Origin of the sequence: Chryseobacterium sp. KMC2, assembly GCF_016756935.1 — a bacterium.
In the GTDB taxonomy this organism is placed as follows: domain Bacteria; phylum Bacteroidota; class Bacteroidia; order Flavobacteriales; family Weeksellaceae; genus Chryseobacterium; species Chryseobacterium rhizosphaerae.
This window is the reverse complement of the sequence record NZ_JAESIT010000014.1, coordinates 57,672-115,342: the sequence shown is the minus strand read 5'-3', so window position 1 is coordinate 115,342 and position 57,671 is coordinate 57,672. Positions and strand designations below refer to the sequence as shown.

The following is a 57,671-nucleotide window of genomic DNA, read 5'->3' as shown; positions in this document are numbered from 1 at the left end:
TGAAAAAATGGATGAAGCTATTGTTAGCAGGTTTTATCAGTTGTATAATACGCCGCTTCCTGAGAATATCATGCCTATGGTAATTCATAAATTAGGAAACAGCAGTGTCGCAACTATTCCAACTTTGCTTACGATGATTCTCAACGGAGAATTGGAACAACATGAAATCAAGAAAGATGATATCGTCCTGTTTGCTTCTGTAGGAGCGGGAATGAATATTAACGCATTTGTGTACAAGTTTTAACTGGCATCGATGTTTGACATACAAAAAGAGGTTTCCGGGGTCGGAAGCCTCTTTTTTATTTACACCTGTGGTTTGATTTATCCTTTCGGATCTTCATGTTTTTTTAGAGATTGATTATTTATGAGGAGGGATTTGATTTCCTTTCTGGAGAAAAGTCTTCAGTAGTCATATATTATGTACTGTAGAAAATTCCATCACTTAAACAGCCCGTAATTGAGCCATATTCTCCATGAGATGGTTGTTATGTTACAGTGATAAGCCATGTCATTTTATACTTTAAAAAATAGAAACTCCAATATTCTGTTTTCAGAAATAAAAAAGACCCGGAATTTCCGGGTCTGTACTGTATTGAATATTCAATTTCGGGTATCTATTGATACCGCTGATGCTCTTTACTTTTTGAAAATCTCTTAGTAATGGGCTTAAATAATGCCTTATATTTCTCTGCATCGAATAGCTGAGAATCTGTAAGTGCTTTATACGTCATCCAGATTCCAAAAGGAAGAAGAATGAAGTTAGGAAGCCATGCTGCCAGATACGGATTCATTTTTCCGCTCCAGGATAAATTTTCTACCCCTACATTCATGACATAGAAAATAATGAAAATAACGATGGCTATGATTACGGGAAGCCCCATACCTCCTTTTCGGATGATAGAACCCAAACTGGCTCCAATCAGGAAGAAGATAATACAGGTTACAGAATAGGAGACTATTCTTTGCTGATAAATAACCACCTTGCTGAAATATTTTACATTCGTACTGAACTCACTTTTTTTACTTTCCAGTGAGGTTTTCAGGTTATCCAGTCTGTTATAAGCATTATAGAGGATTTCCAACTTTTTGTCACTTTTTATGGTGTCCAGCTTTACCTGTGGTTTTGGAGCTGCCTTATGTGCATTGCCTCTATCCATGTAGGCAACTACAGAATTGGTCTGCCCCAGGACATCTGCTCCTACATTATCAAAAAACAGTTTGTTTTCTTTTTTGCTTTTAGCAATAGTTTGGTTCAATTGACCATATGTTTGGAAACGATAGTCATCCGTAATCTGTTCTTTTTCGATAGCCTGGTTGATAATTTCACTGATATCAAAGTGAGAGGTCAGCGTATCAAATTTAATAGCCTGATCAGGCTGTTTCATTCTGACATTTTCTCCCTTTCCTGCAAAATTGTCCTCAAATACATATCCGTTATGTAGGACAAGTTTTAAGAAGTTCTTATTGGCTGCCGGAACAAATTTTCCTTTTTCAGCGACAATAGACTGTTGGTTTTCATAGGTGTTGGCTTTTCTGTGAACAAAAACGCCCTCAATATTCTCCCCGTTTTCTCCATAAATTTTGTCAAATTTCACCATATAACCGGGAATCTGGTCAATGAATTGTCCGGGAGTGAAGTTAAGCGCAGGTTTAGTCTGTGCAATATTGAAAAGCATGTTTTTCGCCTTCTTCTGGAAATCGGGAATAATATTATTTGAAAAGAAGAAAAGCATAATCGCCAGTATGGTAGCAACGCCCAGAAGAGGCATCATAACTCTTGTCAGAGAAATTCCGGCAGCCTTCATCGCAGCAAGCTCATACCTTTCACCAAATTCTCCGAAGGACATAATACTGGCCAGAAGGATAGTAAGAGGAAGCACCATACTGATAACGCTTACCCCAAGATAAAAAAGAAGTTTAAGGATTTGCCAGTAGCTTAATCCTTTTCCCATAAATTGACCTAATTGAACCCAGATAATGTTTACAATAAAGATGAAAAACAATACGCTGAATATAAAGAAAAACGGTCCAAAGAAGGTTTTTATGATATATCGGTCTAGTATTTTTAACATGCGCCAAAATTAATCAAAAAGCCGCAAATTTTACTTGCGGCTTTTATATTTTGTTATTTTTTTAACTTAAAAACAGAATGGAGTATTTATAACCCTGTTTTCTTGCTTTTTAAAGTTCAGTAATTACGTAGTTTTTAAATTTATTCTTATCAAAAACAAACATATTCGGGTCCAAATCCTGGTTTTCCTTATATTCTTTGATGGCAATGACAGCAACATCTTTGTTGTTTCCGTGCTGTTCAAGCTTTACCATTTGTTTTTTTACAGAATCTACAAAAAGATACACATATTTTATACCGTTTGATTTTACAGGAGTCAGTTTGATAAAATCAGCATTCACACCGTTGACCATTTTCTTTCCGTTATACGTTACGTTATAGTCATTTCTATAGGTACTCAGGTAATTGATAGGGGAGAAGAGGGTGCTGTTTCCATTAGGTTTTGCAATCGTTACTTCCATATCATCCGTACTGATGTTATAAATCTTGTTTCCATCAAAGATCTGTTCGGTATCCATGATTTTCAACTTGTATTTATCTCCTGCCGAATAATAAATTCCAGGCTCGGTTTTAGTTACCTGATCATTAAGACCGCTTCCAAAAGAAAATTTGAAGTAAGAATTCTTTTTAGAATTGTAATTGGCTGTAATATCATCCAATATCTTTTTGGCTTTAGCGTCTATTTTCTGAGCACTGGCCATACCAACTGCACCTACAACAAAACTTCCTAATATAACTTTTGAAATAATATTTTTCATTTTTTTATTTAATAATCTTTAGACATTTTCTAACTCTTAAGGGGAGTGCTATTCGCTTTTTTACCCTTAACTACGCAAATCTTCCAAAAACTGTTCCAAAAAAATTCGCTATTTTTAATATTCAAGTGAAAAAATGTAAATTGGTTTTTCTTTAACCTTTTTTAATTTTTAAGAACCTGTTCCAGTGAATAAAGCATGTCCTTGTTGATAATGTTTTGTAAATTATCTTGTCTCGGGTCTTTCAATATATTTATCAAAGTTTTCAGGAAGAATATTGGTTACTGTTAATTTGTTAGAAGTGATGGTAGGCTCAATCTTAATAACTTTAGTGCTTGCATTAATTTCAACAGGATGTTTACTTCTCATATTCACCATATCTATATGAAGAGCAGTGAATTCATGTTTCCCGTTTTCTAAATTTACAATAACATATTCTTTAGGCCTGATCTGCCCCAGAGATTTGCCATCAAGTCCAATATTTAATCTTGCTGTATTATCCATTTTATGGAGAACTCCAGCACCATTATAAATGAGTACTTTGCCATTTCCCAGAGTATTATTGTCTATGACATCTAGTCTTACGGAAGAATAGTCACTGGGAACAGATCTTAATGCACAGGAAGATAATGTAAGTACAGATGCCAAAAGCCCCAGTTTGAAGATTTGTTTTATTGTAATTTTCATGATAATAGTTGAATTTGAATATTATTTATATTTCCCGGGTTATGTTGTTGCATGCCCGGGATTCATTACTTTGTATGATGAGTTAGCTTCTTAAGTCTTCTAAAAACTGTTCCAAAGAATGAAGATCACTGATGATCACCTCTCTTGCTTTAGCTCCGTTAAAGCCTCCGACAATACCGCTTGCTTCCAGTTGGTCCATAATTCTTCCCGCTCTGTTATAGCCAAGTTTCAATTGACGCTGAAGCATGGAAGTAGAGCCTTGTTGGGTAGATACGATAATTCTTGCGGCCTCTTCAAATAATGCATCTTTTTCATTAGGATCAAAAGCTCCTACCGAACTTGTAGAATCTTCAGAAACATATTCAGGAAGAAGGAATGCCGATGCATATCCTTTTTGTTCCCCAATGTATTCTGCCAGTCTTTCAACCTCCGGAGTATCTACAAAAGCACACTGAAGTCTTAGAATTTCATTACCGTTGAAATAAAGCATGTCTCCTTTACCAATCAGCTGATCTGCACCCGTAGAGTCGAGAATTGTTCTTGAATCCACACTGGAGATCACCCTGAATGCTGCTCTTGCAGGGAAGTTTGCTTTAATCATACCTGTAATTACATTCACAGAAGGTCTTTGTGTTGCTACAATAAGGTGAATACCCACGGCTCTTGCAAGCTGTGCCAGTCTGGCAATTGGTAACTCTACCTCTTTTCCGGCGGTCATGATCAGATCGGCAAACTCATCTACTACCAAAACAATATAAGGTAAAAAACGGTGCCCATTTTCAGGATTTAATTTTCTTTCTGCAAACTTCTTGTTGTATTCTTTTAGGTTTTTGCAGAATGCATTTTTAAGAAGATCATATCTTGTATCCATCTCGATACAAAGTGAGTTGAGGGTATTGATTACTTTGTTTGTATCTGTAATAATAGCTTCATCCACATCCGGAAGTTTAGCCAGATAATGTCTTTCTATTTTTGAGTATAATGAAAGTTCTACCTTTTTAGGATCCACCATTACAAATTTCAGTTCACTAGGGTGTTTCTTATAAAGCAGAGAGGTAAGAATAGCATTAATTCCTACAGATTTACCCTGTCCCGTTGCTCCGGCCATCAATAAGTGAGGCATCTTTGCAAGGTCAGCCATGAAAACTTCGTTGGAAATTGTTTTTCCGAAAACTACCGGAAGATCCATATCTGTATTTTGGAATTTCTGAGAAGCAATAACAGAGCGCATAGAAACCATGGTAGGATTCTTTCTTGGTACTTCAATACCAATAGTTCCTTTTCCCGGCATTGGCGCAATAATCCTGATCCCTAAAGCTGAAAGATTCAAAGCAATATCATCCTGCAGTTTTTTAATGGCTGCCACCCTGATACCCGCTTCCGGAACAATTTCGTATAAGGTAACCGTTGGCCCGATGGTCGCTTTGATCTCGGCAATACCTACATTAAAGTTCTTTAAGAGCCCAACAATTTTATTTTTATTTTCTTCAAGTTCTTCCTTATTGATTGATATCTCTTCATTGCCGTAATCTTTTAATAAATCTACCGGAGGCATCTGGAAATTAGCAAGATCTAATTTATGATCATACAAACCATGCATTTCTACCAGTTCCTGAGACTTTTTATCTGAATCATCCAGGGTATCAATTACAGGAGCAATTTCTACCTTAAATTTAATGTCTTCGTGAACAGGTGCAGAGGTAGAGACCGAAGATGGAGTAGAAGGTCTGATATCAAAAGCTTCCTCAGGAGTAGACATCGGAACAGCCGGTTTTGTACTAAGGTTTAAATTCGCCGATTGCGTTATCTCTTTGTGATCATTTTCAAAAGAAGTATGATTCGGAGTGACAATAGTTTCTATATCTGTAGTAAGGGGAACTTCTGAAACCTGTTTTGGAATAGATACAGCTTCCTGTTCTTTTATTTTATTAATAGGATTAGCAGAGGTCTGCTGGGTAAGGTCGCTTACCGTAACATTAGCTGCTACTTCTTCAACCTCTTCCTTCATTTCTTCATCCGCTTCAAAATCTTCATTAGAATCCGGCATCATAGCCTTTACCTTTCCTATGGTATTTTCATTGATTTTATTCAGCTTAGCTTTGATAGAGCTTGGGCGAAGATTGAATTCCAGGATGAAATACAGAAGAATGCTTGCCGCCAATACTGTCCACAACCCTACAGCTCCAATGATGGAATTAAGATAATCCATGATCTGGTAACCATATACACCTCCTAAAACGCCTTGCCCTTTGGTAAGCGCTCCCATAAAAATAGGAAGCCAGCAAATAAAAAACAGTGAATGTCCAATGGTTTTCCATGGCTTGAACATTTTCTTTTTAAGGATCATTGTTCCTACTACAAGGAATAAAAATGCAATAATAAATGAGGCAATACCAATACTTTCAAATATAAAAACATTCCCAAACCAGTCTCCTAATTTTCCAAAAATGTTTGAAGATTTTATACCCTTATCAAGCATTGTTCCTGCCTGGCTCTGGTCTGCTTTCCAGTTCATTAAATAGGAAATGAATGAGAACGCTAGAACAATAGAGAAAAGGATAAAAGTAAGCCCAAAGAATATACGCGGCTTAGATAAAATTCGGCCTGCTTCCGGCGATTCAGTCTGTTTTTTTTGTGTCTTTTTGTCCATAATATCAATATCGCAAATTTAATGTTTTTCCCACATTAAAACCTTTTTTGTAAAAAAAATCATTTTAATTTCAACAATAACAATTCCAAAAATAAAAGATATAATTATTTTTTATTTCAAATGATTGTTATTGTTATTATTTTGATTCTAGAATTTCAAATAATTTGATTTAAAATATTCTTTATTTGGTGAGAAATATATAAAATAATAATATTTTTCACTTTATTTAATTTAAAATAAAAACACATAATATCGGAAAATAAATCTAATTATGAATTATTTTGATTGATTATTGCCATATAAAATGATGATATCCTGATTTTTTTGAAAAAAATATATTGTACCTTTGAAATCTGCTGTAAGATAAATAATACAAAAAGTTCCCTCAAAATTTATTATTCATCACAGGTTGAGATTGATCCCCCTTTCAGATAAAAAAATATGTAATCATACATAAGCTAACACAGAAAAGAAACCTAATAGGATCATCTGTAAATTTTTTCCGGAACTTATCTTGTATTCAAAGCTGGTTTTTTACGATCCGGATATCCTGAACATATAGGTGGTTACTCATTGGTAGAAGAATGTCTTTCTAACCTATCCTGATTGTATGTGGGAATTCTCCCAGTAAACAGCTATCCAATTTTCAAATAACGACAAGAAAATACTTGGTTTATAATAAAAATTCTAACAAATGAAAAAGCTTTTATTTCTATCCTCTCAATTGCTAAGTTGCTTTGTCTTCGGGCAAATTCCTGCACCAGGTGGAATTTCAAATAACCTGCAGGTGTGGGTGAAAGCCAATGCCGGTACCGGTACTTCCACAGATAATGCTCAGGTTCCTGTATGGGCAAACCAAAGAACGGGTGGAGCTGATGGCATAGCCAATCAAGGTATGCCGGGGTATTATGCTGATCCTGGGATTTCTGCAAGACCTGTCTACCGTACAGAATCTTCAATATCCGGGTTTAATTTCAATCCCGCTATAGAAATTGTAAGTACAAACGGATACAGATCAGGATATAAATTTCCTTCAGGATTTCCGGATAATGCTACGAATTCACTGACTTCATATACCCATCTTTCCAGAACAGCATCGGCAACCTACAGAAGTGTTTTTGTAATGAATGGTACTGCTCAGAGTTCAAATACGACAAGTATTGCGGGAATTTGGCAGTCTCCATTCTTTGGAACCAAAACCAACCGTCCTGAATTTTATAACGAAAAAGAATTCGGGGACGTATTTTTCGGAACCGATGTAATCAATACAGTAGAAAGTAATACTCCCAGTATACAATCTTATTATAATACCAGTGTAGGAGGGAATATGAAGTACTTTTTTGATAATAATGGGTTTACTTACGGTGAAGCTTCCAATGGAGTTTCTTCTACCAATAATTATCCGGGAATGGTTCTTCTGATGGATAATGATGGAGGTTCAGGATCCACTTCCTTAGCCGGAGACAGAATAGGAGAATTTATATTGTACTCAGGTACACAGACTCCTGAAGAGAGACAGAGGGTGAATTCTTATCTCGCGGTTAAATATGGAATAACCTTACAGCAGCCACAAAATTACCTGGGGTCTGATCAGTCTGTTACGTGGAATGCCGGTATTAATACCGTTTTTAATCACAATATCTTTGGGATTGCCCTGGATGATCAGTCTGTTTTGAATCAAAAAGTGAGTAATAGTATACACATCGAAAATAATACGATGCTTACGCTGGCAACAACAAATGATTTTACTTCCGCCAATGCCCATCCGGGAAGGGCTTCATTTTCTCAGGATAAAACTTTTTTAATAACCGGAGATAATAATGTTCAGGAGCTTGCTCTGGTTAATTTTGGAACAGGTTCAGGGAGAATCATTCAAAGAAAATGGCTTGCTCAAAAGACTAATGATACCGGTTCTGTATGGTTGCAGGCTGATCTTTCAAGATATACTGATATTACAGCAACTGATAAAGTGTTTATGATGGTTGCTGATGATGAGGCATTTACCCAAAATGTACAGATGATTTCTGCGACCGCTTTTGTAAATGGGAAGGCTGTGTTTAATCATTCATTTGTAAGCAATAGATATTTCGTCTTTGGAGTAAATCTTCTGGAGTATTGTACTAAAGATCCTGCACCGGGTACGCCGGATAGTTATACCAGGATAGGTATTACAGGCCATACCCATATTCAGTCAGGGTGGCCCGGAAATGTTCCAAACGGGTTTATAGCACTGGAGTCTAAAAATAAAGGTTTCGTGATTACCAGAACAACTTCAGCAAGCATTGTCAATCCTGTAGAAGGTATGCTGATTTATGATACCGCGGAACAATGTTTAAAATTATACAACGGGACTTCGTGGAATTGTATTGTAAGATCTTGTAATGACTAATTAACTAACACCGCAAAGAAAAAGATAAGAAATGAAAAAAATAATCATCATAACAGGATTGCTTTGTGCTATGGTAACATCGGCACAGACTGCGATAGATAAAAATCAGGCTGACGGAGACGGAATATTGGATTTTGCAGCCAATACGACAAAAGGTATTTTATTACCCATTGTGGAAACGTTACCTGCAGATGCTGTGGGAGGAACTATTCTGATGGACAAGAATGATAGAATAGTAAAGATGAAGGTGGGAGCGGCGTGGACCCCGCTGAGTGATGCAGGATCTGTTGATGGGGCAGTATTCAATACCAACGAGGAAATCCCTGGGCAGAATAGAATTATTATGGGAGCTTCCGAAACAGCTGCGCCGGGAGTATTGGTTCTGGAATCTTCTGATAAGGCACTAATCCTTCCTAAAGTGGCGAACCCACATATTAATGTAAAAAGCCCATATCCGGGAATGGTATGTTATGATACTGTCAGTAAAAATATGGCTGTATTTGATGGCTTAAAATGGAGCTATTGGAAATAAAATATGAGCAGACTATTGAAACTGCTCAACCGGAAGAATTTCTTACGGTTTTTTCATGAATATGATTTTTTGAACTAGTTCAAAGGTCAGGAACTATTCCGGTCATAATTTTGTCATATCGATTTATAACAGGGAAATAATGAAAGACACTTTTAAAAGTATTCTGACTTTATGTTTGATTTTAATTTCATTCGTATCAATGAACGCACAACAAAAAAGAAAAATGGAAAACACAGCACTATTAATTATTGACGTACAAAACGACTATTTTCCAGGAGGGAAAATGATACTGGAAGGTGCGGAAAAGGCCGCGAAAAACACGCAGGACATTCTGAAATATTTTAGGGAAAATAATCTTCCCGTGGTTCACATTATGCATATTGCCACCGGTGATGGCGCTGCTTTTTTTATTCCGGATACTCACGGAGTGGAGATCAGTTCATGGGTTGCCCCAAAATCTGATGAAAAGGTTCTGGTAAAACATTTTCCGAATAGTTTCAGGGAAACGGATCTGCTGCAGTTTCTTCAGGCAAAAAAGATCAAAAATCTGGTGATTACAGGTATGATGACAGATGTATGTGTGGAATCAACCACTAGAGCTGCATTTGACTTTGGCTTTACCAATACCGTTATTGGAGATGCTACTGCAACACGAGACCGGGAATTGAACGGGCAGGTGATAAAAGCGGAAGAAGTACAAAGGTCATTTTTAGCAGGGATCTCCGCATTAGGAAATCTTTACGCCAGAATTGTCAGTACAGATGATTTCTTACATGGAAAATAAGTAACGGATAACAGGGTAATAAATAAAGGTATCAATAATAATTGGTATCTTTATTTTGCTTAAACAGAATAATGCTTGATTTACTTTATCAAAACATCAGCCGGTATATAGACTTATCCGAAGAGGAATTCAGTCGTTTTGCTTCTCCATTTGAATATAAAGTCTTTAAAAAGAAAGAGATGATTCTTAAAGAAGGGGATTACTGTTCTTTTGAAGGATTTGTTGTCAGTGGATGCTGTAAAGTATATTATCTCAATGAAAACGGTTTTGAACAGACATTGTATTTTGCGATCGAAGGATGGTGGATCACGGATATCGACAGTCTCATTAATCATGTTCCCAGCATTCTCAATATCGAAGCTCTAGAGGATAGTGAGGTTCTTATGATTTCCAAAAAGGAGAAAGAACACCTTTATGAAACAATGCCCCAGGTAGAAAAACTTTTTAGAATGATGAATCAGCAGTCATCAGTAGGATTACAGAGAAGGATTCTTTCCTTGACAGGGAAGACGGCTGATAAAAGATATGTAGAATTTTTAAAAAAATATCCGGGACTCGAACAAAAGCTTACCCAACAACAAATTGCTTCCTATTTGGGAATTACTCATGAATTCTTGAGTAAGATCAGGAAAAAAATATCCCTCGGGAAATAAATTGTAAACTCATTTTATTTTTTATAAAACTGATGTTGATTTATTATATTGTAAATCAGTATTTTGAGTTTTATGTCGGTTATTTCTGAATAGAAGTTTTCAATCACCGGTATAGGTACAATGAATCTGGAATTGCCGGGTTTTAAAAATTGAATTTTTCTTAGTGCTTTTTTAGTTATTAAGAATGATTCAAAATAAGCGAAACGGGCTTTAAAATGACAAAAAACAGCTTTTTTTAATCTCTTTGTAGTTTATCATGCTTATTTTTGCATGTCAAGTATAATTAAATCATGAAGAAGCTCCAAGATATTCTTATCTCAACCAGGACAATGGCTGTTTTGTTACTGGTGTATGCATTTGCGATGGCTTATGCAACGTTCCTAGAAAACGACTATGGAACGCCTACAGCGAAAGCATTAATTTATGAGGCCAAATGGTTTGAACTGATCATGGTCCTGCTTATTCTCAATTTCATAGGAAATATCGGCAGATACAGACTTTGGAAAAGAGAAAAGTGGCCGGTTCTTGTTTTTCACCTGGCTTTTATATTTATTTTTATGGGCGGTGCCATTACCAGATACATCAGTTTCGAAGGGCAGATGCACATCAGAGAAGGAGAAACCTCCAACGAAATCGTAACGGACAAAAATTTCTTTAAAATCCAGATCGAAGAGAAAGGGGATGTTCTTAATTATCAGGATGTACCTTATCTGATGTCTCCACTGCATAAAGATTTCAATGCGACCTATGACTTTCATGGGAAAGAAGTGAAAGTTTTTGCGAAGGAATACATCCAAAGAAAAAAAGACAGTCTGGTTGCTGAGCCGAATGGGGCAGAATACCTTCACCTGGTGTCTACAGCAAGTACGGGAAGACAGAATATTTACATCAAACCGGGAGAGACCAAGTCGATCAACGGAACTTTGGTAACATTCAACAGAGCTATTGAAGGAGCTGTGGAATTCAAAAATGAAGGTGGAAAATTATTCATCAAAACTCCTGTTGATGCAAGTTATATGACTATGGCTACTCAGGCTACCGGAAGTACAAAGAAAGATGAATTCCAGCCTTTGGCAATGAGAAGTTTATACAGTATTAATGAACTGAAACTTGTAGTGCCTGAAGGACTGAAAAAAGGAAGACTTATCGCTATTGAAGGTGATAGAAAGAAAGATGCTAGTGTTCCTGATATGCTTCAGATAGAATTACAGGGTCCAAAAACAAAGCGCTTGGTTGACCTTTCTGTAGAAAGAGGAAATCCTAATGCCTATAAACAGGTTACCATGGATGGATTAAATATCATGGTTGGATTCGGACCTAAGGTTTACAATACTCCTTTTGCGCTGAAGTTAGAAGATTTCGTGATGGAAACTTATCCTGGAAGTTCTTCTCCAAGTGCTTACGAAAGCCATGTGAAAATTGTTGATGAAGGTAAAGAAACACCTTATAAAATCTATATGAACCACGTTCTTAACCATAAAGGATACCGTTTCTTCCAGTCGAGTTTTGATCCGGACAGAATGGGAACAGTACTTTCTGTAAACCATGATTTCTGGGGAACTCTGATCTCTTATATCGGATACGGATTATTATTCTTAGGAATGTTTGTGATCTTCTTCTGGAAGGGAACTCACTTCTGGAAATTAAATAAAATGTTGGCTGATGCCAGCAAGAAAAAAGCAAAAACAGCAGCTGTTCTTTTACTGTTTTTAAGTATAGGGGTCAATGCTCAGAAAATTGAAACACACGGAACAACCGACGGAAGCAGAGAACATGTACATGTAGAAGGTGACGGGCATACTCATGCTCCGGCTCCATCTGTTCAGCCTCTTGACGGTGCTGCTCCAAAGCAGAATTCTCTGGCAACGCCAATGAATAAAATGAGATCTGTCTCTCCGGATGAAATCATTGCGAGAAACAGGATTAGTGAGGCGCATGCGGATAAATTCGGATATCTTTTGGTGCAAAGTTTTGAAGGAAGAATTGTTCCTATCAATACAGTGGCATTGGATGTTTTAAGAAAACTATATAAGAAAGATAAATTTAAAGGAACTGACGGTAAATACCTTACGGCTAACCAGTGGTTCTTATCCGTAAATACAGATACCCCAAGCTGGACAATGGTTCCCATGATTAAAGTAGGACCGAAAGGAGGGGATGAACTGAAAAATAAGACCAAAGCAGATGATGATGGATATACTTCATTAATGAACCTTTTCCCTGCAGATGCTAACGGTAATTTAACATACATTCTTGAGCATGATTATAACACTGCTTTCCGTAAAAAGCCGGCAGATCAAACAAATTATGACAAAGAAGTAATTTCTGTAAACGAAAGAGTTCAGATTTTCAACGAGTTTTTCAGTGGTCAGTTTATGAGAATTGTGCCGGTGAAAAATGACGCTAACCATACATGGCATTCATGGCTGGATCAGAAGTTTGAACCGGATATGGAATCTCAGCAGGTAATGGGACCTTATTTTGCCGAAGTTCTTACCGCTCAGAAATCAGGAAACTGGAGTAAAGCAGATTCGGAACTTGCTAAACTTTCAGAATATCAGCAGAAATGGGGTAAAAGCGTTGTTCCTGCTCAATCTAAAGTAGATCTTGAGGTTTTCATGAATAAAGCGGATATTAACTTCAAATTATTAATATTCTACACCATCATAGGAGGGCTTCTTTTGATCTTAGGTTTTGTTGAATTATTCAAATCACACAAGATTTTAAATAAGGCTATTAAGATCATTATTGCAATTGGCTTAATAGGATATTTTTGTCACTTCTTAGGCCTTGTGGCAAGATGGTATATTTCAGGGCACGCACCTTGGAGTAACGGGTATGAAGCGATTATCTTTATTTCCTGGGTAGGAATTACAGCAGGGCTTGTTCTTTACAGAAATTCCAATGCACTAATTCCTGCAGCCGGATTTATGGTAGCGGTAATTATGATGGGATTTGCTCATGGAGGTTCAGCCCTTGATCCACAGATTACACCATTGGTTCCTGTATTGAAATCTTACTGGTTAATTGTTCACGTAGCGATTATTACCTCCAGCTATGGATTCTTTGCACTATCGATGATCATTGCTGTGATCTCTCTGGTATTTTATATTATTTCAAATAAAGACACCTATAAAATTCATCATGATACCACGTTAAAAGAATTGGTAGTAGTTTCTGAAATGTCTCTTACTATTGGTCTTTTTGCTTTAACAGTAGGAAACTTCTTAGGAGGAATCTGGGCCAACGAATCTTGGGGAAGATACTGGAGCTGGGACCCGAAAGAAACATGGGCTTTCATCTCGATCATGGTGTACGCGTTTGTACTGCACATGAGATTAGTACCTGGGTTGAGAAGCAGATGGGCGTTCCACGTAGCAACAATGTTTGCATTCTGTTCAATGGTAATGACTTATTTTGGGGTAAATTACTACTTAAGCGGACTTCACTCTTATGCAGCTGGAGACCCGGTACCGGTACCGGCCTGGGTATACATCGGAATCGCAACAATGATTACTTTATCAGCAGTTTCTTATTTCAAGTTTAAAAAATTAACAAAGAAGTAAAAGCGGCAGACCTATAAAATCAAAATCCTGGAATTTATTTTCCGGGATTTTTTTTGTACATAATACAATACAGAGTGCAAAATGATATGTGGTAAGAACATTCTTACGATAGTTTGTCTTACATAGAAATCCAGCTATTGCTTAGCTATTGTGATCAACTCCGGCAATGCGGATTGGGTACGCTTCATTTTCACTTTTCTTATCCTGCACCCTGCAAAAAAAACTCATTATTTATATCGGGCATTCAAAAATTACCTCTATCTTTATGATATCAAAATAATATCAAATTAAAAATTCAGTTATGGAAAAAACATTAAAACCTATGTCGGGTTATATTACCTTAGTAATCTGTCTGGCTTTATTTGTCGCTTCGGTCTATTTCTTTATTTCCGGAGTTGATCAGAGTATTGCCTATGTGATTATTGCGATGTTTTGCTTTTTACTTTCATGCTTCTTCCTGAAAGGACTCATGATTATTCAACCTAATCACTCCAGGGTATTAAACTTTTTTGGAAAATATGTGGGTTCAGTAAAAGAAAACGGGCTGTTTTTTATCAATCCTCTGTATTCGTCACAGAAAATATCATTGCGTTCAGAAAATTTGCAGGGACAAACCTTGAAAGTCAATGATAAAATGGGAAATCCGATTGAAATTGCAGTAGTAATCGTATGGAAAGTTGGAGATACTTATAAAGCAGCTTTTGACGTTGAACGCTACTCGGATTTTGTGAAAATGCAGAGTGAAGCAGCAGTACGACATTTGGCCATGAGTTTTCCTTATGACAATTTGGAGGACGACCATGCCCCGATTACTTTAAGAGAAGGTGGTGAAAAGATCAATTCTATTTTGGAACAGGAGCTTACAGACCGTCTTTCAAAAGCAGGAATTGTCATTCAGGAAGCAAGGATCTCCCATTTGGCGTATGCATCAGAAATCGCAGGAGCAATGCTTCAAAGACAACAGGCTACTGCCATTGTTGCAGCGAGAACCAAAATTGTAGAAGGAGCCGTAGGTATGGTTGATCTTGCCTTGAAAAAGCTTTCTGAAGGTAATATCGTTGAACTTGATGACGAAAGAAAAGCCGCAATGGTAAGTAATTTAATGGTGGTTTTGTGTGGTGAAAAAGCGGCAACCCCAATATTAAATGCAGGCACCCTGTATAACTAGTTATAAAAATTGAATAATTCCAGGTTTATCGAGTTTATAAACCCAGGATATAACCCAATGCATCTTGCATCAAAAACAAGAATAATGAAATCGGAAAAAGCTCAGAACACTTCGGAAAACAAAGGCAAGAAATCCTTTGTCTTAAGGATAGATGAGTCCACCTATAAACTCCTCGAAAAATGGGCCAATGATGAATTTAGAAGTGTGAATGGTCAAATTGAATATCTCCTGCACCAAAGTCTGGTGAATTCCGGGAGAAAAAAGAAAGAATAGGGTAGAAATAACCAACTTGAAAAAAATCCGTCTTCAATTATGAGACGGATTTTTTTATGGGTTTATTTGAAAAACTTCTTAGGAAAGCCCTTTACTTGCGTAATTATTCAAGATGTTTCAAAATCTTTATTCTATAAAATTTATCTTTGCAAAAAAATATTTTGCGAAAAAAACTAATAATCTTAACTGTCATTCTTGGGCAGTTATATTCATCACAATGCTTTAAAGAATTTAGTCCTTCTAAAACCGGAAGGTATACAGCAGGTATAAAAACGGATGGTACACTCTGGACCTGGGGAGAAAAGGGGTATGGAGGGCTTGGAAATAATACACAAAGTGCAGCATATTTCCCGGAACAGATTACTTCAGATACCTGGAAGAATTTCTCATTGGGAAGATATCATACACTAGCCGTTAAATCTGACGGTACACTTTGGGCATGGGGATTAAATAATTATGGACAAGTAGGTAACGGAACAAATATAAACCAATTTGTTCCTGTACAAATTGGGATTGCTAATGATTGGAGCCTTGTAATGGCCGGAGAATATTCTTCTTTTGCGATTAAAACAAATGGAGAACTTTGGGCCTGGGGAAGTAATGCTAACTATGGATTGGGATTAGGAAATAGGATTGATGTAAAAGTACCTACCAGAATAGGTACAGATACAGATTGGAAGAAACTTTCAAGTGGAGGCAGCCATACAATTGCTCTTAAAAATAATGGAAGTATTTGGGGTTGGGGACAAAATTCATCAGGGCAGGTAGGAGCAGGAAATACGTATGTAAAAACTCCTATTCAGATTGGTACTGGTACGAATTGGAGAGATATATCAACAGGGTACAAAAGTTCTTACGGAATAAAGAATGATAATACTATTTGGGCCTGGGGAGATAATTATGCTGGACAAATAGGAAATGGAGGATGGGGAGCTCAGATCTATACCCCTATTCAGGTAGGCACCGACAATAATTGGAAAACTATTAAAGCTGGTGGTTATCAGGTTGTTGCTTTGAAATATGATAATACTTTATGGGGATGGGGATCAAATGGGTTGTCAGAATTAGGAGGATATCATGGAACTTTGAGTTATAAAATTCCGATCAGGATTGGTTTGGATTCTAACTGGAAAAACATCTACCCAGGATATGCTGCAACATATGCCGAAAAAAATGACAATACGATGTGGGTAACAGGGGACCAGTGTTGTGGTGAGTTTGGAAGTAACTTCTCAAGTGGAAAACATTACCCTTTGGCAATTATTTCAGGATACTGTGCGGAATCTATACTTGCTACACCAGATTTACCTAAGAAAAATGATATCATTGCTTTTTATCCTAACCCAGTAAAAGATATGCTTACCATCTCTTTAGATTCAAAAATACAAAGGGTTGAAATATTTGAAATGAGTGGTAAAATGATTAAAAATTATACTGATGTAAATAATTCTCAGCTAAAAATTAGTTTCTCAGAACTACTTCCTGCCACGTATATGGTTAAAATTAAAACAGAAAATGAAGTAAAGACTGTGAAAATAGTCAAAGACTAAGTTTAAGTGCCTATTTAAATAAAAAGAAAGCTGAGAATTTTTCTCAGCTTTCTTTTTATATGTATTATCCATTATCTTACCCGAACATCGTTGAAAAATATTTGGTAATAACGTTCCAAAAATTCTTTCCAAGAAAATAAATTAAAGTAGAGGTAATGATCCCTTTTACGGTGAAAAATATAATTCCCCCGACGCCAAAGCGTTTCACCCATTGTTTCCACTTTGAATTGTCTTTTTGTTTTGAAAAATCTTCTTTTGATGTATTATTCTCCATTTCCGAATGTCAAAATTTTACCCTACAAAGATAAGCATGTTTATAATTAGTCCAAATAAAAAACAAGTTAAAAATTAAAGTTTTGAGGTTCGCATAATATTTTTATCTTTAGAGAGAACGAAAAGTAAGATTTTATGTCAAAAAAAGTAAAGGATTTCGGAATCGAAACAACACTCAAAAACCTTGGTATTAAAGAAGAAAATAAAGGGACTTCAGTGGGCGGTAAATATTTCGCTTCAGGAAAGACAATAGAAAGTATCTCTCCTGTAGACGGTAAATTAATCGCTAAAGTAAAGACTTCCGGAGAAAGTGATTATGACAAAGTAATTGAGACTGCTCAAAAGGCATTTCAGGAATTCAGAATGATCCCGGCTCCTAAAAGAGGAGAAATTGTAAGACAACTGGGTCTGAAGTTACGAGAATATAAAGATGATCTTGGAAAACTGGTTTCCTATGAAATGGGTAAATCATTACAGGAAGGTCTTGGAGAAGTACAGGAAATGATTGATATCTGTGATTTTGCTGTGGGACTTTCCAGACAGCTTCAGGGATATACGATGCACTCAGAGAGACCAGGACACAGGATGTATGAGCAATACCATCCGCTAGGTGTGGTAGGAATCATCACAGCATTCAACTTTCCGGTGGCTGTATGGTCATGGAACACTGCATTGGCATGGATCTGTGGTAACGTTACCATCTGGAAGCCATCTGAAAAAACACCATTGTGTGCGATTGCATGTCAGAATATCATGAATGAAGTTTTAAAGGAAAATAATCTTCCTGAAGGAGTTTCAAGTGTATTGGTATCAGACCATGAGATCGGACAGAAACTGGTAGATGATAAGAGAGTAGCTTTAGTATCTTTCACAGGGTCTACAAGAGTAGGAAGAATGGTTTCTTCTAAAGTAGCAGAAAGATTCGGAAAATCTATTCTTGAGCTGGGAGGTAACAATGCAATTATCATTACGAAAGAAGCAGATATCGATATGTCTATTATCGGAGCGGTTTTCGGAGCCGTAGGAACAGCCGGTCAGAGATGTACTTCCACAAGAAGACTGATTATCCACGAGAGTGTGTATAATGAAGTGAAAACAAGATTGACAAAAGCTTATGGTCAGTTAAAGATCGGAAACCCATTGGATGAGAAAAACCATGTAGGTCCTTTAATTGATACTGATGCGGTGAATCAATATGAAGAAGCTATCAAAAAATGTAAAAAAGAAGGCGGAAAATTTGTTGTTGAAGGAGGTGTATTAACCGGGAAAGAATATGAATCAGGATGCTACGTAAAACCTTGCGTTGCCGAAGTGAAAAATTCTTATGAGATTGTACAGGATGAAACTTTTGCCCCGATTTTATATTTGATCAAATACAAAACCCTGGAAGAAGCCATTGCTATTCAAAATGATGTTCCTCAGGGATTATCTTCAGCGATTATGACTCAAAACCTTAGAGAGGCAGAATTATTCCTTTCTCATGCAGGTTCAGACTGTGGTATTGCTAACGTAAATATTGGAACTTCAGGTGCTGAAATCGGAGGTGCTTTCGGTGGAGAAAAAGAAACCGGAGGAGGAAGAGAATCAGGATCTGATGCTTGGAAGTACTATATGAGAAGACAAACCAATACTATAAATTATACCGCTCAACTTCCTTTAGCACAAGGGATTAAATTTGATTTATAAAAGCTTTACTTAAAGCACACAAAAAAACAAAAACAAAAATTAATAACCTGAATGATAGTAGTTTCATTCTGTGATGCTCTAACCATTCATTTATTAAATCACACATCAATTTATTATGGAACAAACATTAGATATAAAGGCAAATAAAGTAAAAGAAACAGTAGGAAAACACGTTTTGGCGGATGGGTTTGACTTCGTGATGGACATTGAAAAATCTCACGGATCATGGCTTTACGACAAACTTACAGACAGAGAATATCTGGATATGTTCTCTATGTTTGCATCAGCTTCCGTAGGATATAACCACCCTTATCTGGTAGAAAGATCAGAATGGTTAGGCAGAATGGCTGTCAACAAACCTACTTTAGCAGATGTTTACTCCGAAGAATATGCTCATTTCTTAGAAGTATTTGAAAGAGTAGTTATTCCTGAAGAATTACAATATGCTTTCTTTATCGAAGGCGGAACTTTAGGGGTTGAAAATGCTTTAAAGGCATGTTTCGACTGGAAGACCCGTAAAAACTTTGCAAAAGGACTTCAGACTGAAGCCGGAATCTGTATCCATTTCAGACAGGCTTTCCACGGAAGAAGCGGTTATACTTTAAGCTTAACCAACACTTCAGATCCAAGAAAATACCAATATTTTCCTTTATTTGACTGGCCAAGAATCCTAAATCCGAAATTATCATTCCCGATCACGGAAGAAAATCTGGAAGAAACCATTAAAAATGAAAAGCTTGCTTTATTACAAATTGAAGAAGCTATTTTGATGAATCCGGATAAAGTGGCTTGTATCATCATAGAGCCTATCCAGGCAGAAGGAGGGGATAACCATTTCAGAGACGAATTCTTATTAGGCTTAAGACAGCTTTGTGATCAAAATGAAATCTTACTTATTTTTGATGAAGTTCAGACCGGTATTGCCATTACAGGAAAAATGTGGGCTTTCCAGCACTTTACTGCAAAACCTGATATCATTTCTTTCGGTAAAAAAGCACAGGTTTGTGGAGTTTTAGCCAATAAAGAAAAATTTGATGAAGTTCCTAATAATGTATTCAGAGAAAGCTCAAGAATCAACTCTACTTTCGGAGGTAACTTTATCGATATGCTTCGTTTCCAATTGGTAATGGAGGTTATTGAAAAAGAAAATCTTGTAGAAAATGCCAGAGTCGTAGGAGACTTTTTGCTGGATAACCTGAAAGCTCTTGCTGAGAAATATCCTGAGAAAATTTCCAATGCAAGAGGAAGAGGATTGATGTGCGCCATTGATCTTCCATCAGCCGGAGACCGAAATAAAATGATGAGTGAACTCTTCAATGACGGATTGATCATTTTACCATGCGGTGACCAGTCTTTACGCTTCAGACCTCACCTGAATGTTACTAAAGAAGAAATTCAGTTGGCACTGGATAAAATAGAAAACAATATTAACAAAATTTAAAACTAGGATTTGTAATTTTCAAAAAATCATTGTATATTTAGATACTCAAACAATATAGAATATGGAAAGAAGCACGAGAGTATCGGTTTTTGAAAGTGATAACCCTTCAGAAATTCAGTTGGTTAAGTCTAAATTGGATGATGCGCAAATTACAAACACAGTTGAAAATAATTATCTTACATTTACCACAACTCCCACGGCTACGTCGTTAAAAGTAATGGTAGATCTGCAGGATGAAAAAAGAGCATTTGAAATTGTAGATGCTTACCTTCAACAAAGTGAAAATCAATAAAACAATTTCATAATTTTAAATTTTACTACTTCGAACCGAAAATTAATTTTAATTAGTTTTCGGTTTTTTAATTAGCTGCTAATTATTAAAAAAAATAAAAATCATCAAAGGATTGAAAGAACAAAACCTTGATTTTTAATCCTTTATTTCAAAAATTAAAGAACAATGAATCCAGAAATTACACTCAGAAAAGCGGAAATTGAAGACAGAGATATTATTTGGGGAATTATCCAGCAGTCTATTGAAAGAAGAAGACAGGATGGCAGCACACAATGGCAAAATGGATATCCTAACCTGGGAACAGTAGAAAGTGATATTGCCAAGGGTTTTGGATATGTTCTTACAGTAGATGGCGAAATTGCAGTCTTTGCTGCTTTGATTTTAAACGATGAACCTGCTTACAGTACCATTGAAGGAGCCTGGCTGAGTGATGGAGAGTTTGTGGTAGTGCACAGAATTGCAGTAGATGAAAAGTTTGCAGGCCAGGGAATGGTGAAAAAACTTTTTGACCATATTGAAGATTTTACAAGATCCCATGAAATTCAGAGTGTAAAAGTAGATACGAATTACGATAATATTGCCATGCTGAAAATTCTGGAAGGCAAAGGATATTCCTATTGTGGAGAGGTGCTTTTGAAGGACGGAATGAGAAAAGCTTTTGAGAAGATTATAATTTAAGCCAAAAGTTAAATCAACTTTCATTGAATTTTTAAAAGAAACTGTATTTATAATCTCTATCATCTTTGTTCGTTTAGTTCTGAACTAATTTCTACTTTTGTTTAAATTTTTATAACATGCACCAAAGTATAGAAATTGATGAAAGAATATTTCAGGATGCTGTAAAGTTTTATGGCTTTCTTTTCAACATACCCCCATTAGCCTCAAAAATCTATTCCTACCTTCTTTTTGACTATGAGAAAGTAGGAATTACTTTTGACGAGTTTGTGGAAGTGCTTTCTGCGAGCAAAAGCTCTGTGTCCACAAGTATTTCATTACTTCTCAATATGCAGCTTATCGTAGACCACAACAAGATGGATGAGAGGAAAAGGTATTTTTTCACCAATGATGAATATAAGAAAATCCGATTCGAAAAAGTTGTCCAAAAGATGCAGGATGAATTGAAACTATTAGATGATTTAAACAATTTTAAAAAAAATAAAGACGATGAATACAACGAAAGAATAGAAGCCTATAAAGCACTACTTAATAAAAACATACAAAATATTCAGGAATCTCTTAATAAACTATAAAATGAATAATAAGCTAGTTATACTTTCCATTGCAGCGTTTTCACTGACTGCCTGCAAAAAAGAAGCTCCGAAACAGGATGGTGCCAAGCCTTATCCTGTTATTTCTGTGGAGGCAAAAAATATAGTGGGTTATCAGACGTTTCCGGCTACCATTCAGGGTAGGGTAAACAATGATGTGCGTGCAAAAATACAGGGTTATATCACCCAGCTATTGGTAGATGAAGGACAATATGTTACTAAGGGACAGCCTTTGTTTCGTCTGGAAACCAATATTCTGACTGAAAATGCAGCAGCATCCAAAGCAGGAATTGGTGCCGCAGAATCTACTATTGCAGCGGCTCAGGCTTCAGTAAATGCAGCTCAGCTTGAAGTCAACAAGCTAAAGCCACTGGTTCAGAAAAATATCATCAGTAACATTCAGCTACAGACAGCTCAGGCCAACCTGGCTCAGGCTCAGGCACAGCTGCAGCAGGCCAATGCGGCAAAAAGACAGGCTGTGGCTAATTACAAAGGGGTAGAGGCTAACATCGACTATTCTATCATCCGTGCGCCTATTTCAGGGGTTATCGGTAAACTTCCATTGAAAGTGGGGAGCTTGGTAGGACCGTCTGATCAGATTCCTCTGACTACTATTTCTGATACCTCTCAGATCTTTGCCTACTTTGCCATGAATGAGAAAGAATATTTTGATTTCCTTGAAAAATCTCCAGGAGCTTCCATGCCTGAGAAAATTAAAAACTTACCTATGGTTGAGCTTCAGCTAGCCAATGGAAGTCTTTATCCTGAAAAAGGAAAAATTGAAGCCATTACCGGTCAGATTGATCCTACAACTGGAACCATTCAGTTCAGAGTTGCTTTTTCTAATGCTCAGAAACTTTTAAGTAATGGTAACAGTGGAACCATCAGATTCCCACAACGATATGATAACGTATTGGTTGTTCCTGAAAGTGCTACCTATGAACAACAAGGTATTGTTTACGTATATAAAGTAGAAAAAGATACCGCTAAAAATGTTGTGATTAATGTGATTGACAGAATCGACAATATGGCTCTTATAAAATCAGGAGTTAATAAAGGAGAAGTCATAGTAGCTGCTGGTATCGGAGGTCTTAAACCGGGAACTGCCGTGAAGCCGAAACCAATCAAAATGGATAGTCTTGTTCAATCAATAAAACCGAAATTCTAATGATAAAAAACTTTATTAACAGACCGGTTTTATCTACCGTAATCTCAATTTTGATTGTGATTCTCGGTATTTTAGGACTTGTCTCGTTACCGGTTACACAGTATCCGGATATTGCACCACCTACGGTGAGTGTTTCCGCCAACTATACGGGAGCCAATGCTGAGACGGTGATGAAAAGTGTAGTGGTACCTTTGGAAGAGCAGATCAACGGGGTAGAAGGTATGGATTATATCACTTCCAGTGCTGGAAACGACGGTTCTGCCCAGATCCAGGTTTTCTTCAAACAAGGAATAGACCCGGATATTGCGGCAGTAAACGTACAGAATCGTGTGGCCAGAGCAACCCCTTTATTACCTTCTGAAGTAACACGTTCAGGGGTTGTAACGCAAAAGCAGCAAACCAGTGCCTTGATGTATATGTCTTTCTATTCCGAAAATAAGGATCTGGATGACGTTTACCTTCAGAACTTTTTGAATATTAACATTATTCCAAACCTGAAAAGGGTAAATGGTGTAGGAGATGCCAACGTTTTTGGAGGTAAAAACTACTCGATGAGAATCTGGTTGGATCCTGCAAAAATGGCTGCCTACAGTGTAACACCTACAGATGTTACCAATGCGATTAACGAGCAGAGTAGAGAAGCTGCAACGGGTTCTATTGGCCAGAACAGCGGAAGCTCTTTCGAGTATATCATCAAGTATGTAGGTAAATTCAACGATAAAGAACAGTATGATAATATCATCATAAAATCTCTTGCAAACGGACAAAACCTAATGTTGAAGGATGTGGCCAAAGTAGAGCTGGCAGGTCAGTCATACACAGGAATCGGGGAGAATGGAAATTCACCTTCCATCAGTATGGGGATCTTCCAGACGCCAGGTTCCAATGCCCAGGAGATTATTAAAAATATCAAAACGTATCTGAAATCAGCTGAGGGAACTTTTCCAAAGGGGGTAAAGTATACTTTTAACTTTGATACCAACGAATTCCTTGAAGCTTCTATTGAAAAGGTAGTACATACCCTGATCGAAGCCTTCATTCTGGTATTTATTGTAGTGTATATTTTCCTTCAGGACTTCAGATCTACACTGATTCCGGCCATCGCGGTTCCGGTATCTATTGTAGGAGCGTTCTTCTTCCTGAATCTTTTCGGATATTCACTAAACCTGTTAACCCTTTTTGCCTTGGTACTGGCTATCGGTATTGTGGTGGATGATGCCATTGTCGTCGTCGAGGCCGTTCATGCCAAGATGGAGCATGGTATTTCCGATGCTAAAAAAGCGACGGTAGAAGCAATGGATGAGATTACAGGGGCTATTATTTCTATTACTTTGGTAATGGCAGCGGTATTTATTCCGGTGACGTTTATTACTGGGCCTACAGGGGTATTCTACCAACAGTTTGGTATTACGCTGATTATAGCCATCATCATTTCAGCTATTAACGCATTAACCCTGAGTCCGGTTTTATGTTCATTATTCTTAAAACCTCACGCAGAGCATCATGCAGAGTACAAAAACTTAAACCTGTTACAGAAGTTCTTCTATAAGTTTAATATTGCTTTTAAAACAACTACTGAACGTTACGGAAGAGGATTTGTGTTTCTGTTAAGACATAAATGGGTAACCCTGATTATTTTTGCTGTTACCGGAGGGATCTTATTCTGGGCAAGCAGCAGTATGAAAAAAGGGTTTGTACCTACAGAAGACAGAGGGATTATCTTTACAGATGTTCAGCTTCCTCCGGGAGCTTCTATGGAAAGAACTTATAATGCATTGAAAACACTTCAGGCTAAAGCATTAAAAGTTCCGGGAGTACAAAATGTAACGATTTCTACAGGACGAGGATTCTTATCCGGAAACGGAAGTAACAACGGTCTTGCCTTTGTTAAGCTAAAACCATTTGAAGAAAGAAAAAAAGACGGACAGACTTCTGAAGATATTACTAAAAAATTATTTGGAATTGTAGGATCTGTTCCTGATGCCAAAGTTGTATTCTTTCAACCACCAAGTGTACCGGGATTTGGTAACAGTGCAGGTTTTGAAATGGTATTGCTGGACAAATCAGGTGGAGAATATGCTGATCTGGATGATAAAACCAATGAATTTATCGGTAAGCTGATGCAGAGACCGGAAATTCAATTTGCTCAGACTTCATTCAATACAAAATATCCTCAGTATCAAATGGACATCAATGTTCCGTTAGCAAAACAGCTTGGGGTTTCCGTAAGTGATATCCTGGCTACTATGCAGGGGTATATAGGAGGTGTCTATACTGCTGACTTTACAAAATACGGAAAACAGTTTAGAGTAATGGTTCAGGCTCTTCCTGATAATAGAAAAAGTATTGATAACCTGAACGAACTCTATGTAAAAACAGGTTCTGGGGTAATGTCTCCGATCTCACAGTTTGTTACGCTTACAAAAGCATACGGACCACAGTCGGTAAGCCGTTATAACCTGTTTACCTCAGTGAAGGTAACGGGGGCAAACTCTGAAGGATATAGTTCTGGAGATGCCATTACGGCTGTACAGCAGGTAGCCAATGAAACCCTGAATCAAAACTACGCAGTAGAATTTACCGGGTTGACCAGAGAAGAATTGAATTCAGGATCTCAGACGCTTCTTATTTTTGGGCTTAGTTTGATCTTCGTTTACTTTATCCTTTCTGCGCAGTATGAAAGCTATATTCTTCCGCTGATTGTTATTATTTCTCTTCCTCTTGGGGTAATGGGAGCTTACTTCGGACAGAAGATTATGGGCTTGGAAAATAATATTTATTTCCAGATTGCCCTGATCATGCTCGTGGGACTACTGGCGAAAAACGCGATTCTTATTGTCGAATTTGCTGTTCAGAGAAGACATCATGGTGAAACGATTGTCATGTCTGCCATCAATGCAGCTAAAGCCAGAGTAAGACCTATTCTAATGACATCTTTTGCCTTTATCTTCGGTCTATTGCCGTTAGTTCTTGCAAGTGGAATCGGGGCAGTGGGTAACAGATCAATTGCAACAGGAGCCGCTATTGGACTATTGATAGGAACTATTTTAGGATTATTTGTAATTCCTGTTCTGTATGTGATCTTTGAAACACTGCAGGAAAAAATTAAACCTCTCAAAAAAGAAGATATCAATTTAGCAGAATAAAAATAATGATTTAGAAAAGAGAAGTTAGACACTGGCTATCCGGCTAAAAACTAACTTCTCATTTCTGGATTCTAACTTCTAATTTTAAATAATGAAGAGTTTATTAAACATCATAAAAGGAATAACTTTTTCAGTTTTCATACTGGGAGCCATTACATCCTGTATGGCGAGAAAAGATTATGAAAGGCCGAAGAACGTTGTGGACGAAAAGCTTTTCCGTACAGATATGCTTCCTGCTGACAGTACCAATATTGCAGATATTTCATGGAAGGAAATCTTTACAGATCCGGTACTTCAGGGACATATCTCTAAAGCTTTAGAGAATAACCTGGATATCAGGATTGCTTTACAAAGCATCAGTTCTGCGGAAGCTTACCTGAAACAAAGTAAAGCTGCTTATCAGCCTACCGTTTCTATTGGTCCTAACTATACTTTCCAGACTCAGTCTATCAACACGCAGTTTGGACAGATCATTGGAGACCGAAGATATGTTAATCAGTTTGATATTACAGCAAGTATTGGCTGGGAAGCGGATATTTGGGGTAAGCTGAAAGCTCAGGAAAAAGCACAGCTGGCTACTTATTTAGGTACAGTTGCTGCGCATAAAGCAGTAAAAAGCAGTCTTGTTGCTTCTATTGCTTCTGCGTACTATCAGCTGTTGACTTTCGATGCTCAGAAAAAGATCATTACAGAAACTATTGACGTACGTGAGAAAAACTTAGAAACGACAAAAGCTTTGAAAATTTCTGGAACCGTTACAGAAGTGGCGGTACAGCAAAGTGAAGCCCTTGTTTTTAATGCAAAATCTCTATTGATTGATATCGATACACAGATCCAATCCCTTGAAAATACAATGAGTCTTCTCATGGGGGAACCTTCTCACGCTATTGCAAGATCTACACTGGAAAACCAGAATCTTCCTATTGACTTAAGATTAGGATATCCGACTCAGTTACTGGCTAACCGTCCGGATGTTATGAGAGCAGAGTATAATCTGATGAATGCTTTTGAATTGACCAATTCAGCTAAAGCTCAGTTTTATCCTACTTTAAAGATCACCGGAAGCGGAGGGCTTCAGTCTGTAGATATCGACCACCTGTTCAGTGTAAACTCATTGTTTGCCAATGTAGTGGCAGGGTTGGCTCAGCCTATTTTAAATAAGAGACAGATTAAGACAAACTATGATGTGAGTCTTGCCAATCAGGAAACGGCTTATTTAAACTTTAGAAAAACTGTGCTTACTGCAGGAAAAGAAGTTTCCGATGCCATCAGGGTATATTCTGTACAGGATTCTTTTATTGAATTGAAACAAAAAGAATTGGATGCCTACAAAAAATCAGTTGACTATTCTCAGGAATTGGTAAACTATGGTATGGCAAACTATCTTGAAGTTTTAAATGCAAGTGTGAATTCACTGAATGCGGAGCTTAATATCTCCAATGCACGATACAATAAAATGAAAGCTGGCGTAGAGCTTTATCAGGCTTTAGGCGGAGGCTGGAAATAATTTATATATCCTTTAAACAAAAAAAGAGTTGCAGTTTTCCTGCAACTCTTTTTTTTGTTCATATCCCGATTACCACCATTCTCCGTTAAAGAGCATGTAGGAATCCGGATCATCCGGGCAAAAGCCGATACCACATTCAAAAAAAGTAGCCAGGCCGTTCGTTAAGGCCAGTAAAAAACAGATTCCAAAAGCCAGATTAGCTAATACCTTGAAACCAGGAGTAAGCTGATGATTTTCTTTTTTTTCAAATTGACCTGAAGACAGAAGCAAAAGCGCAATAGCCAGTATGCCGGAGAGAAAGGCAACAAGCGCCCAGCTATAAAGATGCATCCCCAATACAGGAGTTCCAAAACCATGGTCAGTGGGGCTTGGGCATACGTGGAGTAATATCTGTCGATAAGAAATTCCAGCTCCCAGCAATGCGCTCAGGATAGACAATCCATAGTGTGCTGAACTAAATCCAAATCTGAGGTTTAAAAAGAGCCCAAACATAAGTCCAAAGAAACATAGCCGTTGTAATAAACATAAAGGACATGGATATTCATGCATTACAAACTGAAAATAATAAGCACCTGATAAAATAGCGGAAACGATTATTATTCCCAGGAAATTGATGTAGGCAATATTTTGATTATTCATAATAGTGTTTTTTAAAATTGAAGATTCAGTTCATTTGTTATATGATACTTTGCTACTACAATAACAAGTAAAATACTTACTACGAATAAAATTATTGCCGGTTTTCTGCGGTTTTTCCAGCCTAGCCAGAATGCTAGCGCGAATGTTAAAAAAGGTAATGTCATCATAATGTGAATTTTTATTTGTTAAATATAAGAGAAAAATTTAATTTGGATATATGTATTTAACTACGTAGTTTTGTACTTTAAAATTCAAACACTATGAAATTGCAAATACATCCTATAGGAAATTCTTATTCGGAACAGGCTATCGATCTCATTCTTACGATTCAGCAAAAAGAGTTTAATGTTCCGCTTACAATCCATGACCAGCCGGATCTTTTTGAGATTGAAAGTTTTTACACCGAAGCCGGAGGAAACTTCTGGGGAGCTTTTATAGACGGAGAACTGGTAGGAACTATTGCTTTGGTCAAATTTGATGAAAGGGCAGGAGCGATCAGAAAAATGTTTGTGAAAAAAGAATTCCGGGGAAAAGAACTGAATATCGCACAGGAATTGCTGGAAATTTTAATTTCTTTCTGTCGAGAAAACGGAATAGATGATTTATATTTGGGAACCATCACAGTATTGAAAGCCGCTCAGCGGTTTTACGAACGGAATGATTTTGAAAAGATTGAGAAAGAAAAACTTCCGGCTCAATTTCCATTGATGGGATCCGACGATATTTTTTATCATTTAAATACCACCTTATGAATGTCATCAACGAAGCAGGGATACTTGCTATTTCAACCAGGCTGCACCGTCTGAGTGAGCAATTAAGAAAAGATGGGGCTATGATCTACAAAGCATTTGGGATAGATTTTGAACTCAAATGGTTTCCGGTCATCTTTACCATATATAAGAAAGAAACAGCAAGTGTGGTTGAAATTGCTAATGAAATTGGGTATACCCATCCTTCCACTATAACTCTGCTTAAAGAACTTGAAAAGCTCAAAATTTTAGAATGGAAAAAAGATATCAGTGATGAGCGTAAAAGGCTTTTTCTGTTAACGGCTAAAGGTATTGAGCTGGTTGAAAAGATGAAACCTGTATGGGAATTGGTCGCCATAGTATTGAGTGAAATCGCAGATAATGAAAATAATCTCCTAAAAGCCATTGATGAAGCTGAAGAAAAAATTGCCAATCAGTCTTTTTACCAGAGAGCAATGCAGATTAAGAATTCAAAATAAAAAACTGACCGGCCGTAGGGGGTATGATTTTATTACTACAGTCTTTTTTTCAAGGTCGAGCAAATATTACAAAACCCGCCAGAATTGGCGGGTTTTGTTGATATATAATTTGGATAATTCTGTATTAGAATCTGAAAGTGGCAGCAACAGACCAGGTTCTTCCAAATCCAAGGAATCCTGTATTGCCGTCAGCTACGCCCTGATAAACTCTTCCAGCTTCCTGGTATGTTTTTCCGGCATCCGGACCATTGGCAATTTTATCACCTGCAAAAATATTGGAGCTTAGCTCAGAAATATAGTACTTATTGAATAAGTTGTACACATTAGCTCTTAATGTCAAAGATTTTTTCTGATCGATAATGAATTTATAAGTAGCCCCTACATCAAATAAATGATAGCTTGGTAATTTTACAATCCCTTTTTCTCTTGCTGCTTCAGTAAGGAAGTTGATAGGGTTGAATTGCGCATAAAGCTTGTCATAATATTCCCAGTTAGCATCAATGCTGAAAGCTTTGGTAATATTATAATCAGCCCCGATGCTTGCTGTTGTTTGTGCAGCATCTCCTACCTTCAGATCTTTGATGTTGATGATTCCTGTTGCTCCGGATACTTCCTGGTTGCTCTGAACATCCATGATGTTGAAATTTGCATTTCCTTTGTATTTCCAGTTCCCTAATGATAACATCCCTCTAAGTCTAAGGTTAGAAAGCGGTCTTGCCTTCGCTTCCAATTCAACTCCCTGGTGTACTTGTCCAACATTCAGGGCGTTGTAGAAATAAGCATTTCCAAGTTTTAATTGAGAGAAATTGGCAACATCTGCAGCACCGGCATTGAATGTTCTTGAAATGAATCTGTCATCCCACTGTGTTCTGTAAGCGTTGATATTAACATCTACATAACGGGATTTGAACCCATATCCTAACTCTACAGAGAAGATTCTTTCATTCTTCGCATCATTGTAAATATTCTGGTTTGATGGGAATAAAGCATTAAATAAAGGCTGTCTTGAAATCACTCCTGTATTGAAAAATACGTTATGATGCTGGTCGATATTATAATTGGCACCTCCTTTTACGATATATCCCGTTTTGTGATACCATTTGGTTTCCTGATTTCCGGGAGTGTACAGCATATAGTCTATTCTCTTGTAATACTGTTCGGAAACTGATGCCTGCACAGAGGCACTTAGCTTTTCTGAACTGTATTCAACCATTCCATACATACCCGCCCATTTTACCAAACCTTCATTGTATATAGATACTTTCTGAGCATTATTCAGCTTGGTAAGAGGTTCCGGTTTTACAGTTTGGTCTACATAAGATCCCTTTGGAGCATTTACCGTATTAGGAATATACAATGCATCAGAACCCAACATATCGGTCACGATATCATAAAGTGCTCCTTTATACGTCTTCAGGTCGATCCCTCCGTTAAAAGTCCAGTTGTTCTTTGTGTAATTAAGATCCGCGATTGCTCCATACCAGTCATGAGAATTAATACTCTGCTTTCTCACAATACCGCTGGTTCCGTTTAAAGTCGCTACATACTGTCCGTTATGATCAGCCGGAGAACCTGCAGGAGCGGTAAAGGTTGATTTCTGGAATGAATTTCCATTATAATCGGTTACCAGACCTCCTCTGTTGTAACGGTAGATCATATCCCAGTTGATAGTACCGTCTCCGCCTTGTCCGTAATTCATGAAATTCATGGTTTGTCCGTTAGCGTTTTTGATAGAACCATTAAGTCCGGTACCACCGCCGCCACGTCCCCAGGAGCCATAAACAACTGTGGAAAGCTTCAGGGCATCATTAATATTCCAGTCCCAGTTAAGTGACGCAATAGGTTTGTGATAGAAGTTAGGAGCTAAATTGAAGGAAGAACCATTCAGCATTCCTGTTTGTGGATTGTATCTTCTTCCGTAAGTTTCAAACTGTCGTAGAGTGGCTACATTCGCCCCGGTGGCAGAAGATCTTCTTGTGTCGTGTACCTGTGGTGCACCCGTCGCAATCAAATTGAAGGCATGTTTTTCATTGGGCTTAAATCCTGTAGAGAAAAACCATGAATATCCTTCTCCTTTGGTTCCGTTGATATAACCGTCACCTTGCCAACGGGAAAGCAATACTGTAGTTCCCCATTTATTTTTTAATCCGGAAGAATACATAGCTGATACTCTGGAGTAGTTATCGTTACCTGCTTCCGCCTTTATCATTGCTTTTTGCTCAGAATCGGTAGCTTTGGTTACAATATTTATCGTTCCTCCTACAGACGGCACTACAAATTTAGAAGCTCCAAGCCCTCTCTGAATCTGAATATTGCTCGCAATATCTGCTAACCCCGTCCAGTTAGACCAATATACAGTACCTCCCTGCATATCGTTAACAGGCTGTCCGTTGATGATAACCGCAATGTTGGCACCATCAAAACCCCTCATGTTAATTCTGCTGTCTCCAAATCCACCACCTACTTTGGTGACGTACACGGATGGAGTAGACTTCATAATTTCGGGAAATTCTCTGTTCCCTAATTTTTCCTGAATTTCAGCTGCCTTAATGGTGGAAACTGCAACAGGTGTTTTTCTTTCTTTGGCTGTTTGGGAAAGGTTCCTTCCCACTAACATCACCTCATCAATAGATTTAGATTTTTCTAAAGAATCCTTCGTACTCTGTGCATAATATATGCCGGCCGTTGGTAGTACAAGCGCTATAAGTAGTCGCTTTTTAAAAATAATGCTCATGAAATAAACTAGCGTTTTTGAGTTTAAGGCTGCAAATATGGATATTTATTTTTTAATAGAGTATTAAATCTTTATTACGTGATTTCATAAAGAAGGGAATATGGGGATAACGGCTATTTTTTGTGACTTAATACAAGTGCTTCACTGATTTCATTTACAGGCTATTAGGGTGTGGGTATGCAATTTGTTAAGTGTGATTGCATTTGTTGTTAAAAATTTTAATCATATAATCTTTAATTTGTGAAAATGATATTTTGTAAAATAATCTGCCATAAAGCGCTTATCTTTATCCGTAAGATAGATCGTTTTTAGAAAAATCAGCTTTCATGCAGGCTGTTTATCCATCTTTTGTATTAGGATTTTATGGTTGATCTTTGTCATGAAAAATTTCTTTTCCGTATCATAAAATTTCCTTTTCGTATCATCCGATGGTAAGCATAATACTATTTTTGAAAGAATATAATCCGTATTACTATTATTATGAAAAACTCACTGTTATTCTTACTGCCTTTCCTGATCCCGGGTTTATCATTGGCTCAACAATATCATCCGCTAACTGCCCAGGAAGGAGAAAAAAGGCTGCTGCCTCAGTTTCAGGTTACGGGTCATATTCCGATTCAGGATATGACATTTGAAGAAGTAAAAAGAGATCGTAAAATTCAGGAAGAAATGGCCTGGCCGGAACTGAAAAACAAAGACAGTATTGAAGTAACACGGTCTAAAATTCCTGGACTGAATGCAAAAGATCCAGAAATTCCGGTAACGATTTATAAACTCAAAAATTCAAAAAAACTGCCCATATTTCTTTGGTTTCATGGTGGTGGTTTTGTATATGGAACCGCAAAATGGGATCATCAGCGATGTGCAGATTATGCATTGAAAGGAAATGCTGTAGTTATCAATATAGAGTACCGTTTCGCTCCGGAAAACCCTTTTCCGGCAGCCCTTCATGATGCGTATGCTTCATTATTATGGGCCTATAAAAATGCTGAAAGTATAGGTGGAAATCCAAACCTGATTGCTGTGGGAGGTTCCAGTGCGGGAGCTGGTATCTCCGGAGGCCTGGCCCAATATACCAGGGATCAGAAAGGTCCTAAAATCAGTTTACAGGTTCTGGAAATTCCGCCGGGGGATTTCAATATGGATTATCCGTCGGTCATTGAATTTAAAAGAATTCGGGGGCTTAAAGGTGACGACTTTCCGGTTTTAAAAGACTTTTACATAGGAAAAAAGGGGAATCCACAAGAGAAATATGTGCTGCCCGGAAATACTAAAGATCTTTCCAATCTTCCAGCAACGGTTATTTTTGTTGCAGGAACAGATCCTTTGCGGGATAGTGGATTGGCGTACGCTGACCGGCTGATAAAAGCAGGTGTTTTTACAGAATTACACCTCTTTGCAGGTTATGCCCACGGAATGCCACTCCCGGAAAGTATGGAGATCACGCTGAGAATGATGAAGCAGTTTCTTAAATAATCAGGATAGAAATGAGGAAGGGAAATCTGAATTCCGGACAGTCAGAAAAAAACAATATTCCACAGATTGAGATAAAGAAGAAATATTTTCCTTACTATTGATGTAAATAACGCAGTATCATCAGAAATATTGAAGGCTATTATATTATCTGACTGCGATTTTCTTAATATGTTAAAATTAAAATAATGCAGTACCCACACAAAATATCTTTAATTGCCATTTTATTTTCTTCCATTGCGTTTTCCCAGACGTATAAAACTTCTTCAACAGTTTTATCCGGAAAAGAATTTCCGAAAATAGACGCAGAGAGAAAAGCTGAATTTCAGGTGTATTTTCCTGATGCCAAATCTGTAATTTTAGATGGAGGTGATGGAATGAAAAGTATAAAATCCTCTGCTTCCAAAGGTGAAAATGGGTTTTGGAACATTTCTACCAGCCCTATGGAAATAGGTTTTCATTACTACTGGTTTAATGTGGATGGTCAACGTACAAATGATCCTAATACCCAGCTGTATTTTGGATACAGCCAACCGACCAGCGGAATTGAAGTTCCTTCGGGAGAAGATTTTTTCCTGGAGAAAAATGTAAAGCACGGAAAAATTGTTAACGACAGTCTGAGGTCAGAAATAACCCATGGCACACGGAACTTTAAAGTATACCTTCCTCCCAATTACGGATCCGAAAAACTTCCCGTTTTATATCTTTACCATGGTACCGGAGAAGATATTACCGGCTGGGAAAAACAAGGCTACATCCTTCACATCCTTGATAACCTTTTTGCGGAAAATAAGGCTAAGAAAATGATAGTGGTTATGGATTATGGCGTAGCCCTGAATCCTGAACAGGAAAAAATGCCGGACAACTATCCCAGAACTGTTCTTTCTTCTAAAAATCTTGACAAAATTGTTATCCAAGAACTGATTCCCTATATTGAAAAAAAATATAAAACCTCTGGCAAGAAAGCTATTGCGGGACTTTCCCGTGGCAGTTATCAGGCCATGCTGATTGGGGTTTCCCACCCAGAGGTATTCTCGGCCATCGGGGCATTTAGTCCGGTAATTTATGAAGGAACCGAGGCAGAGCCTTTTAAAGAACTCCCGATCGGAAACTTATTAAAGACTAAGAAAAAACCTTATTTCTTTATAGGAATTGGGGGAAAAGAAGATGTGTTATTTTTTAAATTTAATGAGGTGCTAACAACTTTTCTACATCAGAATAATTACCCTTATTTCCAATATAAATCTCCGGAAACCCGTCATGAATGGCTGACCTGGAGAAGATCATTTTATCAGTTCTCACAACATATTTTCAAGTGATAAAACATGATATTTGTCATGTTTTATAATTTTATTAACTTGCATTCAATAAATTACCGTTTTATGGAATTACTCCTTCCTTACCTGGAGCCGGATGGTTTTAAACAGGGTCTGATTAAGGATTACAGATTTTGTGACAAAGATCTCCTGAACTCTACTGTTCTGGAGATGCCTGAGGATTTGGGAAGCGGGAAGCTGATTCTTTTCAGCAAAAGAAATTTTCACTTTTTCCGGGGGAAATGGAACTTTCATGAAGAAACTATTTTCCATTCTCCACATAAAGTCGGAGACAACGGAATGATGGATTTCCGGATGAATAAAGAAGGGAAAATCAGCAGTAATTTTATTAACGATGAAAAAAAGTTCGAGCATAATACTACCGATATTGATGGGGTAAGAATTTTTGTTCCTAAAACTCTTTTTTCAAAAGATAACGGACTGTTGAAGGAGAAGCTGGAAAATGCACAACGCAATTACCTGAGCCAGGAAAAACTGAAAACTATTTTCGATACTCCGTTTGATGATGCGTCCTGTAACATTATCCTCGAAAGCAGAATTCTGGAGTTTTTAAGCTACTGGATTCATTATCTTCTTTCTGATGAGAAGACTCTTGAACACAAAAAGGCATTTGAAGACAAAATAAAACTGGCAAAAGATTTTGTAGACACCAATGCATTCCAAACTTTGGCGATCAGGGAAATCAGCAGATATTGTGGACTCAACAGCAGTGATCTTAAAAAAGGATTTAAAGATTATACCCGATTGCCTATTCATCAATACATCATTAAAGCCAGGATGGAAAAAGCACGATCCATGCTGCTGGAAACGGAAAAATCAGTAGGAGAGATCAGTGACTGTATTGGATATAATAATCGTGGACATTTTTCTCAGCTTTATCTCCGTCATTTCGGAAAACTTCCTTCCGAAGAACGCCAGTAAAACTTAAACACTTTTCTATGGAATGTTGTGAATGTTGTCTATTTCAACGTTTGCAAGAGGTTGTATTTTTATACGCTTTGAAAAAATTTCTTTTTCGTATCACGGAATTTCCTTTTCGTGTCAGCATCTGTTCAGCATATCATTAATTTGGAGTTAAGATTAGTTCATATGAAATATCCTTTAATCAAGGCCCTTTTTCATATCAACATTAACTCAATATGAACAAAACTATGCTGAACTTATCAATTTTAGTGGAAGAAAGCGCAAGAAGGAACCCTGAAAAACCTGCCTTAAGCCTTGGAGAAACTACGATCAATTATAGAATTTTCCATGAAAAAGTCTGCCAGGCGGCCAATGCGTTTACAAAAAAGGGAATCGGTTACGGGGACAAAGTTGCTTTGCTCTGTCCTAATATTCCTCAATTCCCGATTATTTTTTTCGCCATATTAAAAACAGGAGCAACGGTTGTACCCTTTAGTATTTTTCTTAAACCTGAAGAGATTGCTTATCAGCTTTCCGACTCAGACAGCACCCTGTTTTTGTGTTTTGCAGGAACTCAGGAAATGCCTGTGGGACAATTCGGAAAAGAAGGCTTTGTTCAAAGCGGATCATGCAGAGATTTTATCAGCATAGGGTATCTGGCCGAAGATATCCTGAATTTTGATGATTTAATTAAAGATGAAGAAACCGATTTTGAATCATATATGACCTCATCGGAAGACACAGCGGTCATTATTTATACTTCAGGGACTACAGGGAGACCCAAAGGAGCAGAACTTTCTCATATTAACCTTTTTACGAATGCAGAAGCCAGTACCACCATAGTTGGGGCGGCTGAATTTGAGGCTCAGCTTGTCGTTTTACCATTATTTCACATCTTTGGCTTGACGGTGATGTTTCTTGCAGGAATCCGGAAATCGCTTCATCTTATCCTGCTTCCAAAATTTTCTGCCCAAGCAGTGTATCAGCTGATTACCCGTTTTGATATCAGAATTTTTGCCGGCGTTCCCTCTATGTATTGGGTGCTTCTGAATGAAGAAGATACCGAAGAAAATACCCATAGTATTAAAAAACTGAGAATCTGTATTTCCGGAGGAGCTTCTCTTCCTGTAAAAATCATTGACGAATTTGAAACCCGTTTCGAGGTTCCTATTATTGAAGGATATGGAATGTCTGAAGGTTCTCCTGTGGTGACATTCAATCAGCTGGCAGTGGGGAGAAAGGCTGGCTCGATTGGAACTCCGATTTGGGGTGTTGAGGTAAAGATCGTTGATGATCAGGGCAATGAACTTCCGGTTGGAGAAAAAGGAGAGTTGGTCTACCGTGGTCCCAATGTGATGAAAGCCTATTACAAAAGACATCAGGAAACTGAAGAAGTTCTGAAAAACGGATGGATGTTTTCCGGAGATATTGCTATCAAGGATGAAGACGGCTTTTTCTTCATTGTTGACCGTAAAAAGGAGGTGATTATCCGAGGCGGCATGAATGTTTATCCCCGTGAAGTGGAGGAAGTGATGATGAGGAACCCTGATATTTCTATGGTTGCCATTATCGGCATCGATGATGAAAAACTGGGTGAAGAAATTAAAGCTTTCGTGGTGAGAACAAAAGAAAGCAAAGCTTCCGAAGAAGATATCAAACTGTGGATAAAAGAAAGAATTGCCAAGTATAAATATCCGAGAATCATAGAATTTATTGATGAGCTGCCTTTAAGTGCCACAGGAAAAATACTTAAAAAGAATTTAAAAAACTAACTGAAATGAATTATTTTAAAATTGCAGTACTGTCCATTGTATTAATGGCCACAAGCTGCGCAACACAAAATACAGGAAGCACCAAAACAGCCTCTGTAAGCCAAAAGCAAGAAAAGCTTACCGATATAAAATACGGCACACATGAAAGGAATGTGATGGATGTTTATCTTCCTGCCGACAGAAACCCTAACACAGCATTTCTTATTAGCATTCACGGTGGAGCCTGGACACAAGGTGACCGAAAAGACGACGTTAAATTGGCCGAATATCTTCTCTCACAGGGAATTGCTGTTGCCAGCGTCAATTATCGGTATGCTAATCTTACAGACACGCATCTTCCGGAACTTCTGGATGATATCGACCATGTTGCCAAATACCTTTCTTCCCATGCCGGGGAATGGGATACTAGGAAAAACGGGTTCTCCATTTCCGGAGGAAGCTCCGGAGCCCATGTTTCTCTGATGTATGCTTATACAAAAAATCCTCAGATCAAAACCATCATAGAGATGTGTGGCCCTGTAGACTTTACAGATATTCAGACGTTACAGTATGTGAAAGCGGCCAACCTTTTGAGCGTTCTGGATAAAATGTCTGGTAACAAAGTAGTCTGGAATCCCGGTGATGCTATCCCGGAAGCTTATGCTAAAACCAGTCCTGTACAATTTGTGAATCAGATTCCCACCATGATTATTCATGGGGATAATGATGAGGTGGTTCCCATCCAGCAGGCTTATATCCTGGAAAAAGCCCTGAAAGCAAAAGGGGTTCAGTATAAATTGGTTATCGTTCCCGGAGCTGGACATCTTATTACAAAATTACCGAAGGATGAACAGATTGTTTTCACCAACGCGGCGGAATGGCTTAAAAAATACGGTACAAACTAACGATTAAAGTATATGAAGACTCAATTTTCACATAGAAAAATGACGGTAGCTATACTTTTTCTGACGGCCTCTTCTCATATGATAGGGCAGAAAAAAGAAGCTGATACCGCAAAAACAAAAGATATTGATGAAGTGATCATGACCGGGGTTTTTGACAAAAGGACAAGAATGAATGCACCCATTGCGATCTCCGTTCTGAAAAGTGATGTCATTGAAAAGCAGGTTCCCGTGAGTGCTGCAGATCTATTGAAAAACGTTCCCGGAGTATATGTCAATTCGTCATTGGGGGAGATCAGGAATAATGTAAGCTCAAGAGGGATCAGCGCGGGATCTTCAGATGGTACGTTTGCTTATGAATACATATCTATGCAGGAAGATGGCCTGCCGGTAACCAATACTACTTATTATAATTATGGACCGGACTTTTTTCTAAGAGCAGATGCCACGATTTCTCAGATTGATGCTGTAAGGGGAGGTCCCGCTTCTATTACTGCGGCCAATGCACCAGGGGGAATTTTCAATTATATCTCTAAGACGGGTGGAAATAAGTTTGGAGGAGAAATCCGGGCTAAGTATGGGGTTCAGGGAGCAGATAATTCCGGGTATCACAGACTTGATGTCAACTTTGGAGGTCCTTTGGGTGATAACTGGTTTTTTAATATTGGTGGATTTTACCGGTATGATTTAGGGGCCAGATATGCAGGGTATCCGTTTAATAATGGAGGACAGGTAAAAGCAAATATCGTAAAAAAATACAGCAAAGGAAGTCTGAAGGTATTTGTAAAGTATCTTGATGATAGAAATGGCTATGCTCAATTGGTACCTACACGAAATTATACAAGTCCCGAACCGGCAGAAGGATTCAGCAGCAGCTCATCCCTGTTGATTCCGAAATTACAGTATAATTCTCCGGATTTTATTCATGGTGGGAATATAGATTATAATTCAGGCCGCCTGGTAAGTAACAAATACCGGTCTGTAGGTTTAAACTGGGACCACAATCTGGGAAATAACTGGAAGTTGTTTTTAGCCAGTAAGTATTCTGATAATGAGGTAGCACAGAACAGTGTAGGAAATTCTTTTCTTACATCGCTGGATGATATGACCTCTTATTTTTTGCTTGGCGGACTGGGAGTGGGGACTTATTCCTTTAAGGATGCCCTCACAGGACAGGAACTTGCCAGTGTGAATTCTACATTGGGGGCCGGAGGATTACCTGTTTATCAGATCACGAAGAATCAATTGCCGGGTCAGTCTATTCAGAATAATTCATTTGTCATGTCAGCGCTTAATTTTTATGAAAATAAAGTAAAGGAATCCATGAATCAGCTGACCATCAATAAAAAATGGAATACTATGAATTTTTCATTTGGCGGCTATTATGGGTACTCGGATGTATGGCGTTTCTCCGGAATCAATGGGATAGGACTTACCACCTTAGAGAACCGGCCAAGAATGATGACTTTAAGTTTAACGGGAGTTACCACTTTAGATTTTACAAAACCCGGTGTTTATCAGCTGACGAATAATGACGGTTTTGCACAGGCAGCCGGCAGTACAGGAGATTTATTGGAGTTTAAAGCTAAACAGCAGCAGGGAGCCGTATTTTTCGGACATACCTGGGATATTACAGATCACCTGACATTGGATTGGGGAGTCCGTTACGAAAAGGTATGGATCAAGGGAGATAATACCCGAACCTATCTGTTTTCAGATAAAAACGGAGGTACGGATGGCAATATTTATACCTTATACAATAACAACGCTCTTTCAAAACTTACCAACGTTGCCTACAGCAGACAGCTGGAAAACTTTTCCTATTCTGCAGCGCTGAACTATAAATTCAATAATAATGTTGCCGTATATGCCAGATATTCTAAAGGAAGTAAGTCTCCGGATCTCGATATGTTTTTTGCGGCCAACAGACCGGAAACCATAGGGTTACTTGATCCGCAATCGAGAAAAACACAACAGGTGGAAATGGGATTTAAAACCAAAACAGCCTATTTTGATGCTTTTGTAACTCCATTTTACAGTTTACTGAGTAATGTACCTTACAGCTTTATGGCAGATGACGGAAAAGGTGGGTTCTACACAACGCCTTCCTTATATAATAAAAATGAAACCTATGGAATAGAGCTGGAAACCAATATCAGACCGTCCGATAATTTCAGTATCAGGGCTGTGCTTACCTTACAGGATCCAAAAGTGAAAGAAGGGTATCTATGGAATTTAGGAAGTGCACCCGGCCCATCAGATGATACTGTAATTTCATATTCGGGAACTACTATTGCGTATACCCCCAAAATTATGGCCAATATCACTCCTAATTTGAAAATTGGTAAAGCATTTGGATTTGTAACCTGGAGTTATATGGGAAAAAGAGAGGGGAGTAATACCAATGTCTATAAATTGCCGGGGTTTTCACAATTTGATCTGGGAATAGGATATAATTTAAATGAGCATCTCAGTATGCTGGTCAATGTGAACAATGTATTTAACAAATATGGTGTGATGAGTTACCAGCGACCGGGAACTCTTCAGCAGCAGCTTGCCGGGTTTGAAAATTTCACTCAGGCAGAGTATGCTTCTGCAGTCGCCAACGATACGCCTTATTTCACGATTGCAATTCCTCCGACTTCCGGATATCTTACCGTAACGTATAAATTTTAATATAATGAAAAAGTCTTTAAATATATTTTTTGCGATTTTGCTCTTCATCATTTTGGTGGTGTTGGTGATCCCCATGATTTCGGTGTATCTGAAAGCTCCCATGCTTTTAAGCGGGTATAGCAGTTCGTTCACCATGCAGTTCAACTCACAGTTTGTTATTTTGAGCCTGGTACTCCTATGCATCTGTTTTCTTTTTTATAGATATGGAAAATACTGGCGTAACTTATTGAAAACTAATTTAATTCTTTCGGTATTGTTTTGTATTGCCCAGATTTACTTTACTGTAGTTATGTTTTCTACCGCTAAAAAATACAATACCCAGGTTTCATTTTCTCAGGGGTTGAAAAGTTCTGAAGAGCCGGTAAAACCTACGGAAACGTATTCTTATCTTACTATTTATAACGAAGAACAGCATATAGATGTTTTCCGCCCGGAAACAAAATCTTCAGGACCTACAATCCCGGTTATTCTTGTTCATGGCGGTGCTTTTATCGAGGGGAACAGAACTCAGGTCGGGTATGCTGCCAATTGGTTTAAAGATCATGGATATACCGTTTTCTCTATCGATTATCCTTTAGGAAAGGAAGATCGGCACAATTGGCAATCTGCTGTTAATTCAGTCGTGACTTCAATGGGATTTGTTGTGAAAAATTCAAAAAAATTCAATATTGATCCGAACAAAATAGTTTTGGTAGGCGGTTCTGCGGGAGCAGCACTGATAATGCAGGCAGATTTAGGGCTAAGGAAAGGTTTTGCCCAATCTTATGACTCGCTTCAGCCTCCAGTTCCGGCGGCCGTTATTGCTATTTATCCACCTGTCAGCCTATCCGAACTCTGGCAAAAAATAGATGAGAAAAAGAATATCGACCTGAAACATGCCGCCAGAAAATATCTGGGCGGATCTCCCACCGAATTCCCACAGCGTTATGCCCAGCTGAATTTAATAGACCAGCTTTCTGAAGGGATTTCCCCAACATTTATTATTGCCGGTGAGATCGATCATGTCGTCAATGTAGAAGCGACCAGAAAATTTGTAAAAAAAACGGAAGAGCTGAAGCTTCCTGTTTCTTATGTGGAGATTCCTTATGGTGAACACGTTTTTGACGCAAACTCCAATGCTATTGCCGGACAAATTGAATGGAATAAAATAGGGGAGTTTTTAAAGAAAAATCATCTGGAAAACTGATGAGATCAGGTTGTTCCATTCCTTTTTTCTAGAATTTTCTTAGGATATCAGAAAATAATAGACATTTAAAAATGGATCACTTCCATATAATGATAAAAATCCTGTAATTTTTAATAATTACAGGATTTTATAGTTTTAAAAGAATTGTTGATGAGGTTTTAATCATCTCCTTAGTGGAGAATACGGGATTCGAACCTGTGACCTTTTGACTGCCAGTCAAACACGCCAATCTGATTATTTTGTTTGGGAACAATTTTTTCTCTCTCATCATCTGTGATACTATGATGGATTGGCGAGATTGACTCAATTAAGATATGATGCAGTTAGTTGGCAATTTTATAACCATACAGTGAGCTGACTACTACCTGATATACAGTTCCGCTGCTTACTGCAGCTGCAGAAGCTAAACTTACTGTTTCTCCTGCATTTAAATAGGTAATACATGAAACATTGGTACCTACGAGTGTGCCGGGGCTGGGCTGGTAGGACTGTACTAATATATTATTGGGAGTCGTATTGTAATTTTTTACAAGGTATAAAATTGCCCAGGCAAAAGCCGAATTCCCCGGAAGGGAGCCATTATCAAATTGAGTTGAACCATAGAACATGTAGTATCCCTTTGTAGGTGCGGTGAATCTGCCGTTTGATGTGTTTAGTACACCTGCTGTGTTAATTACAGTACCCTGTGGATAATTAAGTTCTGAAACAATATAAGGCCCGGTACTGGCAGGCAGTGATTGCCGCGTGGTGGTACTTATCGTGGAGAAAGGGTAGGTAGTTTCTGCCGCAGGCAAACTATCCGAACTTGATAGCAAAATAAGTTCCCAGGTTGTTCCAGCGGTTGTTCCCTTGCTTATGAAAAATGCATAATAACCAGGGGGAATATTAATAGAAGATGCGCCTGCGCCACTTTGATTATCGATTAATTCTGATCCGTCTGCTGTTACAGAGAGCTGTCCTGTTCCTGTATTTTTGAAGTGATATATTCTTCCAATAAAATTTCCGGATCCGCTTGCTGCAGCAGGCAGAGCTAAAGTACCGTTGCTGTTACCGCTGTAAGCTATATAATAATCATTGGCATCAACAGGACCGCTTGTTGCTGTGGTTTTGTAGGCTGCGGCAAATGATCCATTGACGGTTAGTTTGCTGCCTGGACTAATCGTATTTATGCCTATATTTCCTGTTTGAGAATGCATAAAAGCACCATTTAAAACTACCAATAATGGCAGGAATAACATTTTTTTTCTCATATTTAATAAGATTGATGAACTAGGGTAAAGAAATTTTACTTGTTTTTAATAATCTGCATGGGATGCAGAGAGGGCTGTTTAATGAACTGTCGGAGAAATGAGGGATTTGGAGCAGTTCAGTTTTCAAATTTATGTATTTAGAATCATGTTGTATGGTTTTCCTTAATTTTGAAATTTCACAAAATCAAGATAGAAACTTGGGTTTCCACCATTAAATCCTGCGGGAACTACAAAATTGGTTTTATGAGCAACTACAGGATAAATACCGGGAGCTGCGAAGTACAATACTCTAGTCTGATCTCTTGGAACAAAATTAATAGGGTCGGGGCTGGCAGTTCCACAATATGCTTTCCAAACCTCTCCTATACCGGCAATGTAAAACCAGTAATCATTACAAGTAGAAGTGATAGTAATTCCAGAACGGAAAAAATACCATCCCTTGGCAGGAATATTAACGGATATTCCTGTAGTGAAATTATCTCCACCTGAGGCTCCGGTAAAAGGATTAACCAATGTTCCCGTATAAGACGTCCAGTTATTAGCAAATGCAGTGGTAACCGTAGATGACCAGGTGGCTAAACCGTTGGCATCACTGGTCAGTACATAACCCAGCTGCTGGGTGCCGTCTTTAATCTGCAATGCACCGTTAGTAGTACCGTTGTCTATAACGATTTTAGAATTGGCTGCTCCTGTAGGAACAGTATTGGTCCCTATCAAAACCTTTCCGGTTCCGTTGATACTCAGGTTGTTTCCTGCAGTAGCAATATCTGTTGGCTGGGATAGACTACCTCCTAATTTAACATCAGTACCTGACATGGTGAGACCGTTACTGGCGGTGTAATTATTTGTCGAAGAGCTCATGGATACAATTTCCCAGGTAGAATTAGCACCAGTAATTCCTGTATTGATCAGCTGAGCACTTTGGTTTGCAGGGACTAAAATGCTGGTATTTCCATTGATTGTTTCCGGTACTGCAGGATTTACTGTGATGGTAAAATTTGTATTATTCTTAATGGTGTACATTCGTCCCTTGAAATTTCCCAGTCCGCTGATGGCAGCCGGAAGATTAAATACTGCATTAGCGGTACCATTATAGGAAACATGAAAATCGGCTGAATTCAAATTGTATGATGTTGTATTTATTGCGGTATAATTAGCCGCTACAGATCCATTAATGTCTATTGTAGATCCTGGGTTTGGGGTATTTATTCCTACATTTCCTGCCTGCGAAAAAGCAATGGAGGAGGTCAATAACCCTAATAATTGTCCTAGTCTGGTAATTTTTTTTAGCATTTTATTTTAATTTTAGAATCCTAACGTTCTGAATATAAATTATGTAAAGCATAGTATATCAACAGTACTTTACTCTGATATATTAACTTTAGATTAAATGTTGATTACAGTATTGTGAATTTCGTTATTTTTTGAACTGATTTTTAAATTAATTTCATTGATAATGTAAAAATATAGAAATAATTCTACGAAAAATAATGCATTTCGTAGAAAGAAATAAAGAATATTGTAGAAAATTTTCTACGTATTATGATTTACAGGTAAATCATGCTATATAGGTTTGGTACAGCTTGATGAGGTCTGCTAAATTTTTCGTTTTAAGTTTGATATGAATCCTTTTTTTATAGGTACTGATGGTAGGCATCTGGATATTCATTTTATTCGAGATTTCTAAATTGCCGTTACCCTGTACCATTAAAATAAAAATCTCATATTCTCTCACAGATAAATTTTTTATAGAATCTAAGGGAGACTGTTGAAGCAATTGCTGTACAATAGACGAGGGATAATAAAACCCTTCTGAAAATATTTTATTGACAGCATCAGAGATTTCCTCAGATTTGCTTAGCTTACTGATGTATCCATTGGCGCCTGCTTTTATATACTGTACCGCTACCTCTTCTTCATAAGCAGAGAATATCAGTATTTTTATGGTGGGGTCCAGTGTTTTAATTTCGGAGATCATTTTTTTGTTTTTGCTTTCCGGCATGTTAATATCCAAAATAACAAGATCATATTTCTTTCCGGAGATTTTTTCCAGAGCTTCCGGATAATCTTCAGCCTGGTCTATTACGACATCCTGGATTCTTGATTCTAAAATCATGCTTGTTCCTACCAGAACAATGTCGTGATCATCAGCAATAAGAATATTCTTAATCATCTTTTTTATTTGTTAAAATCAGTTTAAATGAAGTTCCTTTTAATTTATTTTTTTTGAATACAATTTTTCCTTCGATCATTTGAAGCAGTTGCAGGACAAGGTGAAGGCCCATTCCATATTTTTGAAGTAATAATTTTTCGTTTTCAATATTATCCTGAAGTTTTGTATAATATTCTATTTTCTTTTCATCCATTCCGATGCCCGTATCTGTTATCAATAGGATGATGGTATCGCCTTCCACACTGCTATCTATGGTGATGATACCATTCTTAGTGAATTTTACAGAATTATCCAGAAGGTTGTGGATAATTGCAGACAGTATATTCTTACTGATCCATACCCATATCGCCTTGTCTACATTATTGATAATTACAGTATGATGGTTTTCTGCTATGGCATTAAAAAGCACCCTTTTTTCATCTATCAGATGATATAAGGAATAGAGTTCTGTTTTGTTGGATCGGTGGTGTGTATAAATATCCGCATATTCTTTTAAGGTAATGGTGAAATTGTATAACTGATCCGAGGACTTGTAAATAGAATTCAGGATTTTTTCACTTTGCTGTCCGCTTAATTCATTCTGATTCAGGGCCTCTTTTGCTGTAAGTGCAATAAATTTCACGGGGGTTGTAATATCGTGGGTAATAGTTCCGATAAGTTTTTTTTGCTGTTCAATTTCTTTATGAAGCTTTATTTTTGTAATCTTCAGCTTTTCAACAGTATCGGAAAGACTTTTCGTACGGGAATTGACTATTTCTTCCAGTTCATGATTTTTCTTTTTCAGAAAACGTATTCTCCACCTTACCAGTATGTATAATAAGAACAGTATGATGGACGAAATTAATAATTTAAACCACAGCGTCTGGTAAAAATAGGGAGGAATGATAATTTTGATTTTTTTATAAATATATTTTCCATCGTCGGAAACCAGAATTCTTACTACAAAAGAATGATTTCCATAGGAAAGATTTGAAATGGAAAATTTTCCGTCCTTTCCTATAGGTTCCCATCGGGAATTAGGCATTCCGCTAAGCTTTGCTTCTACAACTAGATTGTCAGGGTTTGAATAATAGGGTATATCAATGAAAATATCAATACGATTGCATTCCGGTTTTAGATTCAGTACTTTATCGAAATACTGTTCTTTGTTGTCAATAATAGCCCTTTCTATGTAAATGTTTTCCGGATAATAGCTTTTTATTTTCATCGGATCGAAGAAAACCAAGCCATCTAAAGAAGGAAGTACAAATTCCCCATTTTGTAGCCTGGTACCACAGATATTACTACCTCCATTGAATTCGTTGGTTTTAAAGCCTGAATCTTTTGAAAACCGATAATAATTAACTTTGAATTGTCTGTTCTGAACATACTGAAGCAGCTGGCTTTCCATAACCCTGTAAAGCCCGTTGTTGGTAGGAATCCAGAAAAAACCGTGTGAATCTTCCAAAATGGTATGGGAAGAAGAAATATTGTTATTGGCATCATAGGGCATTTTGACCAGACGATTATTTTTCAGTAGATAGAGCCCTTTTCCTAAAGTGGTTATCCAGAAATTACCATCTTTTGATTTTATAATACTGCGAATGGATAATTCATTACCAGGATTTAAATTGAGTATTCTGTTTGTTTTCAACGATACCTTATATAATCCCTTTATGGTTCCTACCAGGATGTGATCCTCATCAAACTTCAGGAATTTAGAAGGCTCATTATTAAAAAAAAACCTTTTTTGTACAGATTTGAAAGACAGGTCTTTATAAACCAAGAGGTTTCCACTGTATTCGGTAGTTCCATCCTTTTTTTGATGTAGTTCCAAGGCATAATACCTGTTGGCGTCAAAAAAAAAGTCTATCACAATGAAATTTTTCTTTAAAATAATTTCCTTATAAGATGTTTTCTTCTGATATATGACCAAGTCATTTGCCTTGCGGGCAATAAGATTTTTCTTCTCGTCATAAGCCATGAAGAACGGAGTGATGCTTTCAAAACTTTTATTCTCAACGAGCCCGTTATGATCATAGCTCTCTCCAAAAGTCGTAATGACTGAAGATTTAGTGTAGGGAAGGGTGGCGTAAAAAACTGACTCTGGCTTTGATGAATGTCTCTGAAGTGTAGTGAAATCCGGAAAGCTGATCACCTGCAGACCATTGGTGCTGCTTCCGAGATAAAGTTTATGGTAAGATTTGTCATAATATACACTTATTATATTTTCTGCAATATGGTCTAGCTGCGCTAGTTTTGATATGTTGAATTTATTTTGTTCATAGAGGCACCTGTAAATGCTGTTCCTGTTGACTATAAAAACCTGATTATTAATTCTGCTCCAGTAGATTTTACTATGTATGTCAGTCAGTAAAGGTTCATTATAATAATCGACAACTTTTCCCTTTTCTATTTTCTGGATATTTTTTGCCTGATTGTCAATAAAGAATACTGAAGAATTGATTACAAATATTCTGGCTGTGTTCTTATAGAATGCTTTAATAGTTAGATTCTCTTCTTTTTGAGAAACAGTATCAATGTATTTCAGGGAATTTTCTTTTATAAAATAAGTGCCATCTGTAAACTGAAAATAAAGACTCAGGCCTGGGGATGTAGTATAGCTGTAATTGGACCCATATAAAAAGTAATTGGTATGGTCTTTAAATATAAAATTTGATTTTTTTTTAAATGAATTGATGACCTTAGGGGACTTCCGGTGTATAAGTACTGTTCTTCCGTAGTCTGCTGTAGCATAAATGCTGTCTTTTTCGGGATGCCCGTAGAAGTACATAAACCGCTGACTGTTTAATGGAAGATTCTTATAAACCAAAAATTTCATGCCATCATACCTCACAATTCCGTTTTCAGTGGTCAGCCATATAAAGCCGTATTTGTCTTTTATAATATCTTTTACGCTGTTCTGTGGAAGACCATTGTCTGTATTATATAACTGTATACTATAGTGCTGAGTGTAAATAATAGAAAAAATAAAGAGAAGAAGAACGGAAGTATATTTTTTCACAAACTTTTGTTTAATTTTTTCACAAAGTTATTACCAAATATGTAATAATAGCAAAAATAAAAGGTTTTTTATCCATCATTGATAAAAATGCATGAATAATAACATTGCCTTTACTTAACATTATAATGATAATGCGATGGATGGTTTGAATTGTAGATCATATACAGAAGCGTAATTTGGATAAAACATAAGTTTGTAAAAATATTCCAAAAATTATTTGCAGGTATCATTTAAATACTTACTTTTGTACCGCTTCAAAAAAGGGGGATTGGCGCAGTTGGCTAGCGCGTTTGACTGGCAGTCAAAAGGTCACGGGTTCGAATCCCGTATTCTCCACTTTGTGTAATTGAAGAAGTCTTCAAAATACGCTAAAAACTGATTAATCCTGCAAAATTCATTTTTGCAGGATTTTTTTATGTTAGCAATCGCATAATTTTCAAATAAGCTCATAAAGTTTGTGGCAAAATCGTGGTAATTAATAAATTTTGAAAAACAAAATTTAATCCGATTTAATTAATTTGTTATCAATATGTTATTTGTTTTAATGATTGGATTCAAAGGACCTTTAGTTCGACTTTTATAAACTTTATAGTTACCTGTTTGAGTCTTTTCTATCGTAAATGTTTCGGTTTAAGATTCAGTGCTGCACTTTCTACAACTTCCTCTATGCGCTTTTGTCTGGTTTCCTGTTTTTTGACGAGGATAATCCAGCCCAATATTATTTTTCTTGTTGATTTGCTCAAACTTAGAAAATAATCTTTCGAGCCATTGTGTTTTTCGAATGCCATTTCTAAGTCGTTCGGAATTATCACTTCTTCTATTTCATCCAAGATTGTCCAATATCCGTTCTGTTTCGCAATCTCAACACTTTCGTAGCCCTGTTTTGTCATTCTTTTGCTGTCAATAAGCTGCTGAACTTTTTCTTTGTTGATTTTTGACCAGTTGCTTTTAGGTTTACGTTTGGCAAAAAACTGCATAAACGAGATGTCGTTAATCTTTTTCCTTGTGCTGTCAATCCAACCGAAGCAAAGAGCTTCGTCAACAGCTTCACTCCAACTTAATGATGGCACATTCGACTTTTTTGTATAACAGACAAGCCAAACAGATTGGCTGGATTGATGGTTTTTTTCTAACCATTGTCTCCAATCTGCTTGACTTTGCGGACAATATGTATCTATTTCTTTGTTATGCATTCTGCTGTGCTAACCATTTTAAAATTGATCCGTTTGTCTCCTCCGGTTTTTCCTGCTGAATCCAGTGACCACAATCCAGACTGACAATGTCCAGATTAGGAACGATACTTCTCAGATTTTCAGACTTTGGAATCGTATCCTGTTCTCTATATATCATCAGAGTCGGCTGATGAATGATTGGCTTTACGTTCGCCATAAGGTGCCAGTTTCTATCAAGGTTTCTGTACCAATTTATAGCTCCGGTAAACCCGGATGATTCAAAGGCAGACACGAATACGGATAGTTCACTGTTTTCCATTAGGGGCTTCCCAAAAGGTTTTTCTGCTCTTGCAAGATTGATCATTAGCATTCCCGGAGCAGGTGGAGCGGGAGGTATATCTTTGCGGAATATGTTATGCAGGAACCGGGATGTGTTTTCATTCATTATAGCATCTGCAATTCCCACGTGCTTATTGAAATGAACAAAATAAAAGTCTTCTCCAAATAGGGTTTCCATAAATTCAATCCATGGTTGCTCTCCTCGCTCCTGATAAGGCAGAGCTAAGTTTATTATCTTATTGACCCGTTCAGGATACAGTAGTGCCAGATTCCACACAACATTTGCACCCCAGTCATGACCGACAAAGATGGCATTCTTGTATCCGTAATAATCGAGCAGCGCAATAAGGTCACCAGTCAGGTGTTCTATATCATAATCAGTTACTTCGGTTGGGCAAGATGAGTTACCATAGCCACGTTGATTTGGGACAATGACATGATAACCTGCTGCGACAAGAGCTGGTATTTGATAACGCCAGGAAAATGCATGTTCCGGAAAACCATGACAGAGAATGATCGGTTTCCCTGAATTTTGTTTTCCTGCTTCAAATACTTCTAATACAACACTGTTAACTGAAATCATGGTAGGTTTTGGAAATTCGATTTGATTGGATGTTGTACTAGATGATGTGTTTCTCATGTTTTTATTGCTTAATAAATTATTATGAAGCAAATTTAAATCTGATTAGTGACAGCATCATGTCAGTAGCCAGAAGTATTTTAGTGATAACGATCAAAAAACTGAAACAGCTACTGGGTTTCTGTGTTTAATTATAGCAGCTGTTCAGTTATCTCTAAAAACAACTTTTACGTATAAAAATTGATTCAAGACAAAGTTAGATGTAATAACCTGGCCTAAGTAAACCCTTTTATTCCATTGCTATTGTATTTTATAACTAGAACTGGTTCAATAGGATTGACTTCTTTAGGGGGAATACTGTAACAGTTATTGTTTTTAATTATAGTTGCAATCGTATAATTTTCAAGTAAACTCGTAAAGTTTGTGCCAAAATCGTGGTAATTTGAAAAGTAATAGACGAGTTCTTACCCTAGAAATTAGTGGAGCTTAGTAAGATTCAATATATCTGTTCTAATTATCTATCTAATTAATTGAATCGTAGAACTACTACACTTTTTAAAGTTTCATGTAATTCCTTTTGCCGTGAATTTCTAAGGTGTTATATTGCGGGAAATAAATCACAAAAAAAATTATGGAAGAATATGAAAATCAGTCCAATAAAATAATTCGTTTACATTTTTAAGAAGGAGTTTTCTCGTATAAAATTCCTCACGTATTAAACTCAGACCAGTCTTAATGTACTTTTGCAAGAGACCAGCAAATTACCTGATTGTTCTTCTGATTTAAAAGGTCTCACCTTTAAAAAGGTTAATATCGAAGTAATCACAACTGAAAAAAAACATATCATGTTTCAAGAAGGAAAGAATCTTCCCAAGCCGGGAGTAGATTCAGTCAAGACAGATTTTGCGAGCAAAATCCAAGAAAAGGCGAATATCCAAGAGGTAAAAAAAATTGCTTCCAAGGTTAAGAATTCTGTAAATACAGGAAAGCAGTTCCTGAACCAGCCCTTAGTACCAACCCAACCAACTATAGTTCAGGAAAAAGTCTGGGCAAAACAACCTACCTCAAAGATTTTCAATGCTCAGGCAATACCCGAAAGTGATATTGTCGGAATCAATAGAGTAGTACGGCTAGACATACATGTCGAGGGAAAACCAGTTAAGTATTTCAAACATTTTAAGCTTTCCCAGAGTGCAGTAAAGCATCATGAATTTGATCTTATACTTGCCCATGATACCTTAGGTGATGCAGAAAACCATAATCTTGAAGAGGCTCAGAATTTTTTAGGAAAAAGAATTACTGTTGTCTTTAAATACAAAGATGTAGACAGTGGACCGGAACGAAATTTCGTCGGGGTTATTACTGAGGTGGGTTTCAGTCAGGAAAAAGGAAGTCTTGGCAATCTGGTATTATCAGGTTACAGCCCAACGATCTTGTTGGATGCTGCACCACACATTCAAAGTTTTGGAGGAGCACAGCCAATCAGTTTAAATTCAATTGCTAATGACATCATAAAGGAGGGACTTGGGCTAGGTAAATATGATTTCAGGGTAGATGCCCGCCACGGCAATGTACCTTATAGCTCACAATATGAAGAAACGCACTATAATTATCTTGCACGAATAGCAGAAGCTTATGGTGAGCAGTTTTTCTACGATGGTGAGGTTTTGCATTTTGGGCAGTTACCTCCACAGGAGAAACCGGTAAAGCTTACCTATGGCAGTAATTTAAGTGATGTCAAAATCAAAATGAAAGCGCAGCATGTCAACCCTTCTTTCTATGGTTATAATAGCAGCAAGAATGAAAAGTTCAAAGGCGGCGACGCTAAAATTAATCATACTTCTGACATTGCGAAACGCGCTTATGAAATTTCAGAGAGAACATTTCAAACTCCATCACTAAGAGTGGCTCCAATAAAAGCATCATCATTTATGGATATTGATGCCTCTCAAAAAGGAACGGCTGGAAGCAAAGCAGCAGAAGTATTTATCACTTCTGGAAATACAACAGTACCTTTTCTGTATCCAGGTTGCATTGCTGATATTGAAATGCGGAAGACTGATAGTAATGAAACATCTTACTTTACAAAATTAATGTTGATAGAAGTGACTCATGAAGTTGATGCCCGTGGGTATTACGATGGATCATTTCAGGCCATAGCATCTGATACCGGATTTATTCCCAGACCAGAATTTAATACACCAGTGGCTGAACCACAGTTTGGTAAGATTATCTCTAACACAGACCCGCAGAACCAAGGACGTGTCCAGGTTCAATTGGACTGGCAGGGTGGACAGGATACTACAGAATTTATCCGTGTCATGTCTCCTGATGCAGGAAGCAGTGACAAAGTTGGTAAGAATCGGGGATTTATGTCTATTCCAGAAGTGGGGGATCAGGTTATCATAAACTTTGTTCATAACCATCCAGATCGACCATTTGTTATGGGAGGGATGTATCATGGCGGTATTGGAGCAGGTGGTGGCACAGGGAACAATATTATGTCATTTAGCGGTAGAAGTGGTGCTGAACTGAAATATGACAATGGAGCAGGTTCTATGAATTTGAAAGATCAAGGTGGCGCCAATATGCATTTTGACGGAGCAGGAAATGCAACAACGAGTGCAAATACAAATCATACTGTAAATGCAGGGAGCACGAATATTATCAATGTTGGCGGAAAAAAAGATGCTCCACCACAATCACTGCTAAAAATGGATGCTGGTGGAAACATTATACTGGATGGCAAGACAAGTATTACTTTTCAGGTAGGTGGAAATAAAATTGTGATAGATGGAAAAGGAATTACGGGGACAGTGTCTAAAGGAAATATGAGTTTTGATGCTACAGCAGGAACTTTTACCATCCATAGTAAAGGAATCATGGATATTAAGACAGACGCAGACTTAACTATTGATAGCAAAACATCAAAGATTAATTCCAGTGGTCCAACCAATATCACAGGCGCAGACGTTGAAATTAATAAAGGATAATTATGGAGTTTGGTATTCAGGATATTGGAAAGAAAAGGAGGTATTCATTTTTAAGGGAAGAGCGATATCGTTTCCAGGGTTTGGCCAATGAAAACCATGTTGAAATGGGAATCGAAGTTAATCTTTTATCAGTTAGCAATGGAATCCCAACTTTCAAAATAAATATCTTTCGATATAAGCAAAGTAACTCTGAAGGCGCGTATAGATGGGTAGGTGACATTCATGAAATTAGAAATGAATTAATCTGTACCCTCAATGAAAATGGACAACTAGGTTCAATCCTAAATATTGATGACATACGCAGCAAGTGGCAAACAATTAAGCCTGAATTGATGAAAAGTCATAAGAGGGAAGAGCATAAAAACATATTTATTACTGGGATCTCAGAACTTTTGGATGATCAGGAAAAGTTTTCCGCTTCAATGCGATTTGCTCAACCTTATCTTCTTTTGTTTCCTGGTATTCACAATAAGATGTTCAAGAAAGATGAGCCATTTAAAGGATATCGTGAACTTCCAAATTTTCTGGCAGCAGAAAATGTACCCATTATTACAAAAGAGACTCTGTCAGAATTGAGTGATGGTAAATATCAGGTTGAAGTTAAGGGCGAAATTGATGAGGAGCATTTTGAGCAGGATAAAGTTACAGCAATGATCAGGATACTTAAAAACCGCCCGCGGGTTCCGACAAAGTTGGAATTAGGATATATGGAACGCTATCGTTTAGATGAGTGGCCGTGGTCTGAACAAAGCATGTGTATGAGTATTGCAGAAATTCCAGGTACACTATATCGTGAAGAAAAAAACATACTGAAAGCCATATGATTTTTAAAATTGAGGATATTGTATTTCAGAATGACCGGTATTTTATATTGTTGAATGATAAAGATGCTGAAAAGCTGGCTCTTATATCTTGTCTGGATATCTATGCAGATAATACTAAGATCAAACGCTTGCAGGGCTGTATTGTTTCAGAAATATTAAAGATTCCAGATTTTACTGTCTTGGAATCTAAGGAAGACCTAAGTGAATTGGAGCGGATTTTTAGAAAGATAAGACTTGTAGAAATCAGCACCTGCGTTAAGAACGTTAATAAAAAATAAGTGGATCATGGCCAAAAAATATGTGCCGGAGGGGGCATTTCTTGCCTGCGATAAGGGTACAAGCCCGTCGACACTCAGAGTAAGCTTTAATAAGAATACGACGATTTACGATGTACCGATGGCTACAGAAGCAGATAAATTTCCATTCTTTCACCTGAAGCCAATGGGACTTTGCACCTGCCCAGCAAAATGGGCCACAGGAGTAACCTGTCTACCAACCACGCTGCAATGGGACAATCCTAAAGATGGTGTGAAAATCAATGGCAATCGAATGCTTTTGGAAGATTCAACCTGTAATTGCATATTTGGTGGGAAGATCAGTATTTTTTTTGATAGAGCCACAGCGGTAGCTTATGGTGTAGGTGAAGGGAAAATGCCCAGTGATTATATCAAAGAGGGGTTCGATTGGCTTGAACAGAAGACAAAAGAGAGCCGAGCTGACAGAAATAAGATGATTCCTGATTGGATGAAACCTATAGCTGGGGCAAAGGATTGGTTTGATGATTTGGGAACAGGATTGGTTGAAGGGGCAGTAAATGGTGTTGTAGGACTTGGAGAAGTAATCTATCAAGTTGGGCAAGATCCTGTAGGAACTGCTGAAGCTATTGGCGGAATGGTCAAAGATGGCTACAAAGGTGTTAAGGATGCCTATACTTGGACCACTACACCTGGAAACTTGGAAAAAGCTGCCAATGATTCTTGGGAATGGGCAAATAAAGAAGAGAATTGGGATAAACTAGGCGATGATATCGTTAAAGGTGCTCAAAAAACAGGGGACTGGATTGCTAATAACCCACGAAAAATTGGAAACACAGTAGGGGAATTTATTCCTGATGCTGTTGCTGCAGTCTATACCGCAGGAGGTTCTGTTGCCGCTACTGCTGGAAAAACTGTCTTAAAAGAAGGTGCTGAGGTTGTGGTGGAAAAAACAGTCAAAGAGGTTGCTGAAGCTGGCGCCGAAAAAGTGGGTAAGGAAGCTTTGGAAGCCGGTGCTAAAAAGGGAATAAAGGAAACCTTGGAGCAGTTAGCCAAAAAAGAAAGTGATGATATTGCTGCAGTGGTGACAAGGGAAGCAGATGAATTAGCAGCTGATGCTTTAAAACAGGCCGATGATCTTGGGGATGATGTACTTAAAAAATCAGATGATGTTGCTAATAAAGGTGACGATGCTGTAAAGGCGATTCCACCGTGGAAAGGGCCGACAGATTATTCCGGAATTAATACAAATAGGTTCAAAATTAAACCAAATGCTGATTTTACCCCAGCTCAGAAAAAAGCAATTTATGATGCGAATATGAAACATAATGACGGTATCTTACGTAGTGATTTAGATGGAACTGTGTTGGAAATGCCGCAAAAAAGTGTTAAAGGTGTCACACCATCACAAACTGAGGCACAAGTTGACCATATTAAGGCAAAGTCAAAAGGAGGAAGAAATGATCCAAGCAATAATGCTCAGGTTTTGAGTAGAGAACAAAATAGAGCTAAATGGGATAGCTGACGTTTTTTTTGTAAATTCGAATAAATAATTAAATTATGAATATTAATGAAATACCAGGGAATACACCTGTAATAACCACAAAGTATGTAGTTGAAAAAACTTCAGATATTGTTTATGTATCGTTTGATGAAGAGGGTGATTTCCAAGTTTTTAGTGATGAAGGTGCAGATATGGATAATGTAAAAGTAGTGTCACTAAGTCAAATTCTCGAATTAGACAAAAGTGTAACGCAATTAGTTGATATAAATAAAGGAGAGAAATTCTATAGAGAAAATATAAATAGTATATGGCAAAAAATACAGTAAGCAACGAGGCGATAAAAGAATTACTTGGTTCTGAAAAGAAAAGTGATTTAAGAAAAGGTGTAAAATTAGCTGTAAATAATGAACTAGTCGACTTTGCAGATGATCTCTTTATCATCCTGAAAACTTCTATCTCAGATGCTAAAATGTGGGAGGTAAATTATGATATCATCAGACTTTTAGGAAAAGCAAAATATCATCAGACAATCCCTATTCTTGAAGATATTTGCCGAAAAAATGAAGATCATGATATGGTAACCAGCGCTGCTGCTACTGCATTAAGTAGAATTAGGAGAGCAAACATAAATGATGTTCAGGAAGTTCAAAGGTTATTAACTTTTGGGAAGTTTGCTGTTATTGATGGAGCATTAAGGTCGATGGGAATTGATAAGGTGATACCTAACGAGAACGAAATTAGCGAAATAATTGGTTTTATCAATGCATTTGAGCCAAAGATCGAGAGAGGATATGCAGATATCAGAGAAGGACTTGCGGTTGCAAGTGCAGGTTGGACAAAAAATGAAACTGTCAATAAATTTTTAGATGATTGTTTGCAATCTGGGGATA

Annotated in this window: 46 protein-coding genes and 1 tRNA gene (2 of these 47 cut by a window edge); 33 read left to right on the top strand and 14 right to left on the bottom strand. The window is 37.5% G+C overall.

Translation table 11 applies throughout. From position 1 onward, the window contains the following. Nucleotides 1-244, top strand: partial view of a 3-oxoacyl-ACP synthase III family protein gene (locus JML65_RS16650; RefSeq protein ID WP_202271482.1) — the final stretch only. 815 nt of this gene lie to the left of the window's left edge; the window shows 244 of its 1,059 coding nt (coding positions 816-1,059); its start codon lies off the left edge, out of view; the stop codon is at nucleotides 242-244. 370 nt (nucleotides 245-614) lie between these two features. Here JML65_RS16650 and JML65_RS16645 read toward each other — a convergent pair whose 3' ends face one another. The 4 genes from JML65_RS16645 to JML65_RS16630 all read right to left on the bottom strand — a co-directional run bounded on the left by JML65_RS16645 (nucleotide 615) and on the right by JML65_RS16630 (nucleotide 6,163). Next, a complete protein-coding gene (locus JML65_RS16645) occupies nucleotides 615-2,072 on the bottom strand; it encodes an LptF/LptG family permease (protein WP_202271481.1) in 1,458 nt (485 codons plus the stop codon). Nucleotides 2,073-2,181: 109 nt separating this feature from the next. After that, the gene (locus JML65_RS16640; protein WP_047495980.1) at nucleotides 2,182-2,829 is read right to left on the bottom strand and encodes a LolA family protein; all 648 of its coding nucleotides are present in this window, start codon (nucleotides 2,827-2,829) and stop codon (nucleotides 2,182-2,184) included. Between the two features lie 222 nt (nucleotides 2,830-3,051). Then, nucleotides 3,052-3,513: a hypothetical protein gene (locus JML65_RS16635; RefSeq protein ID WP_047495978.1), complete on the bottom strand. Its 462-nt coding sequence runs from the start codon at nucleotides 3,511-3,513 to the stop codon at nucleotides 3,052-3,054. 82 nt (nucleotides 3,514-3,595) lie between these two features. After that, entirely contained in the window at nucleotides 3,596-6,163 is a 2,568-nt protein-coding gene (locus JML65_RS16630) for an FtsK/SpoIIIE family DNA translocase (RefSeq protein WP_202271480.1), read from the bottom strand. A gap of 694 nt (nucleotides 6,164-6,857) precedes the next feature. On the opposite strand from JML65_RS16630, the gene JML65_RS16625 reads away from it, so the two are divergent. The 8 genes from JML65_RS16625 to JML65_RS16590 all read left to right on the top strand — a co-directional run bounded on the left by JML65_RS16625 (nucleotide 6,858) and on the right by JML65_RS16590 (nucleotide 17,078). Further along, nucleotides 6,858-8,552, top strand: coding sequence for a hypothetical protein (locus tag JML65_RS16625; RefSeq protein ID WP_202271479.1), 1,695 nt, complete (start codon nucleotides 6,858-6,860; stop codon nucleotides 8,550-8,552). Between the two features lie 31 nt (nucleotides 8,553-8,583). Then, entirely contained in the window at nucleotides 8,584-9,084 is a 501-nt protein-coding gene (locus JML65_RS16620) for a hypothetical protein (protein WP_202271478.1), read from the top strand. A gap of 223 nt (nucleotides 9,085-9,307) precedes the next feature. Further along, on the top strand, nucleotides 9,308-9,868 hold the full coding sequence (locus JML65_RS16615; RefSeq protein WP_237390916.1) for a cysteine hydrolase family protein: 561 nt from the start codon (nucleotides 9,308-9,310) through the stop codon (nucleotides 9,866-9,868). Between the two features lie 71 nt (nucleotides 9,869-9,939). Further along, complete coding sequence (locus tag JML65_RS16610) at nucleotides 9,940-10,521, top strand: Crp/Fnr family transcriptional regulator (RefSeq protein WP_047495973.1); 582 nt, start codon at nucleotides 9,940-9,942, stop codon at nucleotides 10,519-10,521. 290 nt (nucleotides 10,522-10,811) lie between these two features. Continuing rightward, nucleotides 10,812-14,087 (top strand): cytochrome c biogenesis protein CcsA, encoded by a 3,276-nt coding sequence (gene ccsA / locus JML65_RS16605; protein WP_202271476.1) that lies wholly within the window; start codon nucleotides 10,812-10,814, stop codon nucleotides 14,085-14,087. A gap of 301 nt (nucleotides 14,088-14,388) precedes the next feature. Further along, nucleotides 14,389-15,255 carry an SPFH domain-containing protein gene (locus tag JML65_RS16600; protein WP_047495968.1) on the top strand — a complete coding sequence of 289 codons (867 nt, stop codon included), beginning with the start codon at nucleotides 14,389-14,391 and terminating at the stop codon, nucleotides 15,253-15,255. 84 nt (nucleotides 15,256-15,339) lie between these two features. Next, a complete protein-coding gene (locus tag JML65_RS16595) occupies nucleotides 15,340-15,528 on the top strand; it encodes an Arc family DNA binding domain-containing protein (protein ID WP_068943158.1) in 189 nt (62 codons plus the stop codon). A 161-nt stretch (nucleotides 15,529-15,689) separates the two neighbouring features. Further along, complete coding sequence (locus tag JML65_RS16590) at nucleotides 15,690-17,078, top strand: T9SS type A sorting domain-containing protein (protein ID WP_202271475.1); 1,389 nt, start codon at nucleotides 15,690-15,692, stop codon at nucleotides 17,076-17,078. Nucleotides 17,079-17,154: 76 nt separating this feature from the next. On the opposite strand, the gene JML65_RS16585 is transcribed toward JML65_RS16590, so the two are convergent. Continuing rightward, nucleotides 17,155-17,352, bottom strand: coding sequence for a hypothetical protein (locus tag JML65_RS16585; protein WP_047495961.1), 198 nt, complete (start codon nucleotides 17,350-17,352; stop codon nucleotides 17,155-17,157). 134 nt (nucleotides 17,353-17,486) lie between these two features. Between JML65_RS16585 and JML65_RS16580 the strand changes: the two genes are divergently transcribed. The 8 genes from JML65_RS16580 (at nucleotide 17,487) to JML65_RS16545 (ending at nucleotide 27,859) form a co-directional block, all read left to right on the top strand. After that, the gene (locus tag JML65_RS16580) at nucleotides 17,487-19,037 is read left to right on the top strand and encodes an aldehyde dehydrogenase family protein (protein WP_202271474.1); all 1,551 of its coding nucleotides are present in this window, start codon (nucleotides 17,487-17,489) and stop codon (nucleotides 19,035-19,037) included. A gap of 115 nt (nucleotides 19,038-19,152) precedes the next feature. Next, complete coding sequence (lat, locus tag JML65_RS16575) at nucleotides 19,153-20,478, top strand: L-lysine 6-transaminase (RefSeq protein WP_202271473.1); 1,326 nt, start codon at nucleotides 19,153-19,155, stop codon at nucleotides 20,476-20,478. A gap of 61 nt (nucleotides 20,479-20,539) precedes the next feature. Next, nucleotides 20,540-20,770, top strand: a complete 231-nt coding sequence (locus tag JML65_RS16570; protein ID WP_047495952.1) for a DUF2007 domain-containing protein — start codon at nucleotides 20,540-20,542, stop codon at nucleotides 20,768-20,770. A 165-nt stretch (nucleotides 20,771-20,935) separates the two neighbouring features. After that, nucleotides 20,936-21,448 (top strand): GNAT family N-acetyltransferase, encoded by a 513-nt coding sequence (locus tag JML65_RS16565; RefSeq protein WP_047495949.1) that lies wholly within the window; start codon nucleotides 20,936-20,938, stop codon nucleotides 21,446-21,448. A gap of 116 nt (nucleotides 21,449-21,564) precedes the next feature. After that, on the top strand, nucleotides 21,565-22,020 hold the full coding sequence (locus JML65_RS16560; protein ID WP_047495947.1) for a transcriptional regulator: 456 nt from the start codon (nucleotides 21,565-21,567) through the stop codon (nucleotides 22,018-22,020). A 1-nt stretch (nucleotide 22,021) separates the two neighbouring features. Beyond that, entirely contained in the window at nucleotides 22,022-23,206 is a 1,185-nt protein-coding gene (locus JML65_RS16555) for an efflux RND transporter periplasmic adaptor subunit (RefSeq protein ID WP_202271472.1), read from the top strand. Further along, nucleotides 23,206-26,352 (top strand): efflux RND transporter permease subunit, encoded by a 3,147-nt coding sequence (locus tag JML65_RS16550; RefSeq protein ID WP_202271471.1) that lies wholly within the window; start codon nucleotides 23,206-23,208, stop codon nucleotides 26,350-26,352. The genes JML65_RS16555 and JML65_RS16550 overlap by 1 nt, the downstream gene beginning before the upstream one ends. 91 nt (nucleotides 26,353-26,443) lie before the next feature. Then, a complete protein-coding gene (locus JML65_RS16545) occupies nucleotides 26,444-27,859 on the top strand; it encodes a TolC family protein (protein ID WP_052188800.1) in 1,416 nt (471 codons plus the stop codon). A 69-nt stretch (nucleotides 27,860-27,928) separates the two neighbouring features. Here the strand turns inward: JML65_RS16545 and JML65_RS16540 are convergent, their stop codons facing one another. Next, nucleotides 27,929-28,498 (bottom strand): disulfide bond formation protein B, encoded by a 570-nt coding sequence (locus tag JML65_RS16540; RefSeq protein WP_084084429.1) that lies wholly within the window; start codon nucleotides 28,496-28,498, stop codon nucleotides 27,929-27,931. An 11-nt stretch (nucleotides 28,499-28,509) separates the two neighbouring features. Further along, the gene (locus tag JML65_RS24145; RefSeq protein ID WP_374709608.1) at nucleotides 28,510-28,662 is read right to left on the bottom strand and encodes a DUF5993 family protein; all 153 of its coding nucleotides are present in this window, start codon (nucleotides 28,660-28,662) and stop codon (nucleotides 28,510-28,512) included. A gap of 96 nt (nucleotides 28,663-28,758) precedes the next feature. Here JML65_RS24145 and JML65_RS16535 point away from each other — a divergent pair, with 96 nt between their 5' ends. Beyond that, a complete protein-coding gene (locus tag JML65_RS16535; RefSeq protein WP_084084427.1) occupies nucleotides 28,759-29,250 on the top strand; it encodes a GNAT family N-acetyltransferase in 492 nt (163 codons plus the stop codon). Then, complete coding sequence (locus JML65_RS16530) at nucleotides 29,247-29,726, top strand: MarR family winged helix-turn-helix transcriptional regulator (RefSeq protein WP_047493004.1); 480 nt, start codon at nucleotides 29,247-29,249, stop codon at nucleotides 29,724-29,726. The genes JML65_RS16535 and JML65_RS16530 overlap by 4 nt, the downstream gene beginning before the upstream one ends. A 124-nt stretch (nucleotides 29,727-29,850) precedes the next feature. Here JML65_RS16530 and JML65_RS16525 read toward each other — a convergent pair whose 3' ends face one another. Further along, the gene (locus JML65_RS16525; RefSeq protein ID WP_202271470.1) at nucleotides 29,851-32,460 is read right to left on the bottom strand and encodes a TonB-dependent receptor; all 2,610 of its coding nucleotides are present in this window, start codon (nucleotides 32,458-32,460) and stop codon (nucleotides 29,851-29,853) included. A 480-nt stretch (nucleotides 32,461-32,940) separates the two neighbouring features. On the opposite strand from JML65_RS16525, the gene JML65_RS16520 reads away from it, so the two are divergent. From JML65_RS16520 to JML65_RS16490, 7 genes are all read left to right on the top strand, one after another. Continuing rightward, the gene (locus JML65_RS16520; protein WP_202271469.1) at nucleotides 32,941-33,936 is read left to right on the top strand and encodes an alpha/beta hydrolase; all 996 of its coding nucleotides are present in this window, start codon (nucleotides 32,941-32,943) and stop codon (nucleotides 33,934-33,936) included. A 185-nt stretch (nucleotides 33,937-34,121) separates the two neighbouring features. Continuing rightward, a complete protein-coding gene (locus JML65_RS16515; protein ID WP_202271468.1) occupies nucleotides 34,122-35,252 on the top strand; it encodes an alpha/beta hydrolase-fold protein in 1,131 nt (376 codons plus the stop codon). Nucleotides 35,253-35,315: 63 nt separating this feature from the next. Continuing rightward, the gene (locus JML65_RS16510; RefSeq protein ID WP_202271467.1) at nucleotides 35,316-36,191 is read left to right on the top strand and encodes a helix-turn-helix transcriptional regulator; all 876 of its coding nucleotides are present in this window, start codon (nucleotides 35,316-35,318) and stop codon (nucleotides 36,189-36,191) included. Between the two features lie 230 nt (nucleotides 36,192-36,421). Beyond that, nucleotides 36,422-37,945 (top strand): long-chain-fatty-acid--CoA ligase, encoded by a 1,524-nt coding sequence (locus JML65_RS16505; RefSeq protein WP_237390915.1) that lies wholly within the window; start codon nucleotides 36,422-36,424, stop codon nucleotides 37,943-37,945. Nucleotides 37,946-37,950: 5 nt separating this feature from the next. Next, nucleotides 37,951-38,829, top strand: coding sequence for a prolyl oligopeptidase family serine peptidase (locus JML65_RS16500; protein WP_202271465.1), 879 nt, complete (start codon nucleotides 37,951-37,953; stop codon nucleotides 38,827-38,829). 12 nt (nucleotides 38,830-38,841) lie between these two features. Next, complete coding sequence (locus JML65_RS16495) at nucleotides 38,842-41,502, top strand: TonB-dependent receptor domain-containing protein (RefSeq protein ID WP_202271464.1); 2,661 nt, start codon at nucleotides 38,842-38,844, stop codon at nucleotides 41,500-41,502. Between the two features lie 4 nt (nucleotides 41,503-41,506). After that, nucleotides 41,507-42,688, top strand: coding sequence for an alpha/beta hydrolase (locus tag JML65_RS16490; RefSeq protein WP_202271463.1), 1,182 nt, complete (start codon nucleotides 41,507-41,509; stop codon nucleotides 42,686-42,688). Nucleotides 42,689-43,011: 323 nt separating this feature from the next. On the opposite strand, the gene JML65_RS16485 is transcribed toward JML65_RS16490, so the two are convergent. The 4 genes from JML65_RS16485 to JML65_RS24065 all read right to left on the bottom strand — a co-directional run bounded on the left by JML65_RS16485 (nucleotide 43,012) and on the right by JML65_RS24065 (nucleotide 49,115). Next, a complete protein-coding gene (locus JML65_RS16485; RefSeq protein ID WP_202271462.1) occupies nucleotides 43,012-43,938 on the bottom strand; it encodes a hypothetical protein in 927 nt (308 codons plus the stop codon). 162 nt (nucleotides 43,939-44,100) lie between these two features. Then, nucleotides 44,101-45,231 (bottom strand): hypothetical protein, encoded by a 1,131-nt coding sequence (locus tag JML65_RS16480; protein ID WP_202271461.1) that lies wholly within the window; start codon nucleotides 45,229-45,231, stop codon nucleotides 44,101-44,103. A gap of 265 nt (nucleotides 45,232-45,496) precedes the next feature. Continuing rightward, a complete protein-coding gene (locus tag JML65_RS16475) occupies nucleotides 45,497-46,111 on the bottom strand; it encodes a response regulator transcription factor (RefSeq protein ID WP_202271460.1) in 615 nt (204 codons plus the stop codon). Then, a complete protein-coding gene (locus tag JML65_RS24065) occupies nucleotides 46,104-49,115 on the bottom strand; it encodes an ATP-binding protein (RefSeq protein WP_202271459.1) in 3,012 nt (1,003 codons plus the stop codon). Before JML65_RS24065 ends, JML65_RS16475 begins: the two co-directional genes overlap by 8 nt. 262 nt (nucleotides 49,116-49,377) lie before the next feature. Between JML65_RS24065 and JML65_RS16465 the strand changes: the two genes are divergently transcribed. Further along, nucleotides 49,378-49,451 (top strand) — tRNA-Ala (locus JML65_RS16465). 275 nt (nucleotides 49,452-49,726) lie between these two features. Here JML65_RS16465 and JML65_RS16460 read toward each other — a convergent pair. Further along, a complete protein-coding gene (locus JML65_RS16460) occupies nucleotides 49,727-50,185 on the bottom strand; it encodes a YdeI/OmpD-associated family protein (RefSeq protein WP_317194082.1) in 459 nt (152 codons plus the stop codon). A 115-nt stretch (nucleotides 50,186-50,300) separates the two neighbouring features. Further along, nucleotides 50,301-51,266 (bottom strand): alpha/beta fold hydrolase, encoded by a 966-nt coding sequence (locus tag JML65_RS16455; protein ID WP_202271457.1) that lies wholly within the window; start codon nucleotides 51,264-51,266, stop codon nucleotides 50,301-50,303. Nucleotides 51,267-52,051: 785 nt separating this feature from the next. Between JML65_RS16455 and JML65_RS16450 the strand changes: the two genes are divergently transcribed. The 6 genes in view from JML65_RS16450 to JML65_RS16425 are tightly spaced (at most 35 nt apart) and all read left to right on the top strand, a layout consistent with a single transcriptional unit that may run on beyond the window. Beyond that, a complete protein-coding gene (locus JML65_RS16450) occupies nucleotides 52,052-54,199 on the top strand; it encodes a type VI secretion system Vgr family protein (RefSeq protein WP_202271456.1) in 2,148 nt (715 codons plus the stop codon). Nucleotides 54,200-54,201: 2 nt separating this feature from the next. Then, entirely contained in the window at nucleotides 54,202-55,023 is an 822-nt protein-coding gene (locus JML65_RS16445) for a hypothetical protein (protein WP_202271455.1), read from the top strand. Further along, entirely contained in the window at nucleotides 55,020-55,301 is a 282-nt protein-coding gene (locus JML65_RS16440; protein ID WP_084084378.1) for a hypothetical protein, read from the top strand. Before JML65_RS16445 ends, JML65_RS16440 begins: the two co-directional genes overlap by 4 nt. A gap of 7 nt (nucleotides 55,302-55,308) precedes the next feature. Continuing rightward, the gene (locus tag JML65_RS16435; protein ID WP_202271454.1) at nucleotides 55,309-56,802 is read left to right on the top strand and encodes a DUF4280 domain-containing protein; all 1,494 of its coding nucleotides are present in this window, start codon (nucleotides 55,309-55,311) and stop codon (nucleotides 56,800-56,802) included. 35 nt (nucleotides 56,803-56,837) lie between these two features. Continuing rightward, complete coding sequence (locus JML65_RS16430; protein WP_202271453.1) at nucleotides 56,838-57,107, top strand: hypothetical protein; 270 nt, start codon at nucleotides 56,838-56,840, stop codon at nucleotides 57,105-57,107. Further along, nucleotides 57,089-57,671, top strand: partial view of a hypothetical protein gene (locus tag JML65_RS16425; RefSeq protein WP_202271452.1) — the 5' portion only. It continues 62 nt past the right edge of the window; the window shows 583 of its 645 coding nt (coding positions 1-583); the start codon lies at nucleotides 57,089-57,091; its stop codon lies off the right edge, out of view. Before JML65_RS16430 ends, JML65_RS16425 begins: the two co-directional genes overlap by 19 nt.

Excerpts from the sequence above, each read along its gene's own strand:
- JML65_RS16645 (WP_202271481.1), bottom strand. The coding sequence starts at position 2,072 with ATGTTAAAAATACTAGACCGATATATCATAAAAACCTTCTTTGGACCG.
- JML65_RS16640 (WP_047495980.1), bottom strand. The coding sequence starts at position 2,829 with ATGAAAAATATTATTTCAAAAGTTATATTAGGAAGTTTTGTTGTAGGT.
- JML65_RS16635 (WP_047495978.1), bottom strand. The coding sequence starts at position 3,513 with ATGAAAATTACAATAAAACAAATCTTCAAACTGGGGCTTTTGGCATCT.
- JML65_RS16630 (WP_202271480.1), bottom strand. The coding sequence starts at position 6,163 with ATGGACAAAAAGACACAAAAAAAACAGACTGAATCGCCGGAAGCAGGC.
- JML65_RS16625 (WP_202271479.1), top strand. The coding sequence starts at position 6,858 with ATGAAAAAGCTTTTATTTCTATCCTCTCAATTGCTAAGTTGCTTTGTC.
- JML65_RS16620 (WP_202271478.1), top strand. The coding sequence starts at position 8,584 with ATGAAAAAAATAATCATCATAACAGGATTGCTTTGTGCTATGGTAACA.
- JML65_RS16615 (WP_237390916.1), top strand. The coding sequence starts at position 9,308 with ATGGAAAACACAGCACTATTAATTATTGACGTACAAAACGACTATTTT.
- JML65_RS16610 (WP_047495973.1), top strand. The coding sequence starts at position 9,940 with ATGCTTGATTTACTTTATCAAAACATCAGCCGGTATATAGACTTATCC.
- ccsA (WP_202271476.1), top strand. The coding sequence starts at position 10,812 with ATGAAGAAGCTCCAAGATATTCTTATCTCAACCAGGACAATGGCTGTT.
- JML65_RS16600 (WP_047495968.1), top strand. The coding sequence starts at position 14,389 with ATGGAAAAAACATTAAAACCTATGTCGGGTTATATTACCTTAGTAATC.
- JML65_RS16595 (WP_068943158.1), top strand. The coding sequence starts at position 15,340 with ATGAAATCGGAAAAAGCTCAGAACACTTCGGAAAACAAAGGCAAGAAA.
- JML65_RS16585 (WP_047495961.1), bottom strand. The coding sequence starts at position 17,352 with ATGGAGAATAATACATCAAAAGAAGATTTTTCAAAACAAAAAGACAAT.
- JML65_RS16580 (WP_202271474.1), top strand. The coding sequence starts at position 17,487 with ATGTCAAAAAAAGTAAAGGATTTCGGAATCGAAACAACACTCAAAAAC.
- lat (WP_202271473.1), top strand. The coding sequence starts at position 19,153 with ATGGAACAAACATTAGATATAAAGGCAAATAAAGTAAAAGAAACAGTA.
- JML65_RS16570 (WP_047495952.1), top strand. The coding sequence starts at position 20,540 with ATGGAAAGAAGCACGAGAGTATCGGTTTTTGAAAGTGATAACCCTTCA.
- JML65_RS16565 (WP_047495949.1), top strand. The coding sequence starts at position 20,936 with ATGAATCCAGAAATTACACTCAGAAAAGCGGAAATTGAAGACAGAGAT.
- JML65_RS16560 (WP_047495947.1), top strand. The coding sequence starts at position 21,565 with ATGCACCAAAGTATAGAAATTGATGAAAGAATATTTCAGGATGCTGTA.
- JML65_RS16555 (WP_202271472.1), top strand. The coding sequence starts at position 22,022 with ATGAATAATAAGCTAGTTATACTTTCCATTGCAGCGTTTTCACTGACT.
- JML65_RS16550 (WP_202271471.1), top strand. The coding sequence starts at position 23,206 with ATGATAAAAAACTTTATTAACAGACCGGTTTTATCTACCGTAATCTCA.
- JML65_RS16545 (WP_052188800.1), top strand. The coding sequence starts at position 26,444 with ATGAAGAGTTTATTAAACATCATAAAAGGAATAACTTTTTCAGTTTTC.
- JML65_RS16540 (WP_084084429.1), bottom strand. The coding sequence starts at position 28,498 with ATGAATAATCAAAATATTGCCTACATCAATTTCCTGGGAATAATAATC.
- JML65_RS24145 (WP_374709608.1), bottom strand. The coding sequence starts at position 28,662 with ATGACATTACCTTTTTTAACATTCGCGCTAGCATTCTGGCTAGGCTGG.
- JML65_RS16535 (WP_084084427.1), top strand. The coding sequence starts at position 28,759 with ATGAAATTGCAAATACATCCTATAGGAAATTCTTATTCGGAACAGGCT.
- JML65_RS16530 (WP_047493004.1), top strand. The coding sequence starts at position 29,247 with ATGAATGTCATCAACGAAGCAGGGATACTTGCTATTTCAACCAGGCTG.
- JML65_RS16525 (WP_202271470.1), bottom strand. The coding sequence starts at position 32,460 with ATGAGCATTATTTTTAAAAAGCGACTACTTATAGCGCTTGTACTACCA.
- JML65_RS16520 (WP_202271469.1), top strand. The coding sequence starts at position 32,941 with ATGAAAAACTCACTGTTATTCTTACTGCCTTTCCTGATCCCGGGTTTA.
- JML65_RS16515 (WP_202271468.1), top strand. The coding sequence starts at position 34,122 with ATGCAGTACCCACACAAAATATCTTTAATTGCCATTTTATTTTCTTCC.
- JML65_RS16510 (WP_202271467.1), top strand. The coding sequence starts at position 35,316 with ATGGAATTACTCCTTCCTTACCTGGAGCCGGATGGTTTTAAACAGGGT.
- JML65_RS16505 (WP_237390915.1), top strand. The coding sequence starts at position 36,422 with ATGCTGAACTTATCAATTTTAGTGGAAGAAAGCGCAAGAAGGAACCCT.
- JML65_RS16500 (WP_202271465.1), top strand. The coding sequence starts at position 37,951 with ATGAATTATTTTAAAATTGCAGTACTGTCCATTGTATTAATGGCCACA.
- JML65_RS16495 (WP_202271464.1), top strand. The coding sequence starts at position 38,842 with ATGAAGACTCAATTTTCACATAGAAAAATGACGGTAGCTATACTTTTT.
- JML65_RS16490 (WP_202271463.1), top strand. The coding sequence starts at position 41,507 with ATGAAAAAGTCTTTAAATATATTTTTTGCGATTTTGCTCTTCATCATT.
- JML65_RS16485 (WP_202271462.1), bottom strand. The coding sequence starts at position 43,938 with ATGAGAAAAAAAATGTTATTCCTGCCATTATTGGTAGTTTTAAATGGT.
- JML65_RS16480 (WP_202271461.1), bottom strand. The coding sequence starts at position 45,231 with ATGCTAAAAAAAATTACCAGACTAGGACAATTATTAGGGTTATTGACC.
- JML65_RS16475 (WP_202271460.1), bottom strand. The coding sequence starts at position 46,111 with ATGATTAAGAATATTCTTATTGCTGATGATCACGACATTGTTCTGGTA.
- JML65_RS16455 (WP_202271457.1), bottom strand. The coding sequence starts at position 51,266 with ATGAGAAACACATCATCTAGTACAACATCCAATCAAATCGAATTTCCA.
- JML65_RS16450 (WP_202271456.1), top strand. The coding sequence starts at position 52,052 with ATGTTTCAAGAAGGAAAGAATCTTCCCAAGCCGGGAGTAGATTCAGTC.
- JML65_RS16445 (WP_202271455.1), top strand. The coding sequence starts at position 54,202 with ATGGAGTTTGGTATTCAGGATATTGGAAAGAAAAGGAGGTATTCATTT.
- JML65_RS16440 (WP_084084378.1), top strand. The coding sequence starts at position 55,020 with ATGATTTTTAAAATTGAGGATATTGTATTTCAGAATGACCGGTATTTT.
- JML65_RS16435 (WP_202271454.1), top strand. The coding sequence starts at position 55,309 with ATGGCCAAAAAATATGTGCCGGAGGGGGCATTTCTTGCCTGCGATAAG.
- JML65_RS16430 (WP_202271453.1), top strand. The coding sequence starts at position 56,838 with ATGAATATTAATGAAATACCAGGGAATACACCTGTAATAACCACAAAG.